General features: G+C 61.3%; 55 protein-coding genes and 1 riboswitch (2 of these 56 cut by a window edge). Of the genes, 25 read left to right on the top strand and 30 right to left on the bottom strand.

The window, feature by feature from the left end; translation table 11 throughout:
* Positions 1–381: the final stretch of an aspartate-semialdehyde dehydrogenase gene (locus C8265_RS09350; protein ID WP_108483741.1), read on the top strand. The gene continues 642 nt to the left of window position 1, outside the view; only the last 381 of its 1,023 coding nucleotides appear in the window; the start codon falls outside the window, past its left edge; the stop codon is at positions 379–381.
* A 59-nt stretch (positions 382–440) separates the two neighbouring features.
* Here the strand turns inward: C8265_RS09350 and C8265_RS09345 are convergent, their stop codons facing one another.
* From C8265_RS09345 to C8265_RS09330, 4 genes are all read right to left on the bottom strand, one after another.
* Positions 441–1,370, bottom strand: a complete 930-nt coding sequence (locus tag C8265_RS09345; RefSeq protein ID WP_108483740.1) for a phosphotransferase enzyme family protein — start codon at positions 1,368–1,370, stop codon at positions 441–443.
* The gene (locus C8265_RS09340; protein WP_108483739.1) at positions 1,360–2,595 is read right to left on the bottom strand and encodes an aspartate aminotransferase family protein; all 1,236 of its coding nucleotides are present in this window, start codon (positions 2,593–2,595) and stop codon (positions 1,360–1,362) included. The genes C8265_RS09345 and C8265_RS09340 overlap by 11 nt, the downstream gene beginning before the upstream one ends.
* 93 nt (positions 2,596–2,688) lie before the next feature.
* Complete coding sequence (gene arfB, locus C8265_RS09335; RefSeq protein WP_108483738.1) at positions 2,689–3,111, bottom strand: alternative ribosome rescue aminoacyl-tRNA hydrolase ArfB; 423 nt, start codon at positions 3,109–3,111, stop codon at positions 2,689–2,691.
* A 222-nt stretch (positions 3,112–3,333) separates the two neighbouring features.
* Complete coding sequence (locus C8265_RS09330) at positions 3,334–4,203, bottom strand: branched-chain amino acid aminotransferase (protein WP_108483903.1); 870 nt, start codon at positions 4,201–4,203, stop codon at positions 3,334–3,336.
* A 183-nt stretch (positions 4,204–4,386) separates the two neighbouring features.
* Between C8265_RS09330 and C8265_RS09325 the strand changes: the two genes are divergently transcribed.
* The 6 genes from C8265_RS09325 to dxs all read left to right on the top strand — a co-directional run bounded on the left by C8265_RS09325 (position 4,387) and on the right by dxs (position 9,727).
* Positions 4,387–4,887, top strand: a complete 501-nt coding sequence (locus C8265_RS09325; protein WP_108483737.1) for a MarR family winged helix-turn-helix transcriptional regulator — start codon at positions 4,387–4,389, stop codon at positions 4,885–4,887.
* Positions 4,884–5,588 (top strand): response regulator, encoded by a 705-nt coding sequence (locus C8265_RS09320; RefSeq protein WP_108483736.1) that lies wholly within the window; start codon positions 4,884–4,886, stop codon positions 5,586–5,588. Before C8265_RS09325 ends, C8265_RS09320 begins: the two co-directional genes overlap by 4 nt.
* 119 nt (positions 5,589–5,707) lie before the next feature.
* Entirely contained in the window at positions 5,708–6,628 is a 921-nt protein-coding gene (locus C8265_RS09315; RefSeq protein ID WP_108483735.1) for a histone deacetylase family protein, read from the top strand.
* Positions 6,625–6,867 carry an exodeoxyribonuclease VII small subunit gene (locus tag C8265_RS09310; protein ID WP_108483734.1) on the top strand — a complete coding sequence of 81 codons (243 nt, stop codon included), beginning with the start codon at positions 6,625–6,627 and terminating at the stop codon, positions 6,865–6,867. The genes C8265_RS09315 and C8265_RS09310 overlap by 4 nt, the downstream gene beginning before the upstream one ends.
* Before the next feature lie 105 nt (positions 6,868–6,972).
* Positions 6,973–7,782, top strand: a complete 810-nt coding sequence (locus C8265_RS09305; RefSeq protein ID WP_108483902.1) for a polyprenyl synthetase family protein — start codon at positions 6,973–6,975, stop codon at positions 7,780–7,782.
* Between the two features lie 43 nt (positions 7,783–7,825).
* Positions 7,826–9,727, top strand: coding sequence for a 1-deoxy-D-xylulose-5-phosphate synthase (dxs, locus tag C8265_RS09300; protein ID WP_108483733.1), 1,902 nt, complete (start codon positions 7,826–7,828; stop codon positions 9,725–9,727).
* A 54-nt stretch (positions 9,728–9,781) separates the two neighbouring features.
* Here the strand turns inward: dxs and C8265_RS09295 are convergent, their stop codons facing one another.
* Positions 9,782–10,642 (bottom strand): SDR family oxidoreductase, encoded by an 861-nt coding sequence (locus tag C8265_RS09295; protein ID WP_108483732.1) that lies wholly within the window; start codon positions 10,640–10,642, stop codon positions 9,782–9,784.
* 145 nt (positions 10,643–10,787) lie between these two features.
* On the opposite strand from C8265_RS09295, the gene C8265_RS09290 reads away from it, so the two are divergent.
* Entirely contained in the window at positions 10,788–12,272 is a 1,485-nt protein-coding gene (locus C8265_RS09290) for an AMP nucleosidase (protein WP_108483901.1), read from the top strand.
* Positions 12,273–12,497: 225 nt separating this feature from the next.
* Positions 12,498–12,785 (top strand): HU family DNA-binding protein, encoded by a 288-nt coding sequence (locus C8265_RS09285; RefSeq protein ID WP_108483731.1) that lies wholly within the window; start codon positions 12,498–12,500, stop codon positions 12,783–12,785.
* Positions 12,786–12,857: 72 nt separating this feature from the next.
* Here the strand turns inward: C8265_RS09285 and C8265_RS09280 are convergent, their stop codons facing one another.
* The 7 genes from C8265_RS09280 to C8265_RS09250 all read right to left on the bottom strand — a co-directional run bounded on the left by C8265_RS09280 (position 12,858) and on the right by C8265_RS09250 (position 20,287).
* Positions 12,858–14,021 (bottom strand): amidohydrolase family protein, encoded by a 1,164-nt coding sequence (locus C8265_RS09280; protein ID WP_108483730.1) that lies wholly within the window; start codon positions 14,019–14,021, stop codon positions 12,858–12,860.
* 1 nt (position 14,022) lies between these two features.
* Entirely contained in the window at positions 14,023–14,718 is a 696-nt protein-coding gene (locus C8265_RS09275; protein WP_108483729.1) for an ABC transporter ATP-binding protein, read from the bottom strand.
* Positions 14,711–15,418, bottom strand: coding sequence for an ABC transporter ATP-binding protein (locus tag C8265_RS09270; RefSeq protein ID WP_108483728.1), 708 nt, complete (start codon positions 15,416–15,418; stop codon positions 14,711–14,713). Before C8265_RS09270 ends, C8265_RS09275 begins: the two co-directional genes overlap by 8 nt.
* Positions 15,406–16,341, bottom strand: a complete 936-nt coding sequence (locus C8265_RS09265; RefSeq protein WP_108483727.1) for a branched-chain amino acid ABC transporter permease — start codon at positions 16,339–16,341, stop codon at positions 15,406–15,408. The genes C8265_RS09270 and C8265_RS09265 overlap by 13 nt, the downstream gene beginning before the upstream one ends.
* A 1-nt stretch (position 16,342) precedes the next feature.
* Positions 16,343–17,269, bottom strand: a complete 927-nt coding sequence (locus tag C8265_RS09260; protein WP_108483726.1) for a branched-chain amino acid ABC transporter permease — start codon at positions 17,267–17,269, stop codon at positions 16,343–16,345.
* Between the two features lie 209 nt (positions 17,270–17,478).
* Positions 17,479–18,774, bottom strand: a complete 1,296-nt coding sequence (locus tag C8265_RS09255) for an ABC transporter substrate-binding protein (RefSeq protein ID WP_108483725.1) — start codon at positions 18,772–18,774, stop codon at positions 17,479–17,481.
* 109 nt (positions 18,775–18,883) lie between these two features.
* Positions 18,884–20,287, bottom strand: coding sequence for a hypothetical protein (locus tag C8265_RS09250; protein WP_108483724.1), 1,404 nt, complete (start codon positions 20,285–20,287; stop codon positions 18,884–18,886).
* 35 nt (positions 20,288–20,322) lie between these two features.
* Here C8265_RS09250 and C8265_RS09245 point away from each other — a divergent pair, with 35 nt between their 5' ends.
* From C8265_RS09245 to C8265_RS09205, 9 genes are all read left to right on the top strand, one after another.
* The gene (locus C8265_RS09245) at positions 20,323–21,105 is read left to right on the top strand and encodes a copper chaperone PCu(A)C (RefSeq protein WP_108483723.1); all 783 of its coding nucleotides are present in this window, start codon (positions 20,323–20,325) and stop codon (positions 21,103–21,105) included.
* A 78-nt stretch (positions 21,106–21,183) separates the two neighbouring features.
* Entirely contained in the window at positions 21,184–22,020 is an 837-nt protein-coding gene (locus C8265_RS09240; RefSeq protein ID WP_108483722.1) for an FAD binding domain-containing protein, read from the top strand.
* Positions 22,013–24,724 carry a molybdopterin-dependent oxidoreductase gene (locus C8265_RS09235; protein WP_108483721.1) on the top strand — a complete coding sequence of 904 codons (2,712 nt, stop codon included), beginning with the start codon at positions 22,013–22,015 and terminating at the stop codon, positions 24,722–24,724. Before C8265_RS09240 ends, C8265_RS09235 begins: the two co-directional genes overlap by 8 nt.
* Complete coding sequence (locus C8265_RS09230) at positions 24,721–26,112, top strand: 6-hydroxynicotinate reductase (protein WP_108483720.1); 1,392 nt, start codon at positions 24,721–24,723, stop codon at positions 26,110–26,112. The genes C8265_RS09235 and C8265_RS09230 overlap by 4 nt, the downstream gene beginning before the upstream one ends.
* Positions 26,109–26,942 carry a UPF0280 family protein gene (locus C8265_RS09225; RefSeq protein WP_108483719.1) on the top strand — a complete coding sequence of 278 codons (834 nt, stop codon included), beginning with the start codon at positions 26,109–26,111 and terminating at the stop codon, positions 26,940–26,942. The genes C8265_RS09230 and C8265_RS09225 overlap by 4 nt, the downstream gene beginning before the upstream one ends.
* Entirely contained in the window at positions 26,935–27,519 is a 585-nt protein-coding gene (locus tag C8265_RS09220) for an amino acid synthesis family protein (RefSeq protein ID WP_108483718.1), read from the top strand. Before C8265_RS09225 ends, C8265_RS09220 begins: the two co-directional genes overlap by 8 nt.
* Positions 27,516–28,100 carry an amino acid synthesis family protein gene (locus C8265_RS09215; protein ID WP_108483717.1) on the top strand — a complete coding sequence of 195 codons (585 nt, stop codon included), beginning with the start codon at positions 27,516–27,518 and terminating at the stop codon, positions 28,098–28,100. Before C8265_RS09220 ends, C8265_RS09215 begins: the two co-directional genes overlap by 4 nt.
* Positions 28,097–28,516, top strand: coding sequence for a MarR family winged helix-turn-helix transcriptional regulator (locus C8265_RS09210; RefSeq protein WP_240611033.1), 420 nt, complete (start codon positions 28,097–28,099; stop codon positions 28,514–28,516). Before C8265_RS09215 ends, C8265_RS09210 begins: the two co-directional genes overlap by 4 nt.
* A gap of 71 nt (positions 28,517–28,587) precedes the next feature.
* Complete coding sequence (locus C8265_RS09205; protein ID WP_108483715.1) at positions 28,588–29,478, top strand: DMT family transporter; 891 nt, start codon at positions 28,588–28,590, stop codon at positions 29,476–29,478.
* Between the two features lie 60 nt (positions 29,479–29,538).
* On the opposite strand, the gene aroC is transcribed toward C8265_RS09205, so the two are convergent.
* Both aroC and C8265_RS09195 read right to left on the bottom strand, forming a co-directional pair.
* Positions 29,539–30,642: a chorismate synthase gene (aroC, locus tag C8265_RS09200; RefSeq protein WP_108483714.1), complete on the bottom strand. Its 1,104-nt coding sequence runs from the start codon at positions 30,640–30,642 to the stop codon at positions 29,539–29,541.
* 61 nt (positions 30,643–30,703) lie between these two features.
* Positions 30,704–31,552, bottom strand: a complete 849-nt coding sequence (locus tag C8265_RS09195) for a DMT family transporter (protein WP_108483713.1) — start codon at positions 31,550–31,552, stop codon at positions 30,704–30,706.
* Positions 31,553–31,643: 91 nt separating this feature from the next.
* A riboswitch (TPP riboswitch) is annotated at positions 31,644–31,737 on the top strand.
* A gap of 61 nt (positions 31,738–31,798) precedes the next feature.
* On the opposite strand from C8265_RS09195, the gene thiB reads away from it, so the two are divergent.
* From thiB to C8265_RS09180, 3 genes are read left to right on the top strand one after another with little or no spacing between them, the layout of a single operon-like run.
* On the top strand, positions 31,799–32,776 hold the full coding sequence (gene thiB, locus C8265_RS09190) for a thiamine ABC transporter substrate binding subunit (protein WP_108483712.1): 978 nt from the start codon (positions 31,799–31,801) through the stop codon (positions 32,774–32,776).
* Positions 32,752–34,326: a thiamine/thiamine pyrophosphate ABC transporter permease ThiP gene (locus tag C8265_RS09185; protein ID WP_108483711.1), complete on the top strand. Its 1,575-nt coding sequence runs from the start codon at positions 32,752–32,754 to the stop codon at positions 34,324–34,326. The genes thiB and C8265_RS09185 overlap by 25 nt, the downstream gene beginning before the upstream one ends.
* A complete protein-coding gene (locus C8265_RS09180) occupies positions 34,313–35,005 on the top strand; it encodes a thiamine ABC transporter ATP-binding protein (RefSeq protein WP_108483710.1) in 693 nt (230 codons plus the stop codon). Before C8265_RS09185 ends, C8265_RS09180 begins: the two co-directional genes overlap by 14 nt.
* 96 nt (positions 35,006–35,101) lie before the next feature.
* On the opposite strand, the gene C8265_RS09175 is transcribed toward C8265_RS09180, so the two are convergent.
* The 13 genes from C8265_RS09175 to C8265_RS09115 all read right to left on the bottom strand — a co-directional run bounded on the left by C8265_RS09175 (position 35,102) and on the right by C8265_RS09115 (position 45,893).
* Positions 35,102–36,454, bottom strand: a complete 1,353-nt coding sequence (locus C8265_RS09175; RefSeq protein ID WP_240611032.1) for a lytic murein transglycosylase — start codon at positions 36,452–36,454, stop codon at positions 35,102–35,104.
* 97 nt (positions 36,455–36,551) lie between these two features.
* Complete coding sequence (gene rnr, locus C8265_RS09170; RefSeq protein WP_108483708.1) at positions 36,552–38,792, bottom strand: ribonuclease R; 2,241 nt, start codon at positions 38,790–38,792, stop codon at positions 36,552–36,554.
* Positions 38,793–38,823: 31 nt separating this feature from the next.
* Complete coding sequence (locus C8265_RS09165; protein ID WP_108483707.1) at positions 38,824–39,396, bottom strand: TIGR04282 family arsenosugar biosynthesis glycosyltransferase; 573 nt, start codon at positions 39,394–39,396, stop codon at positions 38,824–38,826.
* Complete coding sequence (locus C8265_RS09160) at positions 39,393–39,812, bottom strand: GNAT family N-acetyltransferase (RefSeq protein WP_108483706.1); 420 nt, start codon at positions 39,810–39,812, stop codon at positions 39,393–39,395. The genes C8265_RS09165 and C8265_RS09160 overlap by 4 nt, the downstream gene beginning before the upstream one ends.
* Positions 39,809–40,951, bottom strand: a complete 1,143-nt coding sequence (dapE, locus tag C8265_RS09155) for a succinyl-diaminopimelate desuccinylase (RefSeq protein ID WP_108483705.1) — start codon at positions 40,949–40,951, stop codon at positions 39,809–39,811. Before dapE ends, C8265_RS09160 begins: the two co-directional genes overlap by 4 nt.
* Before the next feature lie 48 nt (positions 40,952–40,999).
* Positions 41,000–41,338 (bottom strand): hypothetical protein, encoded by a 339-nt coding sequence (locus C8265_RS09150; protein WP_108483704.1) that lies wholly within the window; start codon positions 41,336–41,338, stop codon positions 41,000–41,002.
* 38 nt (positions 41,339–41,376) lie between these two features.
* Positions 41,377–41,622, bottom strand: coding sequence for a GlsB/YeaQ/YmgE family stress response membrane protein (locus tag C8265_RS09145; protein WP_108483703.1), 246 nt, complete (start codon positions 41,620–41,622; stop codon positions 41,377–41,379).
* Positions 41,623–41,706: 84 nt separating this feature from the next.
* On the bottom strand, positions 41,707–42,534 hold the full coding sequence (gene dapD, locus C8265_RS09140; RefSeq protein ID WP_108483900.1) for a 2,3,4,5-tetrahydropyridine-2,6-dicarboxylate N-succinyltransferase: 828 nt from the start codon (positions 42,532–42,534) through the stop codon (positions 41,707–41,709).
* Between the two features lie 112 nt (positions 42,535–42,646).
* Entirely contained in the window at positions 42,647–42,829 is a 183-nt protein-coding gene (locus C8265_RS09135; RefSeq protein WP_108483702.1) for a Trm112 family protein, read from the bottom strand.
* A complete protein-coding gene (locus C8265_RS09130) occupies positions 42,826–43,470 on the bottom strand; it encodes an LON peptidase substrate-binding domain-containing protein (protein ID WP_108483701.1) in 645 nt (214 codons plus the stop codon). Before C8265_RS09130 ends, C8265_RS09135 begins: the two co-directional genes overlap by 4 nt.
* A 27-nt stretch (positions 43,471–43,497) precedes the next feature.
* Entirely contained in the window at positions 43,498–44,418 is a 921-nt protein-coding gene (gene trxA, locus C8265_RS09125; protein WP_108483700.1) for a thioredoxin, read from the bottom strand.
* A gap of 113 nt (positions 44,419–44,531) precedes the next feature.
* A complete protein-coding gene (locus tag C8265_RS09120) occupies positions 44,532–45,320 on the bottom strand; it encodes an exodeoxyribonuclease III (RefSeq protein WP_108483699.1) in 789 nt (262 codons plus the stop codon).
* Positions 45,321–45,482: 162 nt separating this feature from the next.
* Positions 45,483–45,893: a hypothetical protein gene (locus tag C8265_RS09115; RefSeq protein WP_108483698.1), complete on the bottom strand. Its 411-nt coding sequence runs from the start codon at positions 45,891–45,893 to the stop codon at positions 45,483–45,485.
* A gap of 205 nt (positions 45,894–46,098) precedes the next feature.
* Here C8265_RS09115 and C8265_RS09110 point away from each other — a divergent pair, with 205 nt between their 5' ends.
* On the top strand, positions 46,099–46,392 hold the full coding sequence (locus C8265_RS09110) for a hypothetical protein (protein WP_108483899.1): 294 nt from the start codon (positions 46,099–46,101) through the stop codon (positions 46,390–46,392).
* Positions 46,337–47,068, top strand: coding sequence for a winged helix-turn-helix domain-containing protein (locus C8265_RS09105; protein ID WP_420818856.1), 732 nt, complete (start codon positions 46,337–46,339; stop codon positions 47,066–47,068). Before C8265_RS09110 ends, C8265_RS09105 begins: the two co-directional genes overlap by 56 nt.
* Here C8265_RS09105 and corA read toward each other — a convergent pair.
* Entirely contained in the window at positions 47,065–48,030 is a 966-nt protein-coding gene (gene corA / locus C8265_RS09100; RefSeq protein ID WP_108483696.1) for a magnesium/cobalt transporter CorA, read from the bottom strand. The genes C8265_RS09105 and corA overlap by 4 nt on opposite strands.
* 218 nt (positions 48,031–48,248) lie before the next feature.
* On the opposite strand from corA, the gene C8265_RS09095 reads away from it, so the two are divergent.
* Positions 48,249–49,163, top strand: coding sequence for a metallophosphoesterase (locus C8265_RS09095; protein ID WP_164512308.1), 915 nt, complete (start codon positions 48,249–48,251; stop codon positions 49,161–49,163).
* Here the strand turns inward: C8265_RS09095 and pbpC are convergent.
* Both pbpC and C8265_RS09085 read right to left on the bottom strand, forming a co-directional pair.
* Positions 49,160–51,196, bottom strand: coding sequence for a penicillin-binding protein 1C (pbpC, locus tag C8265_RS09090; protein WP_108483694.1), 2,037 nt, complete (start codon positions 51,194–51,196; stop codon positions 49,160–49,162). The genes C8265_RS09095 and pbpC overlap by 4 nt on opposite strands.
* Before the next feature lie 6 nt (positions 51,197–51,202).
* The gene (locus C8265_RS09085) at positions 51,203–56,635 is read right to left on the bottom strand and encodes an alpha-2-macroglobulin family protein (protein ID WP_108483693.1); all 5,433 of its coding nucleotides are present in this window, start codon (positions 56,633–56,635) and stop codon (positions 51,203–51,205) included.
* A gap of 152 nt (positions 56,636–56,787) precedes the next feature.
* Between C8265_RS09085 and C8265_RS09080 the strand changes: the two genes are divergently transcribed.
* Positions 56,788–56,792: the start of a PAS-domain containing protein gene (locus C8265_RS09080; protein WP_108483692.1), read on the top strand. It continues 2,443 nt past the right edge of the window; the window shows 5 of its 2,448 coding nt (coding positions 1–5); the start codon lies at positions 56,788–56,790; its stop codon lies off the right edge, out of view.

Here is a 56,792-nt window from a genome sequence, read left to right as displayed (position 1 = left end):
AAAATGGTTGCGGAAACCAAAAAGATCATGGATACCAAGATCAAGGTCACGGCCACCTGTGTGCGCGTGCCGGTTTTCGTTGGCCATTCCGAAGCGATCAACATCGAATTCGAAGATTTCCTGGACGAGGACGAAGCGCGCGACATTCTGCGCGAATCCCCCGGCATCATGGTTGTCGATAAACGCGAAGATGGCGGATATATCACCCCGATCGAATGTGTCGGTGATTTCGCCACCTATATTTCGCGTATCCGTCAGGATACGACCGTCGAAAACGGCCTGAACCTGTGGTGTGTGTCTGACAACCTGCGCAAGGGCGCGGCCCTGAATGCGGTGCAGATTGCCGAACTTCTGGGCAATCGCGTGTTGAAAAAGGGCTAAGCGCCCGCGCCGCGATGTGCGGCGCATCACGGCCCCCTCGCTAAACCGGTGGGGCCGTTTTACCCCAGATAGGCGCGCGCCAGTTTCAGTGCCCGTTCGCCGTACGCCCTTTGGCGGGGGTCATCGTGGGGCACACGCGGAATAATCCAGCCACAGCTGGCCAGACCCCGCAGCATCGTGAACAGCGCCAGATCGCCATGCCCCCCGCCATAGCCATCACACAGCGCCGCGCCCAGATCATGCCCATGGGGCAGATCGAAATGCTGAACCATGGCAGTGCCCAGATCATAAAGCCGCAGGCCGATCCCGCCATCATCAAAATCGATCAGATGCAGGTGCCCGGCGGTGCCCAACACGTTTTCCTGCAACACATCGGCATGAATCAGCCCGGTGTTCCACGATTTTGCCAAAAGGGCAGATCGCGCGGCGCTGCGGGCCTCTTGCAACAGGGCGGATTCAGGCCCGGTAAGGGCGGGGTTGTTCCAGAACGGCCCCCACAACGGGGTCGCCCCGGTCAGGGCATCGATGCTCCAGGAAAAGCGTTCAAAATCAGGCGGCAGATCCCAGTCATCAGAGATTTCGTGAAGTCGCGCCAACATCTTGCCCAAAGCGTGATAGGTTTCACATTGCTCTGAAACGGGCTGTGGATTGGTGCGCTCCATCGCCCCGATCGGGGGTGCGTCAATCCACGAAACCACCGAGGCGCGCGGCCCGAAGGCCGGTTCGCCCATCAAGGTGCCCTCTTGCGTGGGAATGGGCCGGGGGCAGGGAAACCCGGATTGTGCCAGATAATCGGTCCAGACCAATTCGGACCGGATTGCGCCATCGGTTTGATATCCGGCGCGGTGCAGCCGCAGTGCCGCGCGGGTGCCGCTCATCTGCACCTCAAACACCGCGTTTTCGCGGTTGGCAATCAGGCGTTCAACCCGGCCCCCGCCCCAATGGGTCAGGGCATTCCGGGCCAGGGCGATGGCCTCTTCATTGGTCATGGGTGCGCAAAGCCTCGGCCAGTGTGTCAATTGCAAGATCAATCTCTTGCGCGGAAATGGGCATGGGGGGGCGCATTTTCAGAATGTTCATATGCCGCCCGATCCGCCCGATCAAAACACCCTGGTCTTTCATGTCTTCGACCACCTGCGCGGCCAGGTCGGTGGCGGGGGCGCCATTTGTTTCAAGCACCGCGCCAAAGAACAAACCGTTGCCGCGAATTTCGGTGATGGCAGGGTGAGACAACCGCCCCAGCGCGGCACGGGCATGGCGGCCCATCGCCCCGGCATGGGCGACCAAACCATCGCGTTCGATCACATCCAACGTGGCGTTGACCGCAGCGGCCGAAACCGGATTGCCGCCGAACGTGTTGAAATAACCAAAGGCAGTGCGAAACGCCTTCATCACCGTGGGGTTGGCAATGACCGCCGCCACCGGATGGCCGTTGCCCATGGGTTTGCCCAATGTCACCACATCCGGCGCAAAGCCCAGCCAATCATGCCCCCACCATTGACCACACCGCCCAAACCCCGGCTGTACCTCATCACACAGGATCAGACCCCCGGCATCACGGATTGCCGAAACGGTGGGGTTCAGAAATCCGGGTGCGATATTGGGCAGGCCTTCGTTGGCGAACACCGGGCATAACATCATGCCGGAAAACCCAAAACCGGCACTTTGCAATTCACCAATCGCGCGGCGGACATGGGCGGCAAACTGTTCGGGGTCGGTATCGGATTCCGGTGCGGGCACCAGGCGCACATGGGGCGGATAGCCACCAATGGGCGGGCGTCGGGTGGACAGCTGCGCCGTGGCGGTGGTGTTGCCATGGTAAGTATTGTCGGTGGCGATGATACCCGTGTGCCCGGTTGCCGCCTGGGCCATGCGCAGGGCGATATCATTCGCCTCGGACCCGGTGCAGACCATGATGCCTTGGCTCAGATCGTGTGACAGGGTCGCCGTTATCCGATCCAGCGCATCAAGAATGCCGGTGTGAAGATAGCGTGTGTGGGTGTTCAGCGTACCGGCCTGCCGGGCGATGGCTGCCACCACATGGGGGTGACAATGGCCCACATGGGGCACGTTGTTGTAGCAATCAAGGTATCGTTTGCCGGTGTCATCCCACAGCCAGACACCGCTGCCTTTTACCAGATGCAGCGGGCGGTCGTAAAATGTGGGCACATTCGGCCCAAGGCGGGTGTGGCGGCGTGTCAGCAAATCAGTCATGGGCGGATGATGCCGTTTCGCGGCGCAGGGGGCCAGCCCCCATCGCGCCTTTGGCGCGATTCCCCCGGGATATTTTCAAAACAGAAATGAACATCACTCGTCGGGAGAGACGGAACCGCGCATGGCTTTTACATCGCCGCGCATTTTCTTTGCCTTCAGGCGGCGCTTTTTTGCGCCCAGGGTGGGGCGGGTTGCGATGCGGCGTTTGGGTGTCTTTGTTGCCTCGGTGATCAGGGCCGCCAGCCGATCGCGCGCGATATCGCGGTTGCGCGCCTGACTTCGGGTTTCATCAACCATCAGGACAAGCGCGCCGTCTTTTGTCCAGCGTCGGCCCGCCAACCGGCGCAGGCGGTTTTTGACCGGTTGCGGCAGATTGGGCGAGCGTTCGGCCTCGAACCGCAGTTCAACGGCGGTGGAGACCTTGTTGACGTTTTGCCCGCCCGGACCTGAGGCGCGGGTGAATTGTTCGCTCAGCTCCCAATCCTGAATGGTGATTTTATCGGTTATGCGCAGCATGGGTCAGGTGCCGGCCTTGGTGGCAGGTTGCACACAGCGCCGAGCGGGCCAGGCGAATGAGCACGGCACAAAGCCAGTTGCGATGTCTGGGTATGTCGTGTTCACGATGGTGCCCCTTTTGCCCGGTGACATATATGATGGGGCGCTGAGGGGGGCGGGGCAAGGGGGCGCATCAACCGTATAGGAATGATGGCCCCCATTTGGCGGCGGTGCCGCGCTGTTTTATTGGCGCACCAGACGCTCATACGCTTGGGCGATGTCACGGGTCAGCGCGCCGACCTCAAAGTTGTAATCGCCGATCTGGCCCACCGGCGTGACCTCGGCGGCGGTGCCGGTCAGCCAGCATTGTTCGAAGCCTTCCAGCTCTTCTGGCATGATGTGGCGTTCGTGAACCTTGATCTGGCGGTCGTTCAGCATGCCGATCACGGTTTGGCGGGTGATGCCGTTCAGGAATGCGTCGGGGTCGGGGGTGTGCACTTCGCCATCCTTGACGAAAAATATGTTGGCGCCCGTCGCTTCGGCCACATAGCCGCGATAATCGAACATCATCGCATCGCTGCACCCTTTTGCCTCGGCGGCGTGTTTTGACATGGTGGCAATCATATACAGCCCGGCGGCCTTGGCATGGCTGGGCGCTGTTTCGGGGCTGGGGCGTTTCCATTTGGCGATGTCCAGCCTGGCGCCTTTCATCTTGGCGTCGCCATAGTAATTGCCCCATTCCCAGGCGGCGATCGCCAGGCGCACGGGGTTGCGTTTGGCGGCCACGCCCATGTCTTCGCCCGCGCCGCGCCACGCGATGGCCCGCACGTATGCGTCGGTAAACCCATTCGCCGCCAAAACCTGTTGTTTCGCCGCCTCGATTTCATCAACCGTATAGGGAATTTCGAAATCCAGGCATTCTGCGGAATAGCGCAGCCTTTCGGAATGGCGGCGGGATTCGAAGATCTTGCCGTTATAGCACCGCTCGCCCTCAAACACGGAACTGGCGTAATGCATCGCATGGGTCAGCAGGTGCACATTGGCATCGCGCCAATCGACCATTGCGCCATCCATCCAGATTTTACCGTCACGGTCATCATATGCGCCTGCCATGGCTGCGGCTCCTGTATTGACGCCAGAATTCGGCGTATTTTCCATTAGTTGCGCAAATTAGGTCCGTTTCGGATGTAATATTGCGCAGTTTGCGCAGGATCGCTAACAGTCAGCTCTTGGAATGTCAACAAGGCTGACATAGTCTGAAGCCAAACCTGAAACCAGCGGGCAAAGGACAGTGCAATGGGCGAAAGCAGGCCGGGGGGCGAGGCCCTGTTGTTTCTGACCGATGAGCAATTGCGCAAGGGAATCGAGGCGATGTTCTTTGCCTATCGCGGCTTTACCGCTGATCCTGACCGGATTTTGTCAGAGTATGGCTATGGGCGTGCGCATCACCGGGCGGTCCATTTCATCAATCGCAGCCCCGGCACAACGGTGAACAACCTGCTGTCGATCCTGGGGGTTACAAAGCAATCGCTGAACCGTGTGTTGCGTACGTTGATCCAGGATGGTCTGGTGCAAAGCACTGTTGGAACCCGCGATAAAAGGGAGCGTCACTTGCATTTGACCGACACTGGCAAAGCCTTGGAAAAGGCCCTGTCCGAGGCACAGCGCCGTCGGATGCGTGCCGCGTATCGCACGGTGGGCCCCGATGCCGTTGCGGGGTTTCGTCAGGTTCTTGAGGCGATGATGGACCCTGATCAAAGGCATCACTATGCCAAACGCACACGAGGCAAGGCATGAGTGTTGTAAACGATATCCACCTGTTGATTGTCGATGATGACGAACGCATCCGGGTGCTGTTGCAGAAATTTCTGGTGCGGTCCGGGTTTTTCGTGACATCGGCACGCGACGCCGCCCATGCCCGGCGGTTGCTTGAGGGGTTGGATTTCGATCTGATCGTGCTGGATGTGATGATGCCCGGCGAAGACGGAATAAGCTTTACCCGGTCCTTGCGCGAAACCCTGACCGTGCCGATCCTGCTTTTGACAGCAAAAAGCGATACGGGCGATCGGATCACCGGGCTTGAGGCGGGCGCCGACGATTATCTGGCCAAGCCGTTCGAGCCAAAAGAGCTGTTGTTGCGGATCAATGCGATTTTGCGCCGTGTACCGATTGAAATCGGCATCAGCGATGCGCCAAAAGTGCTGCGTCTGGGTCAGGTGCGGTACGATATCGAACGGGGGGAATTATGGCAGGGCGACGCGCCGGTGCGCCTGACCGCGACCGAGGCGCATCTGATGCGCATATTCTCGGCTGCGCCGGGTGTGGTGATCGACCGAACACAGCTTGCCGATGATCTGGGCCGGGGCAACGGCGGCGCACAGGATCGCGCCATCGACGTGCAAATCACCCGCCTGCGGCGCAAGATCGAAAGCGATCCAAAACAGCCCCGCTATCTGCAAACCGTGCGCGGCGCGGGCTATATGCTTCAGCCTGATTAGGAGTGATCATTTTCGTTTTAAAAAATATCCCCGCCGGAGGCAAAAGGTTTGGGAAAGCGCCAAAAGAGTTTTAAGGCCTCCGGCGGGGATATTTGAGAAACAGAAATGAGGGGGAACAGATGATTTATTTTTCACATGACGATGGGCTGAAGCATGAAACGCCACCGGGACATCCCGAACAGGTGGCGCGACTGGAGGCGATCCGCAGCGCGCTGTCGGGGTTTGATCTGGATCGGCGGGATGCGCCCTTATGTGATGATCGTGATATTTTGCGCTGCCATCCGCAGGATTATCTGGATCATGTGATTGCTTCGGCGCCGGAAAAAGGCGCGCATGCGCTGGATGGTGACACCCATATGTCTCCGGGTTCGCTTACGGCGGCGCGGCGGGCTGTGGGCGGCATGTGCGCAGCGGTTGATGCGGTGCTGGGCGGCGAGGATCGCACGGCGTTTGTCGGTTGCCGCCCGCCCGGGCATCATGCGGAAACCCGCCGGGCGATGGGGTTTTGTATCTTTGGCAACGTGGCGATCGGCGCAAAACGGGCGTTGGACCATCACGGGCTGAACCGCGTTGCGATTGTGGATTTTGATGTGCATCACGGCAATGGCACGCAGGATTTGTTATGGGATGAGGCCCGGGCGCTTTTCATCTCTTCGCATCAGATGCCATTGTATCCTGGATCGGGCTATGGCGATGAACGCGGTGCTCATGGCAATGTGGTGAACCTGCCGCTTGAGGGGGGGACCGGGGGGGAGGAAATGCGCCGGATCTATGAAGACCGGGTGTTCCCGGCGGTCGCCGCGTTCAAGCCTGAATTGATTTTGATTTCCGCCGGGTTTGATGCTCACCGGGCCGATCCTTTGGCTGGGTTGAATTGGCGCACCGAGGATTTCGGTTGGGTGACAGAGCGCCTGTGCGATGTGGCCGATGAGGTCTGTGGCGGGCGCATCGTCTCGACACTGGAAGGCGGGTATGATTTGCAGGCGCTGGGCGCATCCGTTGCCGCCCATGTCGCGGTTTTGAAGGAGCGGAGCGCATGAGCGATCAGCCGATAGAAGAGATGACATTTGAACAGGCCATGGCCGAGTTGGAGCGCGTGGTGGGCCAGTTGGAATCGGGCAATGTGCCGTTGGAGCAGTCCATTGCGCTGTATGAACGTGGCGCGGGATTGAAGGCGCGTTGCGAGGCCAAGTTGAAAGAGGCCGAAGAAAAGGTAGCCGCGATCACGTTGGATCGGGATGGCGCGCCGACGGGAACCGTTCCGTTTGACGGCCAGTGACGGATTTGGATATTTGTAGCAAGAAAAAGCAGGCGCGGCGTGAGCAATTTTAAGGTTCGGTTGGCCGAATGTGGTGTGGCGCTTCAGTCGTGCCTGAACGAGGCCATGGCCCCGATGAGCGATGTGGCGGTGGTGCATGGCATGCGCTGGGCGTGCAACGGTGGCAAGCGGTTGCGCGGTTTTCTGGTGATGGAAGGTGCGGCGCTGTATGGTGTTTCGCCGCTGCAAAGTGTGCGGGCCGGGGCGGCGATTGAGGCGCTTCATGCCTATTCTTTGGTGCATGATGATTTGCCCTGTATGGATGATGATGATCTGCGTCGGGGGCAGCCCACGGTTCATGTGAAATGGGATGAGGCGACCGCTGTGTTGGCGGGCGATGCGTTGCAGACTCTGGCATTTGAATTGCTGTCTGATCCGGCTTGCCATCCGGACGCGGCGGTGCGGATTGATCTGGTGGCGTCCTTGGCGCGGGCCGGCGGAGCGCGGGGCATGGTGTTGGGGCAGGCGTTGGATATTGCCGCCGAAACCGCCACCGCCCCTCTGACATTGCCCGCGATCGAGGCGTTGCAGGCGGGCAAGACCGGGGCGTTGATCCGGTGGTCGGGTGAGGCGGGCGCGCGGTTGGCTGGGGCGGATGTGACGGCACTGGGCCGATATGCCACAGCACTGGGCCTGGCGTTTCAGATTGCCGACGATTTGTTGGATGTTGTCGGCGATGCCACCGTAACCGGCAAGGCCGTGGGCAAGGATGCCGCCGCAGGCAAGGCCACGTTTGTTTCGCTGTTGGGCGAGGCGGGTGCGCGGGCGCGGGCCGATGCCCTGGTCACCGAAGCCTGCGAGGCATTGTCGGATTTCGGACCGCGCGCCGACACTTTGCGCGATTGCGCGCGCTATGTCGTCGAGCGGGATCGTTAGGGCGCCATTCCATTGATTTAGCTTGTTATAAAGGGGGCTTGCCATGGCCGATCGACCGAAAACGCCAATTCTGGACCGGGTGGATGACCCCGCTGATATGCGCGCCCTGAGCGATGGCGACCTGAAGAAGTTGGCGCGCGATGTCCGCGCCGAGGTTATTCACGCGGTCAGCAAGACCGGCGGCCATCTGGGGGCCGGGCTGGGCGTGGTTGAATTGACTGTGGCCCTGCACGCCGTGTTTGACACGCCGCGCGATCGGTTGATCTGGGATGTGTCGCACCAATGTTATCCGCACAAGGTGTTGACCGGACGGCGCGACCAGATGGCGACCCTGCGCCAGAAGGATGGTTTGTCGGGATTCACCAAGCGCAGTGAATCGCCCTATGACCCGTTTGGCGCGGCCCATTCCAGCACCTCGATTTCCGCCGCTTTGGGCTTTGCCGTGGCGCGCGATCTGGGCGGTGCGCCTGACCCCGGTTTGGGCGATGCGATTGCCGTGATCGGCGATGGCGCGATGAGTGCCGGCATGGCCTATGAGGCGATGAACAACGCCGGGCATCTGGGCAAACGGTTGATTGTAATACTGAACGACAATGAAATGAGCATCGCCCCGCCCGTGGGCGCGATGAGCGCGTATTTGTCGCGCCTTTATGCCGGTGCGCCGTTTCAGGAATTATCGGCCTTGGCCAAGGGGGCGGTTTCGTTTTTGCCACCACCGCTGCAAGAGGGGGCAAAGCGGGCGCGCGATCTGGTCAAGGGGGCGGCGTTTGGTGGCACGCTGTTTGAACAGTTGGGCTTTTCCTATGTCGGGCCGATTGATGGTCACGATCTGGATCAGCTTTTGCCGGTGCTGCGTACGGTGCGTGATCGGGCCACGGGGCCGGTTCTGATTCACGCCGTGACCCAAAAAGGCAAGGGATACGCCCCGGCCGAGGCCGCCGCCGACAAGGGCCACGGCGTTGGCAAATTCGATGTGATCACCGGCGCACAGGCCAAGGCAACGCCGAACGCCCCCTCCTATACCAGCGTGTTTTCAAAGGCCCTATTGGCCCACGGGGCACAGGACGATCGGGTGGTCGCCGTGACCGCCGCGATGCCCGACGGCACCGGCCTTGGTCTGTTTGCCGAACGCTATCCCAGTCGATGCTTTGATGTGGGCATTGCCGAACAGCACGGCGTGACCTTTGCCGCCGGATTGGCGGCGGGCGGGATGAAACCGTTTTGCGCCATGTATTCCACGTTTTTACAGCGCGGATACGATCAGGTGGTGCATGATGTGGCGATTCAGCGTCTGCCGGTACGGTTTGCCATTGATCGCGCCGGGTTGGTCGGGGCCGATGGCGCCACCCATGCCGGCGCATTCGATGTGGCGTTTCTGGCCAATCTGCCCGGCTTCGTGGTGATGGCCGCGGCAGATGAGGCCGAGCTGATGCATATGGTGGCCACCGCCGTGGCCCATGACGCGGGGCCCATCGCGTTTCGCTATCCCCGGGGCGAAGGCGTGGGCGTTGATCTGCCCGAAATTGGCGTACCGCTGGAGATTGGCAAGGGCCGCGTGGTGCGCGCGGGCAAGGGCGTGGCGATCCTGTCCTTTGGCACCCGCCTGTCCGAGGTTGAGGCCGCTTGCGAAATTCTGGCCGGTCAGGGCATCACGCCAACGGTGGCCGATGCCCGGTTTGCCAAACCCCTGGACGAAGATCTGATCCTGCGTCTGGCGCGCGATCACGACGCGTTGATCACCATCGAAGAGGGGGTCGTGGGCGGATTTGGTTCCCACGTGGCCCATTTTCTGGCCGAATCCGGGGTGTTTGACACCGGGTTGAAATACCGCTCCATGGTGTTGCCCGATGTGTTTATCGATCAGGCATCCCCGGCAGATATGTACGCGGTGGCCGGGCTGAATGCCGACGATATTGTGGGCAAGGTATTGGGGGTTTTGAGGTAAATCGGCGCGGCGCCTGCTGGATGAGGATTGTTTTGGGCAGTGGTTTATATCGCGTTATTCGTCTGCGTCGCGCAGAGCCGCAAGGCCGCGGCGGTAATCGGGATAAAGCAGGCGCACCCCCAGTTCGGTTTTGATCCGGGTGTTATCTACCCGTTTGGATTCGGCGTAAAAACTGCGCGCCATGGGTGACATTTCGGCCTGATCAAACGGCACGGCAGGCGGAATCGGCAGGCCCAGAAGTTCGGCGGCATGGGCGATCACGTCTTGTGGTGGGGCGGGATCATCATCGCACAGATTATAGATCGCACCGGGATTGGGGCGTGCGATAGAAGCGGCAAGGATCTGGGCAATGTCATCCACATGGATGCGGGAAAACACCTGATCCGGCTTGATGATCCGGCGTGCGCTGCCATCGCGCACCTTGGCAAACGGGCCGCGACCCGGGCCGTAAATCCCCGCAAGGCGAAAGATATGCAGGGGCAAGGCATGTTGGGCCGCCAGCGCCTGCCATTGGGATTCGGCCAGAACCCGCGCCTTGCCGCGCCGGGTTGACGGGGTGAGCGGCGTGGTTTCATCCACCCAGCCGCCATCGTGGTTGCCATACACCCCGGTGGTTGAAAGGTCTCCCAGCCATTGCAAATTGGGTGCTGCGGCGATGGCATCGCCCAGGTGTGGTGCCACCGGATCGCCGGCCTCATCAGGGCCGGCCGACAGCAGGATATGCGTGGCATCGGCGATGGTTTCGGTCAGATCACTGCCGGGCCAGACCGCGGCGGCAACACCGGTTTTGGTCAGGCGCGCGGCCTTGTCGGCGCTGCGGGTGGTGCCGGTGATCTGCCAGCCCAGAGGTAAAAGCAGGCGGGCAAGGGCCTGGGCGCAATAGCCGTGACCAAAGCTGAGAAGGTGATGTGTCATGCAGCAGGTTTGCCAGACTTGGCCACCCGATCATAGGGGGATGAAGCAGCGAAAGTGGCGCAACCGCTTGCCCGATGGGGTTTGTTTGCGATAGGCAATGCTATTGCCCCCGCCAATGTGCGGCACAAACAAGAAAGGATGCGCCATGTACGCGCCCACACAAAACCTGCCGATCGTCACCCCCGAGCCGGTGGCGCATATGACATTTACCGATCCGGCCCTGGCCGTGACGCGGTTGCAAGAGTTGTATGATGAGGCGTGCCGATTTATCGGGCGGCATTTCCTGCGGGCGATTTCCGGTGAAAAACCCGAGTCGCGCTATCGGGCATTTTACCCCGAAATCCGCTTTACCACGACCAGTTTTGCAACGGTCGACAGTCGGCTCAGCTTTGGCCATGTGATGGGGCCGGGAATTTATTCGACCACGATCACGCGGCCTGATCTGTTTGCCAATTATCTGCGCCAACAGATTGGACTGTTGATTGAAAATCACGAGGTGGGGGTGCAGATCGGGGTGTCGACCACACCGATTCCGGTGCATTTCGCCGTGGGCGGGGAAGGCACGGTCAGTGTGCCCCACGAGGGCAGCACAGATTTTATCCTGCGCGATGTGTTTGATGTGCCCGATCTGGTGACGACGAATGACGACATCGTCAATGGTTTCGGGTTCAGTTATCCGGATGGGGCCGCGCCACTGGCCCCGTTCACGGCACAGCGGATTGATTACTCACTCGCGCGCCTGTCCCATTACACGGCAACCAGCCCTTCGCATTTTCAAAACCACGTTCTGTTCACCAATTATCAGTTCTACATTGAGGAATTCGAGGCCTATGCGCGCGCCGCGCTGGCCGATCCCGACAGTGGCTATGTCAGCTTTGTCGGGCCGGGCAACCATGAAATCACCCGGTCTGACGAACCCATGCAAGTCATGACCAAACTGCCGCAAATGCCCAGTTATCATCTGAAACGCGCCAATGGCGGTGGCATCACGTTGGTCAATATCGGCGTCGGGCCGAGCAACGCAAAAACCGCCACCGATCATATTGCCGTTTTGCGCCCCCATGCGTGGATCATGGTGGGCCATTGTGCGGGGTTGCGCAATTCGCAACGGCTGGGCGATTTCGTGTTGGCCCATGCGTATCTGCGCGAGGACAAGGTGTTGGATGACGATCTGCCGGTTTGGGTGCCGGTGCCGCCCCTGGCCGAAATTCAGATCGCGCTTGAGGGCGCAGTGGCCGAAGTGACCGAACTGGAAGGGTACGATCTGAAACGGATCATGCGCACCGGCACGGTGGCCAGTCTGGACAACCGCAATTGGGAATTGCGCGATCAATCCGGCCCGGTGCAGCGCCTGTCACAATCGCGCGCCGTGGCCCTGGATATGGAAAGCGCGACAATCGCCGCCAACGGGTTTCGGTTTCGCGTGCCCTATGGCACCTTGCTCTGCGTGTCGGACAAACCGTTGCACGGTGAATTGAAACTGCCCGGAATGGCGACTGATTTTTACCGCACGCAGGTTGCGCGCCATTTGCTGATCGGCATTCGCGCCATGGAAAAGTTGAACCAGATGCCGGTTGAGCGTATTCATTCGCGCAAACTGCGCAGCTTTGAAGAAACCGCGTTTCTTTGACATCGGGTTCAGTGGGCACAGGTTGATCCCTGTCTTGGGTATCGCCTGTGTGGATTGGTTTGATTTTGCGGGGGTGTTGGCGGACGATACCGCAGTTCGCAGCGGAAAACCGCCATAAAACGTTTGTTTTCTTGGGAAATTACACCACTAGGCGTTGTGCCGCCTTGGCAGATAAGGCTAAATTGCCGCAATGACCCCATATTGGGCAGATTGAGGAGACCATACATGGCAAAACCGATGACCAAGACCCAACTGATCGCCGCCCTGGCCGATGAGATGGATGCCGATAAAAAAGCAGCCGGCACCGCGCTGGACAGCATCATCAACATCATCACCCGCGAAGTATCGGGCGGCGGTGCCGTGACTCTGCCCGGAATTGGCAAGATCTATTGCCGCGAACGCCCCGAGCGTATGGTGCGCAACCCCGCCACCGGTGAGCAGATCAAAAAAGAAGCCGACAAGGTGGTGAAGATGACCATCGCCAAAGCGCTGAAAGACAGCGTGAACGAATAAGCGCGCCGCTTTTTTCAAAGCCGCATTCAACGGGTCGCCTTTACACGGGCGGCCCGTTTGCGTTTGTCACGGTTACACGATTTCCGGCAGACGGGTGGCGGGGGGCGTGTTGCGCGACCGCTGGCTGGTGATGCGCCCGTCAATCACGGTCATGCCAATGCCGGGCAGATTGCCCAGTTGCACCGATTCAAGGATGGATTTGCCCGGTGCGTGCTGTGCCTGGTCCATCAGCACAAAATCGGCGCACATGCCTGTTTCGATCAACCCGGTGTCCAGTTTGCGTTGCCGCGATGTATTGCCGTTGCCCATGCAAAACGCGATTTCGGCGGGCACATTGCCCAGCGATGACAGCATCGCGATCATCCGCAAGATGCCCAAAGGCTGCACACCCGACCCGGCCGGCCCATCGGTGCCTAAAATAACCTGATCCAGTTTATCCAACTCGCGCGCGGTGTTCAGAGTCAGCAGGGCGGCGCGTTCGTTGCCATTATGCACAATCTCCAACGCCGCCTTGCAGTTTTCACATAAACAGATGATCTGATCATCGGGCAGGGCCGAATGGCCGCCGTTGATATGGCCCACCACATCGGTGCCGGTTTCCAACACCATATCGGCATCGATCAACCCCGATCCGGGGATCGACGGACCACCGGTGTGAATCGTGCTTTGCATCCCGTATTTGCGCGCCCAGCCGACCATTTCATGGGCGGTTTTGCCATCTTTCACGGTGCCAAGGCCAACCTCACCGATCAGGCGCACGCCGCCTTCGGCCATTTGTTTGAAATGATGCTCCTCAAGCCCGGTTTGCAACAGCGGCGCGCCGGCATGCACCTTGACCCCTGAGGGGCGAAAATTGTCGTACCACCGCTGGGCCGCAATCGCCATGGCGACGGTGCCGATCGGATCGTTGGGGCGGCCCGGCATGTGCACCTCGCCCGCTGAAATCATCGTGGTGACGCCGCCATGCAAGGTGCTGTCGATCCAATGAAGCTGTTGCTGGCGCGGCGTATAATCGCCCACCACCGGGTGCACGTGACTGTCGATCAAACCGGGGGCCAGGGTGATGCCCTTGGCATCAACCGTGGTGGTCGCGCTGTCGCAATCAAGATTCTTTTCACGGCCCCAATCGGTGATTTTCCCATCCACCGCGATGATCGTATCGGCGTCATAAATCGGCTGTTCGATCTTGCCCGACAGCATCAGACCGATATTCTTGATGACCAGTTTTTCAGACATATCACACTCCCAAATGGCGGGTCAGGGTTTCGGGTGCTGCGCGCAAGGCATCGCCGCGCAGGGTTTCGATGGATGCGCCGTTTTCGATGAACACGGCGTGGTCGGCCATGGTCAGGATCGCCTCCATACGTTGTTCGACCAACAGCACGGCCAGGCCCTCGGCCTTCATCCGCAAAACCACATCGCGGATTTGCGCGATCATGCTGGGCTGCAACCCTTCGGTGGGTTCATCCAGCAACAGCAATTTGGGCCGCAAACATAATGCGCGGGCAGTGGCCAGCATTTGCTGTTCGCCCCCCGACAGGGTTTCGGCCCGTTGGGTTAGCCGTTCGCGCAGACGGGGAAAAATATCCAACACCCAATCGCGGGTCTCGCGCCCCTCACCACAGGCCAACAGCCCGATTTCGATGTTTTCCGAAACGCTGAGTTCGGCAAACAAACGCCGCCCCTGGGGAATATACCCCACCCGTTGGCGGGCAATCTGTTCGGGCGGCAGGGTATGGAGCGGTTGACCCTCCAGCGTGATTGAACCGGCGCTGATCGCCAATAACCCCGTGATCGTGCGCATCACCGTGGTTTTGCCCGCCCCGTTGCGCCCCAGCAAACAGGTGATTTCACCGGCCTTGGCACTCAGGGACACACCGCTCAGGGTTTTCACCCGGCCATAGCTGGCGTGGATATCGGAAATCTCAAGCATCCTCAGTTCCTAAATACGCGGCCTGAACGTGGGAATTGGCGCGAATGTCGTCTGGCGTGCCCTCGGCCAGGATTTCACCATGGTTCAGCACGGTGATGAATTGCGCCGTTTCCATCACCACCGACATATTATGTTCGATCAACAGGATCGTGGTATCGCGCAACCCGGTAATCAGGGCCTTGAACTCCGCCACTTCGGATTCCGCCAACCCTTGGGTCGGCTCATCCAGAATGAACAGGCGCGGCGTTTGCGCCAGCCCCATGCCGATTTCCAGAATACGTTGATGCCCATAAGACAGATCGCCCGCCGTTTGTTCGGCCCGGTCACTCAGGGCAACGCGGGCCAATACCTCATCCACCCTGGCATCATCCCCCCCGGCGCGGCGCGCGGCCAGGGCGATGTTTTCACGCACGCTTAGCCCGGCAAACACGCTGGTGATCTGAAACGTATAGGCAATGCCAAGGGCGATGCGTTTATGCGCAGGCAGGTGCGAGATATCTTTGCCATCAAACAAAACCGTGCCGCGCGTGGCCGGGATGCGCCCGCATAACATGCCGACAAAGGTGGATTTGCCCGCCCCGTTCGGCCCGATCAGCGCGCGAATTTGCCCTTGGGGCAGGGCGAAATCCACATCCTGGTTCGCCGTGACCCCGGCATAGGTTTTGGTCAGCCCGCGGGTTTCCAGAATCAAGGCAGCCATTTGAACCTCCGCGCGCGTAGGGTGCCCAAAATGCCCTGGGGCAGAAACATCGTCAGCAAAACCAGAACGACACCGGCAATCAGCATGTAAGCATCGGTAATATCGGCGCTGAGATCGAACAGATAAATCATGAACGCCGCCCCGATCAGCGGCCCAAGGGTGGTGCCCGCCCCGCCCAGCAGCACATATAACAGCGGCAGAATCGAATAGGGCACAGCGGCAAAGCTGGCCCCGGCATAACCGAACAACAGCGCATAAGTGGCCCCCGCAAGCCCCGAAATCGTACCGGAAATCACCAGCGCGATCCATTTCAACCGCTGCACATCATAGCCCAGCATGGTCGCGCGCGCCTCGTTCTCGCGGATCGCGATCAGGGTGCGGCCAAACGGGGCGCGCACGATATGGCCGATGATCAACAGGGTGATGGCAAACAGCACAAGTGCCGCAAAATACCGCCCCATTGCCGTGGTCAGATCAATCCCCGCGATCTGTCGCATGGTCTGGGGCAGAACAAAGCCTTCCTCGCCCCTTGTCCATTCGCTGAAATACAGCGCCACAAGGTATCCGGCCTGAGCAAACATCAGCGTGACAATCATGAACGCCACACCCTTGGTGCGCAGGGCCAGCGCGCCAACCACCCCCGCCACTACGGCGGCACAGGCCAATGCGATGGCCAAGGCGGGCAGGGTGGGTGTGCCCAGATGCTGCATGCTCAGAGACAAACCATACATCCCTGCGCCAAAGAACAGAGCATGGCCCAAGGATAAAAGCCCGGTATATCCAAAGGCCAGATTGTACCCCATGGCATAGATCGCCAACACCATGATCCGCGCCAGGTTGCCCGCGTGATAGGCAGGCAGGATGAAAAAGGCCAAAGCCAGGGCGGCAATGATGGCAAGATGCAAGGTCAGCGCGCGATCCATCTCAATGCGCCTTTTTGCCAAGAAGGCCCTGAGGCCGGAACACCAAAACCATCGCCACCGCCAGCGTCGCCATGATTTTCGCCAGTGTGGGGGAAAAGAACACCGATATGACCCCATCGGACATGCCGATCAAAAGCGCCGCAATCACCGTTCCGGGCAGTGATCCGAGGCCGCCGATAATCACCACGATGAACGATAGTAACAAAGGGTCATGGCCCATCAGATAATGCGCCTGCTGGATCGGCACGACCAGCACCGCACCAATGGCAGCCAGCGCGGCGCCCAGACCAAAAACAAGCGCGTAAACCTTGGAAACCGGAATGCCAAAGGCCTGCGCCATCTGGCTGTCTTGTTGGGTGGCGCGCATGATCAACCCGGCCTTGGTGCGGGTCATGAACAGATACAGCGCCACCAGAATCAACGCCGCCGCCACGATCACGAACAGTTTGTAAGATGTAATCGACAGCCCCCAAGGGTAATAAAACGCAAACCCGTCTTCGCCCCATTCAAACCAGGGCAGGGCGATGCGATGGTTGAACGGCGGCTCCACCGGGCTGGCATCGGGGCCGAATGTCATCAATGTGCCCTGTTGAATGATATACAAAAGCCCGATGGTGGCGACAATCGTGCGCTCGGGGTCATAATCGATGTGTTGCAAAATCAGCTTGTCCGCCGCCGCCGCCAATGCGCCCACCACCAAAGGCGCAATCACCAATGCGGCCACAAACCCCACGGCGGGGTGGGTGCCCAGGGTGGTGGCCACGAACCACGCAATTACCGCGCCCAGCATGTAAAATTCGCCATGCGCCACATTGACCACGCGCATCACGCCAAACACCACCGAAAGGCCCATGGCAGTCAGCGCCAGAATGGCCGCCGTAACCGCGCCTTCCAACATGGCAAGCATTAAGTGAGGGCCAAAATCCATGGCAATAGGGTGTCCTGTATTGGGTAAGCCGGCCGGGGGCCATTTTCCAAGGGTCTAAAAAGGCGCCTCCGGCGGGGGGATATTTTAAGCAAGAAAAAACCACGCCCTGCTTTTTCTTGCCTTAAATATCCAAATTGCAACCGATGCCAGATGCGCAGCGTGCCGGGTTGCGCCCGTGGGCAAACCCGGCACCGTTGACCGCGCGCCGCCTAGAACGACTGTGTGGTGTAATCCACTTCGTCCTCATACAGCGTGTCTTCGATGCTGGTGGTATGGACCAGGTTCATCCTGCCGCCTTCGACCTTGGTAATATATTGGTGGCCAAAGGTCTGGTGGGTTTTGCCGTTGAATATCTTGGCGCCTTGGGGGTGATCCATGCCCTCGGCCATATCGCTCATGGCTTCGACCGCTTCGATCAGTTTGGCACGGTCGGCGGGGCCCTGGTATCCGCTGGCCTCCATGCCGGCCTTGATGATGTTCAGGGTTTCCCAGCAGCCGAACATATGGGCATAGGTGCTGATGTCGCGCGGATCGCTGACCGAGGCGCCATTTTCATCCACGCCCACCGCTTCGCGATACGCCTTGTCCCATTCCGATTGATTGGTCTGGACATATCGCGGCATCCCCTCCCACATGTATGACCCTTCGAGAAATTCCAGACCGGGCGACGCTATGTCGACCGCTTCCAGCGAATCGATAAAGCCGAACAGTTCGGGCCGTGACGGGCCGAAAAATTCACCCAGTTCCTTTACAAACGTCAGAACGGCAGGGCCGGTCATGACGTGATAGATCACTTCGGTATCGCGGGGGATTTGCGGGAAATATTTGGTAAAGCTGGTTTCGGTGGGCGGAATGGCGATTTTGGCGTTGATCGTGCCGCCTTGGGCCTCGAACGCGGCGGAAAAATAATCGCGGTGATCGTGGCCGAACGCGAAATCGGGGTAAATCATGCACACCTTTTTGCCCAGATTGCTGGCCACATAGGGCGCCATCGCCTGAACCTGGCTTTTCACATCGGTGATGCCCGGTTGCAGGGTGTATCGGTTCAACATGCCGCTGGCCACGTGGTGGCCTTCGGACACAACGAAATAAGGCAGTTTCAATTCCCCCGCCCGCGGGGCCGACCCGATCACCACATGGGAAAACAGCGTGCCAAAGGCGATGTCACAGTTCGATTGGGTGGCGAATTTTTCGATCACCTCGGCGCCGCGTTTGGCGTCGGTTCCGTCATCCTCGGGGATCAGTTCAACCATGCGGCCATTGATGCCGCCCGCGTCGTTGATGCGTTTCACTGCCGCCTGTGATGTGCGGTCATACCAGCGCCCATAGGATGCGCCGATGCCGGTGCGATGCACCTGAAACCCGATCTTGATCGGCGCGCTGCTCTGCGCCTGAATGAAACCGGGCATTGCCGTGCTGGCCGCCAGGGCCGTGCCGCCCAGCCCCAGGGTTTTCAGCGCCCCGCGCCGGGTGGTGGTTGAGGGCGTTATGAGCTTTTTGGTCATTATAAACCTCCTTGTCGGGTGACGCCTGTTGCGCCGGGATCGGGCTTTGCCCGTTATCGTTGGGATCAGGTTGTATGTATGCGAACGATCTGTCTAGATATTTTTTGCCCTACGCGCCGCGTGGCGCGGCCAACAGCCATAGCCCCAACAAGGTATAGAGCACCATGAACGCCGCCAAAGGCAGTTGCGCCAAGACCGCCCGTTTCCCCGGCCCATAGATCTGGGTGGCCATGCGGTGCGCCATCAATACCGCCAAAACATGGCCCAGAACGATGATTCCCGCTTGTGACAACCAGATCACGCGCACGGTGGCTTGAGTGTTGAAAAACCCGGTGGTCACATAAAATTGCCCCAGGTTCAGATAATCCGCCCCCTTGGCGAACGGATCGGTAATGGCGGCGACTGAATATTGGATATTCACCAGAAACGCGGTCAAAAAATGCGCCACGTGATAGGCGAAGGCGATTGGCAGAACCGACATTGCCAACCGCCCGGCGCTGTGTCTGAACGGCGGGATCGGCGCGCCGGGGGCAAAGCCGCGCAACAACAGATGGCCCGTGGCGATACAAGCGAAAAATGCCAGCACCAACGCGATATTCGCCCCGATCAACCCCAATGTCGTGGGCCACACCACCGCCGACCGCCCCGGAAACGCCAAAGGATTGATCCCGATTTGCCCCAGCCAAAAGAACGTCTTGTTCAGCCCATCAAAACTGCCCGAAGCCAAAAGCACGATCACGAATACCCCCAAAGACAACGGCACATGGCCCGGTTGCGCCGCCCAACCGGGCAGACCAATGGCGATATTGGGGCGGGTCTGTACGGCACTCAGGCTGGCGAATAATCGCAACAGCAGGGTGAAACACTCTGCCCGTTCCAGCCAATCGTCAGGGCCAAACAGCGCCATGCCGGCAAAGGTAAACAGGACATAGCCCAGAATGAAACTGGCCAGGCGGGCCGGGTCATCAGGCGCCAGATCGGCCAGGGCAAAGCCGCTGATCGCGATAAACGCCAGGATGGCGGGCCAGTATCCCAACGCGACTGGCAATCGAAACGGCGGCGGCGCATCGCCCCAAAGCAGCGCGTGCAAACCCCGCCACGGGTTCACCCAGGCCCAGACATCGCCCACCACCCCCTGAACTGTGAACAGGGCGATCCACCACAGGGTCCAGATGGCCAGGGGCAACAGGTTTGACAACGGATCGCGCGGCCCGTTGAACCCGATCCAGAGCAGTGCGATCAGGGCAAACAGCGCGATCAGGCTGGTGAAATGGCGTGCGCGGGTCAGGTTGGGTGGGCTGCCCAAAACGCGCGGTGTGAACAGGCGGTGCAGCCAGGTGTCGGGAATCATGACGACCACCAGAATGCTCAGCGCCACTGCCATGCATCCGGCGGTGATGTAAGCGCCTGTGGGCAACAGCAATACAAACCCGCCCTGCGCCGGATGGGCCATTGCCGCCCCCGGCAAAACCAGACAAACCACAAATTTGACGAACAGACGCAGTGTAATCATGATATGTATCAAGACACAGCTTGATCGGGTTGCCAATGAATCTGCGCCGCGCCTTTGCCGTTATTGTCACTTTGGCCCTGCTTGGGGGTGGTGCGGCTTTTCTTATCTTGCGCCCCGCCCCGGTGCCAATTCGTGCCGAAGGGGCCACTGCTGTCCCGCTTGAGGGTGAGGCGGGCGCGCTGCGCGTATTTGTGACCCTGCACAATGATGGCGGGGCGGATCGCCTGATCGGGGCCACATCGCCCCTGGCCGACCGGATTGAACTGGTCGGTCCCGGTGCCGATATCACCCTGCCCGCTGGCAGTGCGCCGATCCTGGCCGTGGACGGTGCGCATTTGCGGATGACCGGGGTTGGGGATGTGGGCGATGGCGCGGTGTTGCCGATCACGTTGGACTTTGCCAGCGGCGCACAGGTGGCGACGCGGGCCGTGTTGGTTGACCCGATCGCGCGGGGTGGTGCGGGGGATCTGGGGCTGTTGTCCCTGGGCGATATCTGCCGGGTGGGCGAGGGTGAGCCAGCCCCGCACCTGACACTTGAGGTGGCGGCACAGGGCGACGGGTGGCAGGTGCGCGTGCTGTCACAGGAATTCACCTTTACGGAAATTGTCGATGGGTTGGGCCATGTGCCCGGCTATGGCCACGGGCATTTGTATCTGAACGGGGTCAAGCTTCAGCGGATGTATGAGGCGCAGGCGCAGATCGGGGCGCTGCCCCCCGGTGAGCATGTGATCGAGGTGACGCTGAACACCAATGATCACCGTGCCTATGTGGTGGATGATGTGCCGGTGACGGCCCAAGTGGCGCTGCGCGCCCCGTGAAATTTGTTGACAGGTGTGGGGCGGGGCGTTTTGTATGTATGCTAACGATCTGCCCCGCCTTCCCGTCAGGAGACCGCCATGGGCTACGCCGCGCCCGACGCCTTGAGTGATGTTCTGTCTCTGCTGGCCCAGCACCCAAGCGCACGGGTGGTGGCGGGGGGAACCGACTTTTTCCCGGCGCTGGGCGATGGCGTTCCGCCCGAAACCCTGATTGATGTGACCCGCGTGGCCGAATTGGGCGGCATCACCCATGGCCCCGAGGGCTGGCGCATCGGCGCGGCGGTACGGTGGAGCGAGGTGATAGGTCACCCCCTGCCGCCCTGTTTTGACGCGCTGAAAACGGCGGCGCGCGCCGTGGGATCGGTGCAAATTCAAAATGTCGGCACGGTGGCGGGCAACCTGTGCAATGCCTCGCCCGCCGCCGATGGCGTGCCGCCATTGCTGGCCTTGGAGGCCGAAGTGGAATTGACCGGCCCAACCGGTACGCGCAGGATGCCGGTGCAGGAGTTCCTGCAAGGCGTGCGCAAAACCGCGCTGCGCCGTGGTGAAATCCTGTCGGCCATTCACATTCCTGCCCAACCCGACGGCGCGGGATCAGCGTTTGAAAAGCTGGGCAGCCGGAAATATCTGGTGATTTCCATCGTCATGGTGGCCGCCAACATCTGGTGCGCCGGGGGCCGGATTACCGGCGCGCGGGTGGCTGTGGGTGCGGCTTCGCCGGTGGCGCAACGCCTGCCGGGGCTTGAGGGCGATCTGATCGGCTTGCCCGTGGATGCCCCCGGCCCCTTTACCCGCCCGGCCCATCTCACCATCCTGTCACCCATCGCCGATGTGCGCGGCAGTGCCGCGTATCGGGCCGAGGCGGTGGCGGAACTGTGTGATCGCGCGATCAGGGGGGCAATGCGCCATGGATAAACCGACGGGCGATATGCAAACCGCGCTGACGCTGAATGGCACCCGTGTCACAGTCACGCCAAAGGTGGGCGAACGCCTGTCCCACACCCTGCGCGAACGGTTGGGCGCGCGGGATGTCAAGGTGGGGTGTAATGCGGGCGATTGCGGGGCCTGCACCGTGTTGGTTGACGGTGCGCCGGTCTGTGCCTGTTTGATGCCGACGCAACAGGCGGCGGGGCGAATGGTGGAAACCCTGAAAGGTCTGCGCGACAGCGTTGAGGGGCGCGCCCTGATGCAGCGGTTTCAAGATCACCAAGCCGCCCAATGTGGCATCTGCACCCCCGGTATGATGGTATCAGCCGTGGCCCTGCTGCGCGCTGCCCCCCGCCCAAGCGAGGCACAGGTGATGGATGCCCTGGCCGGGGTCTTGTGCCGCTGCACCGGCTATCGCAAAATTATCGACGCGGTGATGGATGCGCCCACCCCGCTGTCGGGCACGGGGGCGGTGGGCGATGCCATTCGGCGCGTTGATGGCGCGGCCAAGGTTTCGGGCAACGAGGCATTTGGCGATGATGTGGCCCCCGATGGCGCGCTGATTGTTCGCATCATCCGCACGCCCCATCCCCGCGCTGCATTCACATTGGGTGATCTGGCGGCATGGGCCGCGGCCACACCGGGGGTGGTAAGCACGCTGACCGCCGCAGATGTGCCGGGGTTGAACGCATTTGGGGTAATCCCGGCGTTCATGGATCAACCGGTGTTCGCCCAATCCGAGGCGCGGTTTCGCGGTGAGGCAGTGGCCGCCGTGATCACCACCCCCGACGCCGATGTGGATCTGGCGCAATTTCCCGTCACCTTCACCCCCTTGCCCGATGTGCAGACGGTCAGCGCGGCAATGGCCGATGGCGCGCCACTGATTCACGCGGATCGCGCCCAAAACATCATGACCGGCGGGTTTGTGCAGCGGGGCGACGCGGCGGCGGCCCTCGCCCGCGCCGATGTGGTGGTTGAGGGGCATTTCACCAGCGGATTCGTTGAACACGCCTATATCGAACCCGAGGCCGGGTTTGCCCGCACCATTGGCGACCGGGTGGAAATTCACGCCTGCACCCAAGCGCCGGTGATGGATCAAGAGGCGGTCGCGCTGATCCTGGGCTGGGATAAATCGCGGGTGCGGATCGTCCCCACCGCAGTGGGCGGCGGATTTGGCAGCAAGCTGGATCTGTCGGTGCAACCGTTTCTGGCATTGGCAGCGATCAAGACCGGCAAACCGGTGCGCCTTACCTATTCGCGCGGCGAATCCATGCAAAGCACCACCAAACGCCACCCGTCTGATCTGCATGTGAAAATCGGCGCGCTGAAGGATGGCACCTTGTCGGGCATGCAGTTTGACGGGCTGTTTAACACCGGCGCTTATGCGTCCTGGGGGCCGACCGTGGCCAACCGCGTGCCGGTCCACGCCAGCGGCCCCTACCGCATTGCCGATTACCGGGCCGAGGCGAAAGGCATCCACACCCATTGCCCGCCATCGGGGGCATTCCGCGGCTTTGGCGTGCCGCAATCGGCCATCGCCCAGGAATGTCTGTTCGATGAATTGGCCCAGGCACTGGGCATGGATGCGCTGGAATTTCGCGCCCATAACGCGTTGAAAAATGGTCAACCCACGGTGTGTGGGCAGGTGTTTGATCAGGGCGTGGGCATTGGGGCCTGTTTCACCGCCCTGCGCCCGGCATGGGATAGGTTGCGCGGCGAATGTGCCACGTTCAATGCCGCCCATGATGGCGTGAAACGCGGTGTTGGTGTGGCGGGCGGTTGGTATGGCTGTGGCAACACGTCATTGCCCAACCCCTCAACCATCAAGGCCGGGATCACGGCGGATGGGCGGTTGATGCTGCACCAGGGGGCGATGGACATCGGCCAGGGGTCAAACACCGTGATCGCGCAGATTTTCGCCCAGGCGCTGGGCCTGCCGGTGGGGCAGATCACCCTGATCGGGGCCGATACCGATGTGACCCCGGATGCCGGTAAAACCAGCGCGTCGCGCCAGACCTTTGTCACCGGTGCGGCGGCGAAACTGTCGGGTGCGGCGATGCGCGCCGAAATCCTGCAACGGTTGAACGCGCCGGAAACCGCGAGACTGACCCTGGCCAATGGTGAAATCACCGCAGGCGACCGCGCCCTGCGTCTGGCCGATTTGCCACTCAATGGCGAAGGGTACGTGTTTCAAAGCGAAGAAACCTATGATCCGCCCACCAAACCCTTGGATGAAAACGGCCAGGGCGCGCCCTATGCGCAATTCGGCTATGCCGCGCATCTGGCGGTGGTCGAGGTGGATCTGGCGCTTGGCACGGTCAAACCGATCCGGTTTGTGGCCGCCCATGATGTGGGCCAGGCGATCAACCCCTTGTTGGTCGAAGGCCAGGTGCAAGGCGGCATCGCCCAGGGTTTGGGCATGGCCCTGATGGAGGAATATCTGCCCGGGCGTACCGAAAATCTGCATGATTACCTGATCCCCACCATTGGTGATATCCCCCCAATCGACACGTTGATTGTTGAAGAGCCTGACGCCCACGGCCCCTATGGCGCCAAGGGGTTGGGCGAGCATGTGTTGATTCCCACCGCGCCGGCCCTGCTGAACGCAATCTATAACGCCACCGGCGCGCGGATCAGGCGGGTTCCGGCCACGCCCGCACGATTGCGCGCCGCGCTGAAAGGCACCCCATGAGCGAAGAAAAACTCCGCTGCGATGCCTGCCCGGTGATGTGTTACATCGCGCCGGGGCGTTCGGGGGCGTGCGACCGTTATGCCAATCACGATGGCGAACTGGTGCGCCTTGATCCGCTGACGGTGATTGAGGGCGGCGGGCCAGTGGTGCCGTTTTTGGGCCGCGATTGGAATGGCGACATCATTCAGGGGGATCGCCCCTTTGTCACCGCGATTGGCGCAGGCACCACATACCCGGATTACAAACCGGCCCCCTTCATCGTGTCACAGATGGTGGATGATGCCGATATGATCACGGTCGTGACCGAAGGCATCTTTTCGTACTGCGGCGTAAAGGTGAAAATCGACACCGACCGCCACATCGGCGCGGAATGCGCCATCGTGCGGGTCAAGGGCGAACCGATCGGCCATGTGATGACCGGCGAATACGGGTCAAAAATGCTCAGCCTTGGGGGGGTTGACCATTTGACCGGCGGCTCAAAGGCCGAAGGGCGCGTGACCTGTGACGCGCTATTGGCCCTGTGCAATCGCGAAGCGGTGGAAATGCAGATCGACGATGGGGTGAACATCGTGGTGCAGGCGGGCCAGGCCCCGATCATTGACGGGGTGGCAGAAAAACTGATGCGCGTCGGCTGTGGCTCGGCCACCATCGGGATGTTTGCCAAACAATGGGCCCCCCATGTGGATGAGGTGATCGTGGTCGATGACCATATCACCGGCGTTTTGACCGAACATGAGGCGGGCAAACAGTTGGATATGCGCCCCGCTGGCATTCGCGTCACCGGGCGGCGATCAACCCCGGGGCGGTATTTTCAGGTGGCCGGGCACGGCACCGGATGGGGCGGCACCGATGTGACCGACCCGTTGACGATCATCAAAAAGATCGACCCAAAGATCGCCTGGCCCGGTTTGCGCCTGTTGATGATTTCAACCACGGGCGAACAATGGGAGTATTTCGTGTTGGATGCGGATTTCACCCCGCAACCCGCCGAAATCCCCGACCCGTTGCGCGCCATTGCCGAACGGATTGCCGACAATTGCGAACCGTCCCTGTGTTCGGTGCTGTTCATGGGTGGCGCGGGGGGATCATTGCGCGCGGGCGTTACCGAAAACCCCGTGGGCCTGACCCGCAGCGTCAAGGACGCGCTGACCCGGGTTACCGTGGGCGGTGCTGTGGGTTATGTGTGGCCAGGGGGCGGCATTACGGTGATGGCCGATGTGATGGATATGCCCAGCAACGCTTTTGGCTATGTGCCGACCCCGGCTTTGGTCGCCCCCATCGAATTTACCATGAAACGCGCCGATTATGCGGCGATGGGCGGCCACATGGACCGGGTGCGCCCGGTCTCCGAGGTGCTGACCCCCGCAATCCGCCGGGTGCGCCGATGATCGCGGCGCGCCTGCCGGGGGATCGGCTGCATCTTCATCACGGGCCGATTGATTTGATCATCGGGGCAGATGGGGCGCGCGCTGCGGCGTTTGCGGCGGCACAGGCGCGGTTTTCCACGGTGTTACAGGAGCTGGCCGACGAATTGCCGCTGTTGCGCCAACCCGTTGGGGCCATGCCCATGGGCGCGATTGCGCGCAAAATGCACGCCGCCTGCCTGCCCCATTGTGGCGTGTTCGTCACCCCGATGGCGGCGGTGGCCGGGGCCGTGGCCGAAACCGTGCTGGCGGCCATGGCCGTGCCGGGTTTGCGCCGGGCCTATGTGAACAACGGTGGCGATATTGCAGTGTTCCTGACGCCGGGGCAGGATTTCCGCCTCGCCATGGCCGGATCAGATGGCCAAGATCGCGGCCGCATCACCCTGAGTGCCGACAGCCCGGTGCGCGGCATCGCCACATCGGGGCGGGGCGGGCGCAGCCATTCCTTGGGCATTGCCGATCAGGTGACGGTGGTGGCCAAAACCGCCGCCATGGCCGATGTGGCCGCCACGCTGATTGCCAACGCGGTTGATCTGCCCGCTCATCCGGCCATTACCCGCACCCCTGCCAACCAGCTCACCCCCGACAGCGATTTGGGCGCGCGCCCGGTTGTCACCGGTTTGGGCGCGCTTTGCCCAATCGAACAGCGCCGCGCCCTGGCCAAGGGGGCCGCTGTTGCACAGGATATGGCGGCGCGGGGCTTGATCACCGCCGCCGCGTTGTTTCTGGGCGGGGAATCCGAAATCATCGGCGCGCCCAATCTCATCGAACAAAAGGAACCCACCCATGCCTGAGGTTAAAATCCGCAAAATCGCCACCCAAATCGAAGAAATCTTTCACGAATTCGGCCCTCCCCCCCCCGAGCCGCTGTTGCGCGGTGCCATCATCGCCATCATCGCCAACCCGTTTGCGGGCGGCTATGTGGCCGATATCCAACCCTTCATGGAAGATCTCAAACCCCTGGGCCTGTCCATGGCGCGGCGGTTGCTGAATGAATTGGGCGGCGATCCGGCCAAAATCGAAGGCTATGGCAAAGGCGCGATCATCGGCACCAATGGCGAATTGGAACATGGCGCGCTGTGGCACGCGCCGGGGGGTTATTCCATGCGCGAAGTGTTGGGCGCACCCAAGGCGATCGTGCCCAGCACCAAAAAGGTGGGCCATGCGGGCGCGCGGCTGGATGTGCCAATCACCCATATCAACGCATCGTATGTGCGCAGTCACTTTGACAGTATCGAGGTGGGGCTGAACGATGCGCCGCGCGCCGATGAATTGGCCTATGTTCTGGCGATGACAACCGGCCCACGGGTACATACCCGCAGCGGCGGATTGTTGGCTGAAAACATCACCGGACAGGATGGTTTGAAATGAGCGCGGATATTCGCAAAATCGCTGTTTGGGTCGAAGAAACCCACACCGAAATGGGCCGCGCCATCGCGCCCCCCACCCGCAAGGCAGTGGCGGTGGCGGTAATCGCCAACCCCTTTGCCGGACAATATGTTGAGGATCTGACGCCGCTGATGGACATCGGCGCGGAATTGGGCGCACTGTTGGGCGATAAATGCGTCAAAGCGCTGGGCATCACCCCGGATCAGGCCGAAAGCTATGGCAAGGCGGCGATGGTTGGGGAAAACGGCGAATTGGAACATGCCGCCGCGATTTTGCACCCGAAACTGGGCGCACCCCTGCGCGCGGCGGTGGAAAAGGGCGCCGCCCTCGTGCCCTCATCCAAAAAAATGGGCGGGCCGGGGCAGGATCTCGATGTGCCGTTGGGTCACAAGCACGCCGCCTATGTGCGCAGCCATTTTGACGGGGTCGAAATACGCCTGAACGACGCACCGCGCGCAGGTGAAATCATGGTCGCCGTGGCCGTCACCGATTCTGGCCGCCCCTTGCCACGGGTTGGCGGGCTGACCCATGATCAGGCCAAAGGCGAGGATGGATTAAGGTGAGCGACACCCCCTATCGCCTGGACGATCAGGTGGGGTTTTTGCTGCGCCAGGTCAGTCAACGCCACGCCCTGATCTTTCAGGCCGAAGCGCCCGAAGGCCTGACCCCGACACAGTTTTCCACCCTGATCCGGCTCTATGAAAACGGCCCGAGTTCGCAAAACGAACTGGGCCGTGCGGCGGCGATGGATGTGGCAACGATCAAGGGCGTGGTGGACCGCCTGCGCGCCAAGGGTCTGATCGGGCTGACGCCTTATCCCGGCGACAAACGGCGTCGGCTGATCACCCTGACGCCCAAAGCCAAGGGCATGATCGACAGGTTGCACAAGGCGGGCGCGCGGATCACCGCCGCAACCCTTGCGCCGCTCACGCCGGAGGAACAGGCGCAGCTGGGCGCGCTGTTGCGCCGATTGGTATGATCTGCGCTTTCGGATTTGGCATTTGCCATTCCACAGGTTAGCCATGGCGCGATTGGCATAGGGGTGCAGTGGTGGACATCAAGGCGATTGTAATGGGTGTGGCGTTTGCGTTGATGTGGTCATCGGCGTTTACCAGTGCGCGGATGATCGTGTTCGACGCGCCACCCTTGATGGCGCTGTCGCTGCGGTTTTTTCTGGCCGGGTTCATCGGCATCGCAATCGCGCGGGCCTTGGGCCAAACTTGGCGGCTCAGCCGGGGACAATGGCGCGCCACCATCATATTCGGAATATGCCAGAACGCGCTGTATCTCGGCCTGAACTTTGTGGCGATGCAAAAGGTCGAGGCGGGGCTTGCCTCAATCATCGCCTCGTCGCTGCCGTTGATGGTCGCCTTTGCCGGTTGGATGTTTCTGGGCGAAAAAACCCGCCCTCTGGGCCTGTTCGGGCTGGGGGCGGGGATGTTTGGCGTGCTGCTGATCATGGGCTCGCGCCTGTCGGGGGGCGTCGATGTGACCGGGCTGATCCTGTGCCTGATGGGCGCGGCGGCGCTGACGGTGGCTACGCTGACGGTGCGCGGTGCGTCGTCGGGGGGCAATCTGTTGATGGTGGTCGGGCTGCAAATGCTGGTGGGGGCGGTGTGTCTGGGCGTCGTGTCGGCCGCTATCGAAACCTACGGGGTGAACTGGTCAACGCGCCTGGTTCTTGCTTTTGCCTATACCACGCTCATTCCCGGCCTTCTGGCCACATTCGTGTGGTTCATGCTGGTGGATCGGATCGGCACCGTGCGCGCCGCGACATTCCATTTCCTTAACCCATTCCTGGGCGTAACCATCGCGGCACTGCTGCTCGGCGAGGCGCTGGGATGGGTCGATGTGATCGGAGTGGCGATCATCACCGGTGGTATCCTCGCCGTGCAAATCTCAAAGGCACAACAAAAACTGACCCCGATCAAACAGACCTGACGCCGGGTTTTTTCTTGCGCGAAATATCCCGGGGGTTTGGGGGCTGGCCCCCAATCTGCCCTAACCAATCACACCGCGCACGCCGCCGGTTTGGCCCCGGTCCAACAGCAGATGGTCCAAAATAACACAGGCCATCATCGCCTCACCCACCGGCACGGCGCGGATACCGACGCAGGGGTCGTGCCGGCCTTTGGTGACGATTTCCGCCGCTTCGCCGGATTTGGTGATGGTCTGGCGGGTTTTCAGGATGCTTGAGGTCGGCTTCACCGCAAACCGCACCACCACATCCTGACCGGTGGAAATTCCGCCCAAAATTCCGCCCGCATGGTTTGATGAAAACACCGGCGCGCCGTCGTTGCCCATGAAAATCTCATCGGCATTGGCCTCTCCGGTCAGGGCGGCGGCGGCCATGCCTTCGCCGATTTCCACGCCTTTCACGGCGTTGATGCTCATCATCGCGGCGGCCAGATCGGTATCGAGCTTGCCATAAACCGGTGCGCCCAATCCGGGTGGGGTGCCTTGGGCCACCACCTCGATCACCGCGCCGCAGGAATTTCCGGATTTGCGCAGATCGTCGAGGTATTTGGCCCACTCGGTCGCGGCCACCGCATCGGGGGTCCAGAATGGATTGGCCGCGATCTGATCCCAATCAAACCGATCCCGGTCAATGCCATGTGGCCCCATTTGCACCATATATCCGGTGATTTTCAGCCTCGGCACCAATTGTGCCAACGCCGCCCGCGCCACGCCGCCTGCCGCCACCCGCGCCGCGGTTTCGCGCGCGGATGACCGCCCGCCGCCGCGCGGATCGCGCACGCCGTATTTCTGCCAATAGGAAATATCGGCATGGCCGGGGCGAAATTTTTCGGCAATGTCGCCATAATCCTTTGACCGCTGATCGGTGTTCTGAATCGCCAGTTGGATCGGCGTGCCGGTGCTGACGCCTTCATAGACGCCCGATAAAATCTCAACTGCGTCCGCTTCGCGCCGCTGGGTGGTGTATTTGTTTTGGCCCGGTTTGCGTTTGTTCAACCAATGTTGCAACGCGCCCGCATCCAAAGGCACGCCGGGGGGGCAGCCATCAATCGTGCAGCCCAAGGCGGGGCCGTGGCTTTCGCCCCAGGTGGTGACGCGGAACAGGTGACCAAAGGTATTCAGGCTCATAATATACTCTCATCCATGCGCGATCAGTCCTAGGCGGATCGCGCGATTATGAAAAGGGGCGTTACGCCTTGGACAGCCGCAACAGCGCCGCACCCAGCAATGTGGCCATGGTGGCCAGCACTTTGGGCAGGTTCAACCGTTCGTTCAAAAACATCACGCCAATCAGCAGGGCAAAGACGATGCTGGTTTCGCGCAAGGCGGTGACCAGGGCGATGGGCGCTTGGGTAAAGGCCCAGATCACCAGGCCATAGGCGATGAATGATGCGCTGCCCCCCACCCAAAACACCCATTTCGCCGCGCCAAACAGCCCGGGCAGGGTGCGCGGCGCGCTGACCGACATATAGGCAAGGAAAATCGCCGCATTGCCAATGGCGATCCAGGCAAAGAACCCAACCGCCGTGCCCGCCAGACGCGCGCCCATGCCATCGACCAACGAATAGGAGGCGATAAAACAGCCGGTGATCAACGCCATGCCCGCCGCCCCGCCATTGCGCATTCCATCGGCCTGTCGCACCAGCGCGATGGACAGGATGCCCGAGGCAATCACCACGATTCCGGCCAATTCCAACGGTGCCAGACTGACCCCCAGCACAAACACCGAAACCGCCGCCACGATCAACGGGGCCGAGCCGCGCGCGATCGGGTAAACTTGGGTCAGATCGCCCTTTTTATAGGATTGCACCAGAAAAATCTGATATCCGGTGTGCAAGGCCATGCCGCCAAACAGATAGGGCATGCTTTCGGGTGCGGGCAGCGGCACAAACAACAGCGCGATAAGGGCCAGCGGCAAATGCCCCACCGTCACCGCGCACATGCCCAGCCGTTTATCGACCCCGCCTTTTACCAGGGCATTCCAACTGGCATGAAGCAGGGCGGCAAACAAAACGGCGCAGAAAACGGTAAGGGTCATGGGCGGCCTTTATGGTGATGGCGCGACGCTAGGCCAAAGCGCGGCGCGCCACAATGGGCGGTTGCCGCGCCGCGCGGTTCGGCCTACCATTACACCTACCTCGGGGTGCCAGATCACTGGCTGAGAGTACACCCGTAGAACCTGAACCGGTTAGAACCGGCGGAGGGAAGGTGAGATCAACATCTCCCCCACTTCCGATCACCCAGTGCCCCGGGCGAAACCCCGGGCCAACGAAGGATCGACACGATGAAATATCTTCTGCCGCTCATGCTTTTGGCCACACCTGTAATGGCCCAGGATAAACCGGTGCTGACGGTTTATACCTATGACAGCTTTGTCACCGAATGGGGCCCCGGCCCCGCGATTGAAACCGCGTTTGAGGCCACGTGCGGGTGTGATCTGCAATTCACCGCGGCGGGTGACGGCGCGGCGCTGTTGGCGCGCCTGCGCCTTGAAGGCACGCGCACAAGGGCCGATGTGGTTCTGGGCCTCGATGCCAACCTGACCGCTGCCGCCGCCGAAACCGGGCTGTTTGCGCGGCATGATCTGGGCGATGTCGCCTATGACCTGCCGATTGAATGGGAGGATGACATGTTCGTTCCCTATGATTGGGGCTATTTCGCATTCGTCCATGATGCCGACCTGAGCGCGCCAACCAATTTTCGCGCCTTGGGCGACAGTGATTTGAAAATCGTTATTCAGGATCCCCGTTCCTCGACCCCCGGTCTGGGGCTTTTGCTGTGGATCAAGGCCGCCTATGGCGATGCGGCCCCCGAGATTTGGCAAGGCTTGGCCGATAACATCGTCACCGTGACCAAGGGGTGGTCGGAAAGTTACGGCATGTTTCTTGAGGGCGAGGCCGATATGGTTTTGTCTTACACCACCTCGCCCGCCTATCACCTGATCGCCGAGGATGACGCGAGCAAAGTCGCCGCGCCATTTGATGAAGGCCACTATTTACAGGTTGAGGTGGCGGCGGCTGTCGCCTCGTCCGATCAGATTGACCTGGCCCATGAATTTTTGCGATTCATGGTCACGGACGGGTTTCAATCGGTGATTCCGACAACCAACTGGATGTATCCCGCCGTGACCCCGGCAGACGGATTGCCCGAAGGGTTTGAAACGTTGATCACGCCCCAAACCGCGCTGATCTTTCCTGCAGGCGAGGCGGCAGAGGCCCGCGATCTGGCGTTGGACGAATGGCTGACCGCGCTCAGCCGTTGAACCTGTCGGTCTGGGCCGGGGGGCTGGCGGCGGCGCTGATCCTGACGCTGACCCTTGGCACCATCGCCGCCGTTCTGGCGCGGGCCGAGGGCAGTTTTGCCTTGGGTGCGGGCGATTTGGCGGCGATCCGGTTCACCCTGGTTCAGGCGGTGCTGTCGGGGGTGTTGTCCTGTGTGCTGGCGGTGCCGGTGGCGCGGGCCTTGGCGCGGCGGCGGTTTGTCGGGCGCGCCGTGCTGGTCACGCTGATGGGCGCGCCATTTATCCTGCCGGTTATCGTCGCGGTTCTGGGTCTGGTGATGGTGTTTGGCCGGGCCGGTTGGGTATCAGGCGCGCTGGGCCTGTTTGGCCTGCCGCCGGTGCATATTTACGGGCTGCACGGGGTGGTGTTGGCCCATGTGTTTTTCAATCTGCCGCTGGCGACGCGGCTGATCCTGCAAGGCTGGCTGTCGATCCCGGCCGAGCGGTTTCGCCTGGCCGCAACCCTGGGCATGACCCCGCGCGATGTGGCGCGCCATCTCGAATGGCCGATGCTGCGCGCCACATTGCCCGGCGCATTCATGGTGATTTTCCTGATCTGCACCACGTCTTTTGCCGTGGCCCTGGCCGTGGGCGGTGGCCCCCGCGCCACCACGGTGGAACTGGCGATTTATCAGGCGTTCCGGTTTGATTTCGACCTGTCGCGCGCTGCGTTCCTGGCCTTGATCCAACTGGCCATTTCCGGCGCGGCGGCGCTTTTGGCGCTGTGGGTGGCGGTGCCGCAGGCCACAGGCGCGGGGTTGGACCGCACGGTGGAACGTTGGGACGCGGCGCGCCCCGGTTTGCGGGTTTTGGATGGTGCGCTGATAATCCTCGCGGCACTGTTTTTATTGCTGCCGCTGACGGCCATCGCCCTGCGCGGCCTGCCCGAGGTGTTAAGCCTGCCCGCCGGGGTCTGGCAGGCGGCGTGGCGATCGCTTTGCGTGGCGGGGCTTTCGGTGATCGTCACGGTGGTTTTGGCGCTGTCGATGACCCTGGCGATTACCGGCTTGCGCAACCGCGCCTTGGCCAAAGGGATTGAGGTGACGGGGTATTTGGCCGTGGCCGCATCGCCCCTGGTGATTGGAACCGGATTGTTCCTGATCGTGTTTCCCTTTGCCAATCCGGCCGATCTGGCGCTGCCAGTTACGGCGCTGGTCAATGCGGTGATGGCGCTGCCGTTTGCCCTGCGCGCGCTGGTGCCTGCCGCGCAAGAGGTTGAGGCGCGGTTTGGCCCATTGGCCGACAGTCTGGGCATGACCGGATGGCACCGCTTGCGCCGCCTGACCCTGCCGCGATTGCGCCGGCCTTTGGGGTTTGCCGCGGCGCTGGCGGGCGCGCTTTCCATGGGGGATTTGGGGGTGATCGCCCTGTTTGCCGATCCGGATGCGGGCACATTGCCGTTGTTGTTATACCGTCTGATGGGCAGTTACCGGATGGATCAGGCAGCGGGTGTCGCACTGGTGTTGCTGGGGCTGAGCCTGCTGGTGTTTTGGCTGTTTGATCGTGGGGGGCGTGTGGATGCTGACCTTTGATAAAATGCAAATCGTCCAAGGTGATTTTCGCCTGAGCGCGGATTTTGCCATTGATCCGGGCGCCCACGTGGCGATCATGGGGCCATCGGGCGCGGGCAAATCGACGTTTCTGGCGGCGGTGGCCGGATTTGTGGTGCCGCAATCGGGGCGGTTGCTGTGGCGGGGGCGCGATCTGTTGCCTTTGCCCCCCGGTCAGCGCCCGGTCAGCATGATTTTTCAGGATAACAATCTGTTTCCACATCTTTCGGTCTATGAAAACGCCGCCCTTGGCATGCGCCCGTCGGGGCGGTTGCGCGGCGGCGAACCTGACCGGGTGCGCGCCGCCTTGGCCGATGTGGGCCTTGCCGGAATGGAAACCCGCAAACCGGCGACATTGTCGGGCGGGCAACAAAGCCGCGCCGCCTTGGCGCGGATGTTGGTACAGGACCGGCCTTTGGTGTTACTTGATGAACCCTTTGCCGCCCTTGGCCCGGCGTTGCGGGTGGAAATGATTGACCTGGTCAAAGGGTTGTGCACCGCCCAGGGTGCCACGCTGTTGATGGTGACGCATGACCCGGGCGATGCGGCGCGGTTGGATGGGGCGCTTTGTGTGGTGGACGGTGGCCAGGTCAGCGCGCCCGCCCCGGCGGCGGCGATTTTGGCCAATCCACCGGCGGCCTTGCGCGCCTATTTGGGGTGATTTTTTTCGGGAACGATGGAAGAGCGCCTGTCGGCGCTGGCCTTCGGCGAGGATATTTTCAGCAAGAAAAAACCGGGGTGGTGGCGCGGTGCAGCCTTATGAACGCAACTTTTGCAGAATCGCGAGCGAGGCGTAGCCATCGGGCACCTGATTGATCGAACGCTGGTAATCGCGCACCGCCTGAATGGTAAGCGGCCCGATCTTGCCATCTATGCCCTTGGTGGAGAACCCTTTGGCAGTCAGGCGGCGCTGCATCTCTTCGCGCTCACTCAGCGTGAGTGCCCGGTCGCCCAAGGGCCAGCCGCCTTTGATCGCTGGGCCGCCTTTGATCCGGTCGGCCAAATGCCCCACACCGATCACATAGGCATCGGCGGTGTTATAGCGTTCGATCACCTCGAAATTCTTGAACACCAGAAACGCCGCGCCTTTTGATCCGGCAGGCAGCAAAACCGACGCTTCGCCGTGATCCTGCACCGGTTTTCCATCAATACCAACAACGCCCAGTTGCGCCCAAGCCGAAGGCAATTTGGTGTTTTTTCGATTGGCGCTGGCGTAATCGAACCCTTTGGGCAGGGTCACTTCGACGCCCCAAGGTTGGCCTTTGGTCCAGCCAAAGCGATTGAGATAGGCGGCGGTGCTGGCCAGGGCATCGGCGGGGTCTTCGCCCCAGATGTCACGTTTACCATCGCCGGTGAAATCAACGGCATAGGTCAGATATGACGTGGGGATGAATTGCGTATGGCCCATGGCCCCGGCCCAAGAACCGGTCATCGTGCGCGGCGCAACATCGCCCGCTTGCAGAATTTTCAGCGCCGCCACCAGTTGGCTTTCAAAAAACGCGCTGCGCCGGGCGTCAAAGGCCAGGGTGGCCAGGGAGCCGATGATATCATTGCCGCCCTTGAATGTGCCATAGGCGGATTCAAGGCCCCAGATCGCGACGACGACCTCTTTTTCGACGCCAAACTGTGCTTCGACCTTTTCCAGCACGTCGCGTTGGCGTTCCAGCGCCTTTTTGCCGTTGGCGATGCGCAGATCCGAGACAGCGGTATCAAGATAATCCCAGATCGTTTTGGTGAATTCGCTTTGATTGCGGTCGCGTTCGATCACCTTTGGGTCATAGGTGATGCCGTTGATCGCGGCGTCAAATACATCGCCACGAATGCCCTGGGCCAGGGCGCGGCCCCGAAACGCGGCAAGCCAGCGGTCAAATTCCGGCGTCTTGGTGGACAGGATCAATGGCGTGCTGGCCACCGGCACCGGGCGGGCGCGGGGGCGTTGGGTGCTGATGTCGTCGCGCGCATCGTTTATCAGGCGCGGTGACTGCACCCCGTTTGCCACAACCACACCGGCGCGGGGCAGGGGCCGGGGGGAGTGTTCGACCGGGGCGGCGGATAACCCACCGGCCCAAAGGGACAAAACCGCCACAAGGCCCAGCCAATTCATGCCCATCATTCCACCTGTATCTACCGCGTTGTTTTGTCTTTATTGTAGCTAAAGATGAAACAATCGCAAACATTCGCCAGAGCGACGGCGTTCTTTTGCCATGTCATTTGCGGCTGCGTTTGACCTTGCGTTTGATTTTGGCGGTTTTGCTGCGGGTTTTGCCGATTTTGCGCCCCGGTGCGCGGTTGCGCCCGGCCTGCCCGCCGCGCGGCAGGGCCCGTCCCTCAAGCTCCAGCAGTTCCAATGTCAGCCCACCGGTGACAGGCACCGCTTCGTCCAGGCGCACGGTGACACGTTGCCCAAGGCCCAATTTCAGGCCGGTGTCAGACCCCATAAGAGTTTGTTCATCCGCGTCAAAATGATAGAATTCACCGCCAATGCTGCGCACTGGAATCAACCCATCGGCCCCGGTTTCATCCAGCCGCACGAACAGGCCGAATTTTTGCACGCCGGAAATGCGCCCTGACATTTCGCTGCCCACCCGTTCGGACAGATAGCTGGCCAGATAGCGGTCGGTCGTGTCCCGCTCGGCCATCATCGAGCGGCGCTCGGTGTCGGAAATCTGTTTCGCCGTGACCTCAAGGGTTTCGATGTCTTCGGGCGACAGGCCATCGCGGCCCCAACCATGGGCGGTGATCAGGGCGCGATGCACGATCAGATCGGAATAGCGCCGAATGGGCGAGGTAAAGTGGGCGTAATTGCGCAGGGCCAGCCCGAAATGACCAAAGTTTTCGGGAAAGTAATAGGCCTGTGTCATGCTGCGCAGGGTCGACATGTTGATCAGTTCGTCATGATCGGTGCCATCGGCCTGGGCCAACAGGCGGTTCAATAGACGCGTGTGCAACACCTGCCCTTTGGCCAGGGTGAACCCGCTGGCCTGGGCCACTTCGCGCAGGGCCTCCATTTTTTCGGGGCTGGGTTCTTCGTGAATGCGAAACAACAGCGGGGTTTTGCGTTTTACCAATTCTTCGGCGGCCGAAACATTGGCCAGCACCATGAATTCTTCGATCAACCGGTGCGCGTCCAACCGTTCCTTGAACGCGACCGATGACACCTTGCCATCCTCGCCCAAAATGATCTGCCGTTCGGGCAGGTCTAACTCCAACGGTTGGCGGGCTTCGCGGGCTTTGGTCAGCGCATGAAAGGCCCCGTACAGGGTGCGCATATGCTCCATCAGCGGCGCGATCCGGTCGGATACCCGGCCATCTATCGCATCCTGCACCTCTTCATAAGGAAGTGAGGCCTGGCTGCGCATGATGCCACGGGTGAACCGGTGGTCGGTTTTGTTGCCCTGGGCATCAATGTGCATTTCCACGGCAATACAGGCGCGATCCACGTTTTCATGCAACGAACACAGATCGCCCGACAGGATATCGGGCAACATCGGCACAACCCGATCAGGAAAATAAGTAGAGTTGCCGCGGGTCTTCGCCTCGCGGTCCAGCGCACTGCCCGGCGTGACGTAATGGGCGACATCGGCAATCGCCACCCACAGGATAAAACCGCCACCCTCGCCGGGCAATGCCAGCACCGCATCATCGCGGTCACGGGCATCGGCGGGGTCGATCGTGACCAGGGGCAGGGCGCGCAGGTCTTCGCGGTCGCCCATTTTTGCGGGTTGGGCCGCGTCGGCCTGGGCGATGGCGGCATCGGAAAACGCATCGGGAATGCCGTGTTGGTGGATCGCAATCAGTGACACGGCGCGCGGCGCAGATGGATCGCCCAACCTATCGGTGATCCGCGCCGCAGGCAGGCCCATGCGGGCGCGCGATCCGGTTTGTTCGGCCTCGACCAATTCGCCGTCTTTGGCGCCGTGGGTGGCGCCCGGCGCCACGGTCCATTCACGATCCGACCCTTTGTCAATGGGCAGGATGCGCCCACCTTCGCTGTGGGCGCGAAACACGCCCAAAACGCGCAATGGGTTGGTGCCGATGCGCCGGATCAGGCGCGCCTCGTACCGGTGATCTTCGCCTTGTACCTCGGTCAGGCGGGCCAAAATGCGGTTGCCTTCCCCCAAGGCCGGATCACTGTCGCGCAGCACCATGAGAATGCGGGGCGGAACGCCGTCGCCGTCCCATTCCATCGGTTTGGCGTACAGATCGCCGTTCTGGTCGGGGTCAAGCACCGACAGCACCGAAACCGGTGGCAGGCTTTCGGGGTTGCGATAGGTCTTGTGCCGCTTTTGCAACTGACCCTCGGCTTCCAGTTCTTTCAGGATGCGTTTCAGATCAATCCGGGCCGCCCCTTTTATACCAAAGGCGCGGGCGATGTCGCGCTTGGCGGTCAGGGTGGGATTGTCGGAAATCCACTGCAGGATTTCGGTCTTGGTTGGAATAGGTTTCATATGGTGTGGCTAGCACGGGGCGCGGGGGGCGTCATGGTAAATCTTGCGCCGTATCGACATCGTGTAACAGATCGGTTTTTGCCCAGCGCAGGGCGGGGGCCGAGGCAAGCGTGTCAGCCATGGCGGTGGTGCTGGACCAGCGCACGTTGTGAAACAGGCCCGGTGGCATGGCGCGCGGATGTTTAAGCCCGATCAACCAATAACCGCCATCCTGGGCCGGGCCAATCACCGCATCCGCCGTGCCCAGGGCGGCAAAGGCGCGCGTAATATGGGGGCGGGTGATGCCCGGGATATCGGCCCCGATCACCAAGGCGGGGCCGGGCGGCGCGCTGCGCAGCATCCGCGCCATGCGCGCGCCCAAATCCCCCGCGCCCTGGGGCAGACGTTGCAGATGGGCGGGCCAAATACGGCTTTTCAGCCCTTCGCGGTCGGGGGAAACGGCCAGGATGATGTGCCACCTGGGGTCATCCAGGCGGCGCAGCAACCCGCGCGATTGGTGGCGAAACCACCAGGCGGCATTGGTCATGCCGATATCACGGCCCAGACGGGTTTTCACCCGGCCCGGGCGTGGCTCTTTCAGCATCACGATCAGGGTGCGGTTCACAAAGGGTGGTCCATATCGCGGTGCGGGATTCCGGCATCGTCATAGACCGGACCATGGGCGGCAAAGCCCAACCGTTCGTAAAACCCGATGGCATGGGTTTGTGCGCCCAATCGCGCGGTGCGCAGCCCCGGTTGGGCGCGCAGCACATCCAGCGCCGCCGCGATCAGCGCCGCGCCCAACCCGGTGCCGCGATACGGGCGCAGCACACAGACCCGGCCGATTTTGCCAATCTCGCCCTTGATCAACAGGCGGGCGGTGCCAACGGGCGCGCCATTGATGGTGGCCAACAGATGGATCGCGGCCTCGTCGAGATTGTCCATCTCATCGGCTTCGGACACGCCCTGTTCATCAATAAATACCGTGCGGCGCAGGGCGACACAGGCCGCGATATCGCGGGTTTGCGCCACCTTGATCATGCGAAATAATCGCTCAGGATACGGCCATAGATCGCCTTGAGCTGGTGAATATGCGCAACTTCGACAGATTCATCCACCTGGTGCATGGTGCGCCCGACAAGGCCAAATTCAACCACCGGGCAATGCGATTTGACAAACCGCGCATCCGACGTCCCGCCGGTGGTCGACAGCACCGGATCAACCCCGATTTCCGCCTTGACCGCGCGCCCGATCAGATCAGACAGCGCGCCGGGGGGGGTGATAAAGCTTTCGCCAGACACTTTCAGGCGCATATCGAATGTGATGCCGGTTTCCTTGGCCACCTTATCGGCCTCGTCCCTTAACCATTCGGTCAGCGCATCAGAGGTGTGGGCATCGTTGAACCGGATGTTGACGGTTGCCCGGCATTGTGCCGGAATCACGTTGTTGGCGGTGTTGCCGGTGTCAATCGTGGTCACCGCCAGGGTCGAGGCATCGAAATGATCGGTGCCTTGGTCCAATACATGACTGGCCAGCCGATCCATCAGCCGGGCCATGGCGGGCACCGGGTTTTTCGCGCGGTGGGGATAGGCCGCATGGCCCTGTACCCCGGTGGCGGTGAAATAGGCGGTCATTGATCCGCGCCGCCCGATTTTCATCATTTCGCCCATGGTATCGGGGCAGGTCGGCTCACCCACCAGGCAAACATCCATCCGCTCGCCCGTCTCGGTCATCCAATCCAGGATCGCGGCGGTGCCATCGATGCCGTCGCCTTCCTCATCGCCAGTGATGGTTATCATCACCGCGCCGTTTGGTCGAGTATTGCGCACAAAATCAATCGCGGCGGCGGCAAAGGCGGCGACGCCTGATTTCATGTCACAGGCCCCGCGCCCATACATCACACCGTCGACAATTTCTGCGCCAAACGGATCGTGCGCCCAATCGGCGCGGTTGCCGATTGGCACCACATCGGTGTGGCCGTTAAACCCGAACACCGGGCCATTTCCCAATTCGCCCCAACGCGCGTGCAGATTGGCAATGCCGTTGCGATCACACCGGGTACAGGTGAACCCGGCGCTTTCCAACAGGTTATGCAACAGGGTAATCGCCCCCCCCTCGTCAGGCGTGACCGAGGGGCAGCGGATCAGATCGGCGGTAAGTTGGACGGGATCAATGGACATGAGAACAGCCTCCTTTGTCCCCTCAAATAGCGGGGGCGGCGCGCTGTCTCAACCCTTTGGCGTATCCTCAAAGAACGGCGTCATCTGTGCCACAATCACCGAATTTTCGGCCAAGGCCCGCGCCATCAGCGCTTGTTCCTCATCGCCGATCTCGTGACCTTCGGCCAGACGTTCATCAAGCGTGCCATATCCGGTTACATCCAGTGGCGCCATATCGGCCTGTTTCAGGATCGCGACGGTTTCGCGCACCGCTTCGCCTTCGTCCACGCCGCTGGCATAGCACATAAGCGCGGCGCCGGTCGCCCCTTTGGGCAGACCGTCGCCGGATTTGCGACCGACCTCAATCAAGAGGGTATAAACGTGGTGCTGTTTTTCTGATTTTGCCATGGGCGCGTCGTGTCAAACTTTGCCCGCCTCGGCAAGTGTTATGATTTGATCGCGCGGTATCCGGCAATCAGGGCGGATGCCCCGACCAATCCAACGATAAGCTGCGGCAGCCAGCTGCGTTCGGCGTAAATGCCCACCGCACCCAGGATAAGGTTCAGAAGAATGGCCCCGACAATGCCAAGACCGATATTCACGAACAGCCCGGTGTCGGCCTTCATGATCATGCTGGCAATCCATCCCGCCAGCCCACCAACAATAATCGATCCGATAATTCCGATACCCATGTGTCGCCCTCAATCTTCAAATGTCATATGACGCACAAGTATTGGGAACCCCGAAAGGTTCCCAAAATAGCGCAGGATGCAAAATCAGTCGCGCAGCAATTCGTTGATCGCGGTTTTGCTGCGGGTCTGGGCATCGACCCGTTTCACGATCACGGCGCAATACAGGTTTATGCCGTTTTTCGACGGCATCGAACCGGCCACCACCACCGAATAGGGCGGCACTTCGCCATAGCTGACATTGCCGGTTTCACGATCAACGATTTTGGTGGATTTGCCGATAAACACGCCCATGCCCAAAACCGATCCTTCGCGCACGATACAGCCCTCAACCACTTCGGAACGTGCGCCGATGAAGCAATTGTCTTCAATAATGGTTGGACCGGCCTGCATCGGCTCTAACACGCCGCCAATGCCGACACCGCCCGACAGATGCACATTCTTGCCGATCTGTGCGCAGGATCCGACAGTGGCCCAGGTATCGACCATGGTGCCGGAATCCACATAGGCACCCAGATTCACAAAGGATGGCATTAAAACCACGCCCGGCGCGATAAACGCCGATTTGCGCACGATACAGTTGGGAACGGCGCGAAATCCGGCGGCTTTCCACTGATTGTCGCCCCAGCCTTCGAATTTGCTATCGACCTTGTCCCACCAACCGCCGCCTTGCGGGCCGCCGTTCTGGATTTCCATGTCCTTGATCCGAAAGCCAAGCAGAACGGCCTTTTTTGCCCATTGGTTCACATGCCAATCGCCGTTGTCCTGCCGTTCGGCCACGCGCAGTTTGCCGGAATCCAGCGCGTTGAGCGTATCTTCGATGGCATCGCGGGTTTCACCTTTGGTGGTGGGGGTGATCGTGTCGCGCGCATCCCATGCGGCTTCGATTGCGGTTTCCAGGGCGGCGTTGGACATCGGGCTGGCTCCTTGAGCGATGAAACATTCGTTCGCCATAGACACGAAAACGCGCCCTGTTGCAATCACACAGGCATGGGATAAAGCACTTGGCCTTTGGCCGCTGCGCGGATCACTCCAGCGCGCGCGCCTCGTCGATCAGCATGACAGGAATGCCGTTGCGGATCGGATAGGCCAGATGCGCCGCCTTGCTGATCAATTCCATCCGCTGGGCATCAAAACTGAGCGGTGCGCGGGTTTGCGGGCATACCAGTGCCTCAAGCATGTGGCGGTCATAGGGGGGGTGGTCGGTCATTGCATGATATCCTCGCCGTCGCCCCGGCGCAGGGCGAATTCGATCAGCGTGACCAGGGTTTCACGCCGGGTGGTCAGCGATGGCGCCTCAAGCAGGGCCTGGCGATCTTCGGGTTCGAACGGGCACAGCATCGACAGCGAATTGATCAGCAATTCATCTTCGGCATCGTTGAGCGAGTCCCAGTCGGTTTTCAGCTCTTCGGCGTCAAAAAACCGACCCAACAGATCAAGAAACCGATCACGGTCCAACCCTGCGTCTTTTTCGGTCGGCCCAAGATCGCGGGAAAACCCATCCCATGACACATCGCATTTGGTATAGGGTTCAAACCCTTCTGCGGTGCGGGTGATCCGAAACCGGGAAATCCCGGCGAGGGTGATCATGTATCGCCCGTCTTCGGTTTCGGAAAATCCGGTGATCCGCCCGGCACAGCCGATAGCATGCAGGCGGGTCGTGTCAGACCCCGGCACATCGCGCGGCTGGACCATTCCGATCAGCCGGTGAGGTGTTTTCAAAACATCCTCGACCATGGCCAGATAGCGGGGTTCAAAAATATGCAGTGGCAACCGCGCCCGGGGCAAAAGCAATGCACCGGGCAACGGAAAGACAGGCAATGTGGCGGGAAGATCTTTGATTGGAAACATGACAGACCAGATAGGCCGCAAAAGGCGTCAGGCAAATATCATTGATGAGAGTTTTCTGCGCCCACTCAAAACCACCGGGTCTTTCGCCGGAAGCGCGTCGAAAATCGTGAAAAGCTGGGTTTTTGCCGCGCCATCGTTCCAGTCCCGGTCGCGGCGGAACAGTTCCAGCAATTCATCGACCGCGCCTTGGGTGTCGTTTTTTGCATGGAGTGCTGTGGCCAGATCGAACCGGGCCTGATGATCGTCCGGGTTTGCCTCGATCGTGGCGCGCAATTCATCGACCGGCCCGGCATTTGCCGCCTGCCGTGCCAGTTGCAACTGGGCATGGGCCGCCTCAAGTTCGGGCGCGTGGCTGATATCGGCATCGGCGCCGTTCAAAATCGCTTCGGCCTGATCCAGTTCGCCCATGGCGATATGGGCGCGCACCATGCCACCATAAGCGGCGGCGTTTTTCGGGTCTTCGCCCAGAATCGCGGCAAAGGTTTGCGCGGCATCGGCGGCGGCACCCTCGGCCAACATGGCCTCGGCGGCTTCCAATGCTTCGCCCAGGCCATCGTCGGGCACTTGCCCGCCACCTGCGGCAATTACCCTGTCAACAAACGCCTGAATTTCCGATTGCGGCTGTGCGCCCTGAAACGCATCGACGGGCTGACCCTTGTAAAAGGCATAAACCGTAGGAATGGATTGCACCCGCAATTGCGCGGCGATCTGTTGCGCCTCGTCCACGTTCACCTTTACCATCTTCACCGCGCCCTTGGCGGCGGTCACCGCAGCCTCAAGCATTGGCCCCAGGGTTTTACAGGGGCCACACCAGGGCGCCCAGAAATCAACGATGATCGGTACCGTCTGGCTGGCGTCGACGACATCGGCCATGAATGTGGCCTCGGTGCTGTCCTTGATCAGATCACTGGCGGCGGGGGCGGCGGGCGTTTGGCCGAATTCCAACATGGTGGCGGTCCTTGGCTGAAGATGCGTTTCGCAAGATTAGATGGCGTAAAGGGCGCGCCGTTGCAAGGTCGGGCCAATGGTTTTGCCATCTGCGGGCCGGTGGCGGGCCGGTTTTACAGATCGAATGTGGCAAAAACCGGTGCATGGTCGCTGGGCTGTTCCCAGCCGCGCACCGGGCGCAAGATGCGCGATCCGTGGGCGGCATTTGCGATATCGGGGGTGGCCCAGATGTGATCGAGGCGGCGGCCCTTGTCGGCGGCATCCCAGTTTGGCGATCGGTACGACCACCAGGAATAAAGCTGCCCTTCGGGAATATCGGCGCGGGTTACATCCACCCATTTACCGGCCTCTTGCACGGCGGCCAGATGATCCACCTCAATCGGGGTATGGGATACGATTTTAAGCAATTGCTTGTGGTTCCACACATCATCTTCGCGCGGTGCGATGTTCAGATCGCCCACCAGAATCGCCTTTTCCGGGGCTTCGGTGCGAAACGCATCGCGCATATCGGTGAGATAATCGAGCTTTTGGCCGAATTTTTCGTTAATTTCACGGTCGGGTTTGTCACCCCCCGCCGGCACATAGAAATTATGCACGATCACGCCGTTTTCCAACCGTCCGGCGATGTGGCGGGCATGGCCCAACTGGGCATGATCCAGCGCGCCGACCTCTTCCATCGGGAGCTTTGACAGGATCGCGACGCCATTATATCCCTTTTGCCCACGCGCCACCATGTAATTGTATCCCAGCGCCTGAAACGCGCTGAGCGGGATTTTATCGACCGGGCTTTTGCATTCCTGCAGGCACAGCACATCGGGCGCTTCTTCGGTCATCAACCGCGCGACCAGCCCTTCGCGCAGACGGACCGAATTGATGTTCCAGGTGGCAAGGGTGAATGACATGGCACGGCTTCCTTTCGCTGACTTGGCCAAGGTATGCCTGATCCGCCCCGCGCGTGCCATCGGTTTTGGCAATAAACGGGCAGGCGGCGCTGTGCCACCTGCCCCACCCCGCGCGACAGTCTGGAGATGTGCGGATAAGGACCGCCGCGCGGTATCTCGGGGTTAGCCGTGCTGCCAGCCGCGTTTGTTCAGACAACGCGCACCGTAGCCTTGGCGCGGTCCTTCATCGGTGCGCACCCGCACCCAGCATTCTTGTGGCAGGCGATGCACGTTGGTCATGTTGCGTTGCAAACACCGATTGGTGAAAATGCGCCGGGTGCCGTTGCGGGTTTGCAGAATGCGCAGGCATTGCGATGGCACGATCTTGTGATTGCGCGGCCGTTCGGCATGGGTCTGTTTGCGCCGCTTTCGCTTGTCGCGAAAATGATCATAGGTCGCGCCCAGGATCACGACCGTCGCAATACCCCCCAGCAGTTTTTCCAGATCCCGATTTCCAGCTTGCGCAGGGGCAGGCGCCAAGGTGCCAAGGGCAATACCGACAGAAACAACAGCAGCGATCAATCGACGGGTCATGATGAATTTCCTTTCTGGTTGGGTTCGCAAGACACCAGCAGCAAGAGGCGCAATCTGGCATATCCACAGCCTCGGGCAGGGCGGCCCTGCCAGGCAATAACGCCCCGTTGTTATGGGATAGCGGTGGGGCAAACCCCGTTGGTTATTGAATATCTGGCGCACCCGACCCATTCTGCCCGTCAAACCCCAGCATCCGGAGCCCCCCATGCGCCGCCTGATTGCCCCCATTGTTTTTGCCCTGTCGCTGATTGGCACCGCGTTGGTCGCCAATGCCGCCTGTTACGCCGATTACAAGGCGAAAACCGATAACCCCCTGCGCCTGCATTACGGGGTTGTGCAATTGCCCGACCGGGCCTGTTCGCTCCAGGCCGCCCGCCCCCTGATTGAACGGCGGATCGCGGTGGATGGTTGGCAATTGTTGACCGTGCTGTCAGTGTTTGACGATGCGGGCCTTGGGGAAAGGAAAGACAGTGCTGGTGCCTACTTCCTCCGCTACTGATACGCGGCGTTCGGCCACGCGCATTGTCGGATTTGGCATTGCCGCCATCGTGGCGATATTGCTGGTGGCGGCGATATTGCTGTTTGTGAACCTGCCCGATGCCAATGCATTCAACGCGAAGGTTGAACAGATCTTTGTTGAAAACGATGCACTGACCGGCGCGGGCGATATCAAACTGCTGGAAATCCTGGCGCAATCGGGCACGGCATTTTCTGGGGTGCTCAGCAGTTATCGGGTGGTGATTTTCGTATTGCTGGTGTTTGCCACGGCGCTTTTGCTGGCGTCGTTGATTTTTCTGCTCACGATCATCGGGTTGAACCGGCGCATGGGCGAAATTGAGCGTGCGGGCATTCAGGTGTCATCACTGTTGATTTCGCGCGATGAACGGGTGGTTTACCTGAACAACATGGAATTCAAACTGACCGAGGCGGCGATTGAAACCCTGTCGGTTCTGGCCGAGGCGCGGATGGACGACGATGTGCTGTCGGGTGCCGAGCTTGAGGCGGTGATATCAGGGCGCAACGCCGCCGATTGCGACGAGGCGGCGGGCGCGGTGCGGATCAAGCGGTTGCGCGATACGTTGGGCAATCAACTGGTCAGCGCGCTGTTGGTGAAAAACATCGCCCGGCGCGGATATATGTTGAGCATCGACAAAAGCGTGATCCGGATGGTTTAAAGCCAGCCGCGCCGTTTGAAAAACAGGTACGGCACGATTGACGACATCAACATCAGCCCCAATGCCATCGGATAGCCATAGGGAAATGCCAGTTCCGGCATGATTTCAAAGTTCATTCCATAAATGGATGCCACCACGGTTGGCGGCAAAAAGATCACCGCCGCGACCGAGAAAATCTTGATGATGCCGTTTTGTTCGATGCCGATCAGACCCAGTGTCGCATCCAGAAGGAACGTCACCTTTTGCGATACAAACCCGCAGTGATCCAACAGCGATCTGATATCCTGACTGAGGGTTTTCAGAATCTCGGATTGGCGGGCGGTGTCGCGATCGATCCGGGGCTCAAGAAACGTGACAAGACGGCTCAGCGTCATCAGGCTGTCGCGCAGATTCGACGTGAAATTGCCCTTGCGCCCGATCGATTCAAGGGTGGCCTTGTAATCGGTGTCTGCCTTTGATCGTGTCTCTTTGCGGGCGAAAACATCGGATGAAATCCGGTCCAGTTCGTGGCCCGCGCGTTCCAGAATATCGGCCAGACGATCCACTACAATATCCAGCATCTGCAACATCACACCTTCGCCTGTGGCGGCCTCGAATTTGGTTTTCGTGCAATGGGTGATAAAGGCGGCAAACACCCGGGGGTCATGATACCGGATGGTGATCAGCCGCCCGTTGGTCAGGATGAATGTCACCGGTTTCATCAGCAAATCATCGGTATCGGTACGCGACGGGATCAGCGCGGTCATGAACACCGCATCAAATTCCTCGTAAAGCCGGGATGAAATCTCGATCTCGGCCATGTCGTCGGGCGTGGGCATGGGAAAGCCGCAAAACTTTTCGACCTGTTCCATTTCATCTGGTGACGGATCGAACACATCAATCCATGTCGCGTCCTGCGACAGGGTTGGCTGATCGGGCTGCGGGTTCAGACGGGCATCGGCAAAGGCAAAGGTGCGGATCATGGGGCGAACTCTGATATGATGGCGGCGATGGGTGGGCCGTTTGCCACCCGGATTTGTGTGATCTAACGTGAAACACCACCCAGTACCACCGCCACCGTGCGCCAGTTGAAATGGATAGGGGTGGCGGATGGCGCGCCCCGGACGGTGCGACCGGGCGATCCGGCAGATCCGCCTTTCCGGGCGCGCGCCCTTGGCATCACCGGTCAAAGGGGCAATATGTGACGCTTTACAGCCCCGAGGCACAGATGACCCAAGCCCCCCCAACCGGCGGATTGAAAGACCACGAAAACCGCCGCCGGGGATGGCGGCGTTTGTTCGTGAGCCGGGGCGCGCCCGATGTGGTGCATCACGACGTGTCATCGCACCGCTGGACCGGTCCGCCGTTGCATATTGCGATGCTGTCGGATATTCACACCACATCGCCCTGGAACGGGCCTGAACACCTTGAACGTGTGGTGGCGCGGGTGAATGCGATGCCGGTGGATCTGGTGCTGTTGATGGGCGATTATATCGCCGCCCTGCCCACGCCGGGCCGGTTTGCCACCCCCGAACAGACCGCCGGCATTCTGGCCCAGTTGCACGCGCCCCTGGGGGTCTATGCGATATTGGGCAATCACGACTGGCGTGATGACGATTTAGCCAAGCGCACCGATTACAAGCAAAGCCGCGCCTTGAATGCCTTGCAAGACGCCGGGCTGACGGTACTGCTGAACAGTGCGCATCGCCTGAATCATCAAAGCGCGCCATTCTGGCTTGTGGGCTATGACAGCCAACTGGGCCACAAACATTGGAAACACCGCACGCATCGCCATGACCCGGATTTGGCATTTCGCATGGTGCCGAGGGATGAACCGGCGATCCTGATGGCGCATGAACCCGATTGTTTTGCCCTGAACAATCCGCGGGCCTTGTTGCAACTGTCGGGCCATACCCACGGCGGGCAGGCGAATTTCTTTGGTTGGCGGCCGCTGACACCGTCTGAATACAAGGCGCGCTATGCCTATGGCCATGTCGAGGAAAACGGCAACCATCTGGTGGTGTCGGGGGGGCTGGGATATTCCCATGTTCCGCTGCGCATCGCACAACCGCCGGAAATCACTCTGGTCACGTTGCGCGGTGATATTGCCGGTTAATCCAGCCGCACATCGGTGCGCGCCGAGCGGCCCAAACCATCAATCACCGACAGGCTGACAAACCCGGTGCCCGGCGCATCGATCCAGGCCTCGCGCCCACTGAGGCGGCGGATCACCGGGCGGCCATCGGCCAGAATGGTAAACGGTGGCCGCCCCGCGCGCAGTTTTACCACCAATGGCCCGCCGTTCAGCGATACGCGCGCGCCGCTGGGCGGAAAGGCGATATGCGGCGCGTCGGGGTCGGGCGCAAAGGCCCGTGCGCGGTTGTTGAAATGGCGCAGGGGCGCGAGCAGATCGGCACTGGCCACCATCAGCGTGGCCGGGGGCGGGGGGGGCAATGGCACGCGCTGGGGCGCAACCCGGCCAAACGCCTGAAACAACACCGGTGCCGCCTGATCGCCACCAAAGGCGCCGGGCACCGGCGTGCCATCGGGGCGGCCCATCCACACGCCGATCACATGCTGCCCGTCCCACCCCAAGGCCCAGGTATCGCGGTGGCCATAGGATGTGCCGGTCTTATAGGCAATCGCGCGGCGGGGTGCGCCGGGCGGCGGGGCCAGATCCGCCAATATATCGCCCACATGCCACGCCGCCTCGGGCGCGATCAGGTTTGCTGTTGGCCCACCCTGACCCGGCACCATATGCAGCGCAACGCCGCTGCCGCCGCGCGCAATCGCGGCGTAAAGTTGCACCATTCCTTCCAACGTGACCCCGACACCACCCAGCGCCAGCGCCAGACCCGGTTTGCCGCCGGGCAATTCGGCGCGCATACCGCTGCGCCGCATATCGGCCAACAGGCGGGCGGGACCAATCGCTTGGGTCAACTGCACCACCGGCAGGTTCAGCGACAATTGCAGCGCGCGGCGCAGGGGCAGGGTGCCGCGAAACTGGGCATCGAAATTTTGCGGCGCATAGCTGCCAAAGGCCATCGGCACATCGTCAATCAAGGTTTCGGGATGGGCCAATCCCTGATCGAACGCCATGGCATAAACCAAAGGTTTCAGGGTCGATCCGGGCGAGCGGAGCGCCTGTGTCATATCCACAAACCCCTGTCGGCGGGTGTTGTCGTAATCGGGCGATCCGACATGGGCCAACACCGCGCCGGTTTGATGATCGGCCACCACAATGGCAATCGACAGACGCTGTTCCTGCCCGCGCACCGCCTGCCGGGCCAGGGATTCAATCGCCACTTGGGTGGGCCGGTGCAGGGTGGTGATATGGCGCGCGCCGGGATTGGCGGTAATCAGGCGGTCGGCCAGATGCGGCGCATGGGCCGGAAACGGGCGGCGCGCGGTCGGGATCGGTTCGCGCAGGGCGGCGCGGGCGGTTTCGGCGTCAAGCACCCCGGCGGATGCCATGCGCGCCAGAACCCGCGCGCGGGCGGTGCGCGCGGCATCGGCGTGGCGATCGGGGCGGCGGGTTTCGGGCGATTGTGGCAGGGCCACCAACAGCGCCGATTGCGCCGGGGTCAGGCGCGCGGGTTCCTTGCCAAACCATGTCAGCGTGGCGGCGCGCACCCCTTCGACATTGCCACCATAGGGCGCGCGGTGCAGATAGTGCGCCAGGATTTCCGCCTTGCTCAACCGCCGCTCCAGCGCCAGCGCGACACGGATCTGGCGGAGTTTGCCGCTGATCTCGCCGGTCGGCCCCTCTTCCAGCAATCGCGCCACCTGCATCGTCAGGGTTGATGCGCCTGAGGTCAGCCGCCCCTGTGCCACAGATGTCACCGCCGCCCGCACCACCGCGCGCAAATCAACGCCCGCGTGGTGGTAAAACCGCTTATCCTCATAGGCCAGCAGCATGGCGATGAACCGCGCATCCACCCCGTCTTGCGTCACATCCAGCCGCCAGCGGCCATCGCCCACCTGATAGGCGCGCAACAAATCGCCATCGCGATCCCGCACCTCGGGCGCGGTTTCAATGGCAAGGGGCGGCAGGGCGGTGGCATCGACCCAGGCATCGAACTCATCGCGCCCCGCCCCGATCAGCGTCAGGCAGGCCGCAAGGGCAAACAGCCAGCGATCAAGCCGCATATCGGGTCACTGTACCCGCACCTGCCCGGTTTCGGTACGGGAGCGAAACCGTGGGCGATACATATCTTCGACGCTGGCGGCAGGGTGGTGGAACGTACCGGGCGACACCGCGCGCACGATATAGGCGAGGGTAAAGGCCTGATCCGACCGCCAGTTGATCGCGCTGATAAACCGGTCGGTGCGAAATTCGCTGTGCTCCACATCCTGGGTGGCGTTCAGCCAATCAAGTGCGTCAATCTCACCACTGCGCAGCAGATTGGGATTGTCGATTTCAAAGCCGGCCGGCAGTGGGTCATTCACAATCAACCGCGCCTCGGTGTCGCCAAAGGGTTGCACCGTCAGCACCGTGACCAACCGCGTGCCCACCGGCACCGCGCTGGGCGTGACGGGCGTGCCGTTCATATCGAAATAGGTGCGGGTGATGGCATAACCTTCGCCGCCCTTTGGTTCGGGCACCTCGGGCACACCAAAGGTGGTCAGCGTCAGGGTGGTTTGATCGCGGCCGGTGTTGGCAATGGTCAGCGGTCCGGTGGCGGTTTGAGCATCGCGCACCTGGATCAGCGGCCCTTGCGGCGCCTGACCATTCACCGTCAGCGCGGTTTGGGTTTTATCGTCCAACAGGGCGTTTGCGGCAAGCAGGGACCACACCGCCTCTTGGGTTGAAAGCTGCGGCCCACCTTGCAAGGGCACGATGGCGCTGGCGGCCTGTTCGCGGTCAATCGCGGTACTGCCCGCCTCAACCGCCAGGGCCAGGACAGCGGCGGTATCGCGCAGGTGGGTGCCATAATCGCTGCGCCATTGCCGCGCGGCATTGTCGGGTTGGGGTTGGGACAGCATGCGCCCGGCCTGTGCAAACAGGGCATCGGCGCGGGTCGGATCGCCGTAAGCGGCCAGTGCGGCGCCCAATTGTGCCACCGCGAGGGGGGTGGCAAAGGCATCGGATTTGGTATCGGCGTAATAGCGCAAATCACCGATGGCCGCTGCACCCTCACGCGCCAGAACATGCAGGGCATAGGCAATATCTTCGCCGCCCTGATCGAAATCGGGGGCGTAATTCACCCGATTGCGCAGATTATCCAAGGCTTGTCGAAACGCGCTGTCCGGCACCGCGATGCCTTGGGCACGGGCGCGCGACAGAAAATCGGTGACATAAGCATCGAGCCAGAAATCGCCTGACCCGGCTTGCCATAACCCGAAACTGCCGCCCGAGGATTGGTTGGTCAAAACGCGCGTGACCGCCTGTTCAATGCGTTCGCTCAATTGCGCCCGTGTCCCCAGACCCATGGCATCGGCCACGTTCGACAGATACAAAAGCGGCATCGCCCGGCTGGCCACCTGTTCGGTGCAGCCATAGGGATAACGATCAAGGGCTTGCAATAATCCGGGGCTGTCAAACCGGGCCAGGGGGCCGGCGGTCAGCGTGGCGGTGCCTGTGCCTGCACGAAACCCGGCGAACACGTTGTCATCGAAGGTAAATGTATCGCCCGCGGCCAGGGTGAACCGGCTGGTGCGGTGGGTTTCGGGATCGTTCAGGCGCACCGGCAGGGTCAGTTGTTTGTTCAACGTCGCCCCATCCGGCGTGGTCAGGGCCAGGGTGATCGTGTAATCGCCCACCGCCCCGGCGGTGATCGGCACGCTGAAGACCTGTTTTTCCCCCTTGCCCAGAGGGATTTGCGCAGGCAGCGCGCCGGTATCGAGCGTGACGCCCGCCGCCCCGGCGGTCAGGCCGACAAGGCCGGTTGGCCCGGTGGCATGGACCACCTCAAGCAACATGCGCGATGTATCGCCCGGCGCCATGAACCGGGGCAGGGTGGCGGTGACAACCACCGGGTCACGCACCAACACATCGGCCTCGGCCTGGCCCACGCCGGTATCTGACCACACCACCGCCATCAGGCGCACGGTGCCGTTGAACGCAGGCAGATCAATGGTGGTGCGGGCCACACCATCGGCCCCCACCTGAACCGGCCCGCTGACAAAGGCGAGCAGATCTTCGGTGGGCGGGGGCGATTGCATCTGCATTCCGCCCGATGCATCGCCGCCGGAACGCACGCGCCCCATGGCCCCCGAATTGCCATCGATCAACCGTCCATAGACATCGCGAATCGCCATGCCCAATTTGCGCTGGCCGAAATAATATTGCGACGGGTCGGGCGATTGAAACCCGGTCAGGTTCAAAATGCCCACATCTATGGCGGCAATGCTGGCCCAGGCGGTTTCGCCCGGCGCGATGCCGTTGACCTTCAGCGCAATGTCGAACGGTTGGCGCGGCTGCGCCTCGGGCGGCACTTCGAAGGCGGCGTTCAGCTGTGCTGCGCCGGGATCGACCGGCGCATAGGTCAGGCCCAAGGCACGGGCCGGCGCGGTTTCACCCGCCGCGCCGGAAGGGCGCAGCACGGTCGCCGTGACATAGGCCCCCGGCCCCCAATCGGCGGTGACGGGGATTTCAACGGTGTTTTCCCCCTCGGCCACATCCACCGCGATCATGTCGATCAGGCGGTCGGACAGGACGGTGACCAGGGCCTTACCGGCATAGCGCGGCACAAGGCGCAGAGTGGCAGTATCGCCCACGGCGTATTGGCTGCGGTCCAGCGATGTTTCCAATGTGTCGGGTGTGTCAACGGCGCTGGCAGCGGTGTACCAGCCGGCATAGAACTCCTGCGATGACGCGGTGTATTCGCCGCCCATCCGCTCAACCTTGATCTCATACCGGCCCCATTTTACGGGCGCGGTGATGGCGGTTGGCGTGGTGCTCAGCGTCGCATCGCCGCTGGCCACCTGGGTGCGGCGGGTGATCGGCTCCCACTCCCAGCGGCCTTCAAGGGAATACCACTGATATTGGCGTTCCACGCGGTTGATTGTCCAGCGTACCGGCAAGGGCGCGGCGGTATTGGTGGCGATCAGGGAGAATTGCGCCTCGGCGCTTTCGGGCAAGGTGGCGTCGAACGCCGGTTTGATCCCGATCATCGGGGTGGTGGCGGCCACGGCGCGGGTGATGCGCCGTTCAATCGGACGGCCCGACCCCTCAGAAATCAGGGCGGTGATCCGGGCCTCAACCGGGCGATCGACCGGCCCGATGTCGGGAAAACGCAGGGGTAGGGTGGCCCGCCCCTGAGCATCGGTTTTCACGGTCGGCAGATATTCGGTTTGCGGGCGAAACGGTTCATCATGGCGGCCAAAACGATAGCCGGGGAATTCGGCCAGTTCTTCGGCGGCAGACAGGCGCACGTTCCCTTCAACAGTTAAATCCGCCCCCGGCGCGCCAAACAGATAGCGCGCATCAATCGCCACAGCGGCGGGCGTGGTCAGGGACAGCGGGCCATCGGGCAGCGTAAGATCGGCATCGATCCGTTCGGGCAGGAAATCTTCGATCAGCACTGGCTGGCTGGCCAGGGCATCGGCATCGGGGTCGGCGTGAATATCCAGCCGCCAGGTGCCGCGCGCCACCGACCCACCGGTTGGCAGGCGAAACATATGCCCCCCGGCATTGCCCGTGGGTGACAGGGTGCGGGAATATTCCACCCCATCGGGGCGATACAAAATCGCCGTCAGCGGCACATCGCCAATCGCGCGCGCCTGTGCATCACGCAACAGGGTGGTGGCGACGATTGTATCGCCCGCGCGGTATGCGCCCCGGTCGGTGGTGAGAAACACATCCATAGGCCCCGCCGCTGCGCGCCCTTCAACGCCGCGATCGGACAGATCGAATTCAGGATCGGTCAGGGGCAAAAACGCCATGTCATCGGCGCCGTTTTCCACCAGTAACAGGGCCGGTGCCGCACCGCCGGTGCCACGGGTCAGACCGGGGGCGAATATGGCGTGGCCCTGTTCATTGGCGGTGGCCGTGCCCAAAACCGCATTGGCGCGCGATAACAGGGTCAGCTTGGCGCCCGCAACGGGGGCTGCGGTGGACAGGGCGCGCACAAACCCGTGCAACCCATCATTGCCCGCCAGCGTGGTCAGGCCCAGATCGGACACCACAAACCACTGGGTTGCGGGCGGATTATCCCATGGGTCGGCCCCCGGGATCGACGCCTGAAGCGCATAAATGCCGGTGGTCAAATCCCCCGCCACATCGCCCAGGGGCAGACGGGTTGTGACATCGCGGTTCAGATCCGATTGCACCACGCCTTTGCCGCGCCACACTTCCTGGCTGACCTCGGTGGCGAATTCATCCTGGCGGTAATCGGGCACCGGTTGGCCGAACATGCGGTCCTGGATGGCGCGCACCACATTGCGATCCGAGATTTTGCGCAGCACCAGATCGACCTCGGACAAGTTGACCGTGACGATAGGCAGGGCAATATCCCCCCCCGCAGGCAGGATATACCCCCGCCCGGCAAACCGTGCCACGGGCGAACGATCCCGCACATAAAGATTCAGCACCACGGATTTGGCCAGGGTTTCGCCCGACGCGGCAGGCAGCCCTTCGCGGAATGTCACCCGGTAGCGCGCGCCGTGCTCTACCCCCTCAAGGCACAGTTTTTCACCGTCGGCCTGTATGGCCAGACCCGACACATCGGTTTGCACAAAAGGGGTATAATCTACCCCGGCCTGTACCAGTGGTTCGTTGAATTGCGCGCAAATGCGCGGGCTGGCCAGATCGCTTTCGACTGTATGATCAGCAATGCGAAAGCCGAATTTGCCAATCGCATCCTCCAGCCGGGTGGCAATATCATCGCGCGGCGACAGGGATTGCGCCAGGCGCAGCGCCGGAATCATATCGCGGCCACGGTTGTTCCGCTCAAGCGCGTCGGCCATGACCGACAGCGCCGATACCTGTACCGGCACCGATCCGGCCCGTAAATACCCGTTGATCGCGCCGCTGATCGCCTGTTGGCGATAGGTGCGGCGTTGCTCATGATCGCTGGTTTGGGCATTCAGGGCAAGGCGGGCGTATTCCACCCATAAATCGGCGGAATCGGTCAGCCCCAGTGCCATACCGGTGAACCGCAGCGCGCCCAAAGTGTTGCCGCCGCTGCGGGCATCGCGGGCCGATTGCAACAGTTCAACCGCCGACAGGCCCGTATTGCTGTGACGGCCGGGCACTGCCACAGCTTCGCTCAGGGCATCGGAAAAATCATCGGGGTTCAGAAACGTCAGTTCGGATTTGCGACTGTCGGCCTGGGCCAGGGTGGCGGCGGATTGTTCGGTGACACGGGCCGAAAACGCGCCCTGATATGGCTGGCGATCCGTGACCGACGATTTGGTGAAACACGCGTTTGACCGGGTGTTGAAGGTGAAAGCCCGGCACTGAGAATCGCTTAGACAGGCGGTGCGGCAGACCTGATAGGTGGTATCAAAGATTTGTTGCAAATCGCTGCCGAAATAATCGGTGTCGCGTTCGACCGACAGGCGCCGCTCGGGGATCACAGATTCGGCAAGCGCCGGAAGCGATAGGGAAAACAGGCAAAGAATCAATGAAATCAGGCGGGCCATGGGGAACCTCATGCAACGATAATCTGCCCATGCTGACACAGCCCTGCCCCCTCTGACAAGCGAACCGTGATGCCGGGTTTAAGACGATGTTTACACAAATCGTCGAAGACTGGATGAACAATCGTTAATTTGTCGATCAGGGCACATTTTTTATGGA

It is taken from the genome of Oceaniglobus ichthyenteri, assembly GCF_003057885.1.
GTDB classification, from domain to species: Bacteria; Pseudomonadota; Alphaproteobacteria; order Rhodobacterales; family Rhodobacteraceae; genus Oceaniglobus; species Oceaniglobus ichthyenteri.
This window is presented reverse-complemented; position numbering and strand designations above follow the sequence as displayed.

Bases quoted from the DNA above. Each gene is read 5' to 3' on its own strand.
- C8265_RS09345 (WP_108483740.1), bottom strand. From the start codon at position 1,370: ATGACCAATGAAGAGGCCATCGCCCTGGCCCGGAATGCCCTGACCCAT.
- C8265_RS09340 (WP_108483739.1), bottom strand. From the start codon at position 2,595: ATGACTGATTTGCTGACACGCCGCCACACCCGCCTTGGGCCGAATGTG.
- arfB (WP_108483738.1), bottom strand. From the start codon at position 3,111: ATGCTGCGCATAACCGATAAAATCACCATTCAGGATTGGGAGCTGAGC.
- C8265_RS09330 (WP_108483903.1), bottom strand. From the start codon at position 4,203: ATGGCAGGCGCATATGATGACCGTGACGGTAAAATCTGGATGGATGGC.
- C8265_RS09325 (WP_108483737.1), top strand. From the start codon at position 4,387: ATGGGCGAAAGCAGGCCGGGGGGCGAGGCCCTGTTGTTTCTGACCGAT.
- C8265_RS09320 (WP_108483736.1), top strand. From the start codon at position 4,884: ATGAGTGTTGTAAACGATATCCACCTGTTGATTGTCGATGATGACGAA.
- C8265_RS09315 (WP_108483735.1), top strand. From the start codon at position 5,708: ATGATTTATTTTTCACATGACGATGGGCTGAAGCATGAAACGCCACCG.
- C8265_RS09310 (WP_108483734.1), top strand. From the start codon at position 6,625: ATGAGCGATCAGCCGATAGAAGAGATGACATTTGAACAGGCCATGGCC.
- C8265_RS09305 (WP_108483902.1), top strand. From the start codon at position 6,973: ATGGCCCCGATGAGCGATGTGGCGGTGGTGCATGGCATGCGCTGGGCG.
- dxs (WP_108483733.1), top strand. From the start codon at position 7,826: ATGGCCGATCGACCGAAAACGCCAATTCTGGACCGGGTGGATGACCCC.
- C8265_RS09295 (WP_108483732.1), bottom strand. From the start codon at position 10,642: ATGACACATCACCTTCTCAGCTTTGGTCACGGCTATTGCGCCCAGGCC.
- C8265_RS09290 (WP_108483901.1), top strand. From the start codon at position 10,788: ATGTACGCGCCCACACAAAACCTGCCGATCGTCACCCCCGAGCCGGTG.
- C8265_RS09285 (WP_108483731.1), top strand. From the start codon at position 12,498: ATGGCAAAACCGATGACCAAGACCCAACTGATCGCCGCCCTGGCCGAT.
- C8265_RS09280 (WP_108483730.1), bottom strand. From the start codon at position 14,021: ATGTCTGAAAAACTGGTCATCAAGAATATCGGTCTGATGCTGTCGGGC.
- C8265_RS09275 (WP_108483729.1), bottom strand. From the start codon at position 14,718: ATGCTTGAGATTTCCGATATCCACGCCAGCTATGGCCGGGTGAAAACC.
- C8265_RS09270 (WP_108483728.1), bottom strand. From the start codon at position 15,418: ATGGCTGCCTTGATTCTGGAAACCCGCGGGCTGACCAAAACCTATGCC.
- C8265_RS09265 (WP_108483727.1), bottom strand. From the start codon at position 16,341: ATGGATCGCGCGCTGACCTTGCATCTTGCCATCATTGCCGCCCTGGCT.
- C8265_RS09260 (WP_108483726.1), bottom strand. From the start codon at position 17,269: ATGGATTTTGGCCCTCACTTAATGCTTGCCATGTTGGAAGGCGCGGTT.
- C8265_RS09255 (WP_108483725.1), bottom strand. From the start codon at position 18,774: ATGACCAAAAAGCTCATAACGCCCTCAACCACCACCCGGCGCGGGGCG.
- C8265_RS09250 (WP_108483724.1), bottom strand. From the start codon at position 20,287: ATGATTACACTGCGTCTGTTCGTCAAATTTGTGGTTTGTCTGGTTTTG.
- C8265_RS09245 (WP_108483723.1), top strand. From the start codon at position 20,323: ATGAATCTGCGCCGCGCCTTTGCCGTTATTGTCACTTTGGCCCTGCTT.
- C8265_RS09240 (WP_108483722.1), top strand. From the start codon at position 21,184: ATGGGCTACGCCGCGCCCGACGCCTTGAGTGATGTTCTGTCTCTGCTG.
- C8265_RS09235 (WP_108483721.1), top strand. From the start codon at position 22,013: ATGGATAAACCGACGGGCGATATGCAAACCGCGCTGACGCTGAATGGC.
- C8265_RS09230 (WP_108483720.1), top strand. From the start codon at position 24,721: ATGAGCGAAGAAAAACTCCGCTGCGATGCCTGCCCGGTGATGTGTTAC.
- C8265_RS09225 (WP_108483719.1), top strand. From the start codon at position 26,109: ATGATCGCGGCGCGCCTGCCGGGGGATCGGCTGCATCTTCATCACGGG.
- C8265_RS09220 (WP_108483718.1), top strand. From the start codon at position 26,935: ATGCCTGAGGTTAAAATCCGCAAAATCGCCACCCAAATCGAAGAAATC.
- C8265_RS09215 (WP_108483717.1), top strand. From the start codon at position 27,516: ATGAGCGCGGATATTCGCAAAATCGCTGTTTGGGTCGAAGAAACCCAC.
- aroC (WP_108483714.1), bottom strand. From the start codon at position 30,642: ATGAGCCTGAATACCTTTGGTCACCTGTTCCGCGTCACCACCTGGGGC.
- C8265_RS09195 (WP_108483713.1), bottom strand. From the start codon at position 31,552: ATGACCCTTACCGTTTTCTGCGCCGTTTTGTTTGCCGCCCTGCTTCAT.
- thiB (WP_108483712.1), top strand. From the start codon at position 31,799: ATGAAATATCTTCTGCCGCTCATGCTTTTGGCCACACCTGTAATGGCC.
- C8265_RS09185 (WP_108483711.1), top strand. From the start codon at position 32,752: ATGGCTGACCGCGCTCAGCCGTTGAACCTGTCGGTCTGGGCCGGGGGG.
- C8265_RS09180 (WP_108483710.1), top strand. From the start codon at position 34,313: ATGCTGACCTTTGATAAAATGCAAATCGTCCAAGGTGATTTTCGCCTG.
- C8265_RS09175 (WP_240611032.1), bottom strand. From the start codon at position 36,454: ATGGGCATGAATTGGCTGGGCCTTGTGGCGGTTTTGTCCCTTTGGGCC.
- rnr (WP_108483708.1), bottom strand. From the start codon at position 38,792: ATGAAACCTATTCCAACCAAGACCGAAATCCTGCAGTGGATTTCCGAC.
- C8265_RS09160 (WP_108483706.1), bottom strand. From the start codon at position 39,812: ATGATCAAGGTGGCGCAAACCCGCGATATCGCGGCCTGTGTCGCCCTG.
- dapE (WP_108483705.1), bottom strand. From the start codon at position 40,951: ATGTCCATTGATCCCGTCCAACTTACCGCCGATCTGATCCGCTGCCCC.
- C8265_RS09150 (WP_108483704.1), bottom strand. From the start codon at position 41,338: ATGGCAAAATCAGAAAAACAGCACCACGTTTATACCCTCTTGATTGAG.
- C8265_RS09145 (WP_108483703.1), bottom strand. From the start codon at position 41,622: ATGGGTATCGGAATTATCGGATCGATTATTGTTGGTGGGCTGGCGGGA.
- dapD (WP_108483900.1), bottom strand. From the start codon at position 42,534: ATGTCCAACGCCGCCCTGGAAACCGCAATCGAAGCCGCATGGGATGCG.
- C8265_RS09135 (WP_108483702.1), bottom strand. From the start codon at position 42,829: ATGACCGACCACCCCCCCTATGACCGCCACATGCTTGAGGCACTGGTA.
- C8265_RS09130 (WP_108483701.1), bottom strand. From the start codon at position 43,470: ATGTTTCCAATCAAAGATCTTCCCGCCACATTGCCTGTCTTTCCGTTG.
- trxA (WP_108483700.1), bottom strand. From the start codon at position 44,418: ATGTTGGAATTCGGCCAAACGCCCGCCGCCCCCGCCGCCAGTGATCTG.
- C8265_RS09120 (WP_108483699.1), bottom strand. From the start codon at position 45,320: ATGTCATTCACCCTTGCCACCTGGAACATCAATTCGGTCCGTCTGCGC.
- C8265_RS09115 (WP_108483698.1), bottom strand. From the start codon at position 45,893: ATGACCCGTCGATTGATCGCTGCTGTTGTTTCTGTCGGTATTGCCCTT.
- C8265_RS09110 (WP_108483899.1), top strand. From the start codon at position 46,099: ATGCGCCGCCTGATTGCCCCCATTGTTTTTGCCCTGTCGCTGATTGGC.
- C8265_RS09105 (WP_420818856.1), top strand. From the start codon at position 46,337: ATGCGGGCCTTGGGGAAAGGAAAGACAGTGCTGGTGCCTACTTCCTCC.
- corA (WP_108483696.1), bottom strand. From the start codon at position 48,030: ATGATCCGCACCTTTGCCTTTGCCGATGCCCGTCTGAACCCGCAGCCC.
- pbpC (WP_108483694.1), bottom strand. From the start codon at position 51,196: ATGCGGCTTGATCGCTGGCTGTTTGCCCTTGCGGCCTGCCTGACGCTG.
- C8265_RS09085 (WP_108483693.1), bottom strand. From the start codon at position 56,635: ATGGCCCGCCTGATTTCATTGATTCTTTGCCTGTTTTCCCTATCGCTT.